The sequence below is a fragment of the Colwellia sp. genome, from assembly GCF_013214175.1.
Taxonomy (GTDB): domain Bacteria; phylum Pseudomonadota; class Gammaproteobacteria; order Enterobacterales; family Alteromonadaceae; genus Colwellia.
In genome coordinates this window covers 394080-451750 of sequence record NZ_JABSPA010000001.1, presented here as the reverse complement: position 1 = coordinate 451750, position 57671 = coordinate 394080, and the positions used below count along the sequence as shown (strand labels likewise).

The window sequence follows — 57671 nt, the reverse complement described above, 5'->3', positions numbered from 1 at the left end:
TACTACTTCCCAATGAATGGGCTCGATGTAAGTCGCATCGGCCATCTCTGGGTCAGTCATTATCGTTGCCGGGTTAGAGTTAACTAATATAACTCGATAACCTTCTTCACGTAATGCTTTACATGCTTGCGCGCCAGAGTAATCGAACTCACAGGCTTGACCAATAACAATTGGTCCAGCACCTAAGATCAAGATACTTTTTATATCAGTACGTTTTCCCATTTCTTTTCTCTCTTATCTTTCTCTAGGCTGAATTATTTAGCGTTTTTATAAATTTTGATCAAGTCAATAAAGTGATCAAATAACGGCGCAGCATCAGTTGGACCAGGGCTTGCTTCAGGATGACCTTGGAAGCTAAACGCTGGTTTGTCTGTGCGATGAATACCTTGTAAAGAATCATCAAATAGTGATTTATGGGTAACTGTTAAGTTGCTTGGCAAGGTATCTTCATCAACAGCGAAACCGTGGTTTTGTGAAGTAATCATTACTACGTCACGAGCGAAGTCTTTCACTGGGTGGTTTGCACCATGATGACCAAACTTCATTTTAACTGTTTTAGCACCACTGGCTAAACCAAGTAATTGGTGACCTAAACAAATACCAAATACTGGGATTTCTGTTTCAAGGAATTCTTTAATGGCCGTGATAGCGTAGTCACATGGCTCTGGGTCACCAGGTCCATTAGATAAGAAAATACCATCTGGGTTCATCGCTAGTACTTCACTTGCCGGAGTTTGCGCAGGTACCACAGTTAATTTACAACCACGGTCAACTAACATACGTAAGATATTTCTTTTTGCGCCAAAATCATAAGCAACAACATGGAATTCAAATTTCTCTGGTTTCGTAAAACCTGTGCCGGTGTTAGCACCATTGCTTAAATCAAGAGTCCAACTACCGCTCGTCCACTCATATTTTTCTTTGGTAGAAACTACTTTAGCTAAATCCATGCCTTTAAGACCTGGAAATGCTTTCGCTTGGCTAAGAGCAGTTGCTTGTTGGCTATCATCGTTAACATCATCAAGTGTTAAGATACAGCCGTTTTGAGCACCTTTCTCACGTAAAATACGCGTTAATTTACGGGTATCAATATCAGCGATACCTAAAATATTGTGTTCGATTAAATAATCACTTAAATTCTGTTCATTTCGAAAGTTACTAGCCATTAAAGGCAAGTCGCGAATAACTAGACCTTTAGCAACAATGCTATCAGACTCTTTATCTTCGCTATTAGTACCGGTATTACCAATATGTGGGTAAGTCAGGGTAATAATTTGCTCTGCATATGATGGATCGGTAAGGATTTCCTGATAACCTGTCATTGAGGTGTTAAAAACGACCTCACCAACAGCCGAACCTTGTGCACCAATTGCGGTGCCTTTAAAAACAGTGCCGTCTTCAAGCACTAAAATAGCAGATGTAGCCAATGTAACCTCCAAAGAAGAAATAAACGTAAACGCGCATATAACAGCAACTGCTCTGTGCAATTGCTTTTTACTGTAGTTCCCGTACAAAAACAGATATCAAAAACCACTTTTCAGCTAAATTTTTGACAAAATCCACTTATTTTACGCTTGTGCAGTGAATTCGTCTACTAATAAAATGTAAAAACATAGTTTTTCTAGTCTTCCGTATCATTTCCTGACCAAATGGCCAAAAAGACTAGTTATCTCTTGTTAAAATTAACCAATACTTAGGTATTAATTTTAATCTTTTAAACCCAATACATCTTGCATATCATAATAGCCGGCTTCAGCATCATTTAACCAAAATGCTGCACGCATAGCCCCTAGTGCAAAGGTCATTCGAGAACTCGCTTTATGAGTAATTTCAAGACGTTCACCAAGATCTGCAAAAATGGCGGTGTGCTCACCAACAATATCCCCTGCTCTCACAGTGGCAAAACCAATAGTTTCTCTTTTACGCTCACCTGTAATACCTTCACGGCCATAAACGGCAACTTTGTTAAGATCTCGCCCTAAGGTATCAGCAATAACTTGTCCCATTTTTACCGCGGTGCCTGAAGGTGCATCTTTTTTAAATCGGTGATGTGCCTCAAAAATTTCTATATCAGTATAGTCGCCAATTGCTTTTGCAGTGACTTGCAGTAACTTAAACATTAAATTAACGCCAACTGATGTATTGGGCGCTAATATCACTGGCATAGTTTTACCCGCTTGTTCTATCACTTTTACTTGTTCATCTGAAAATCCGGTAGTGCCGATAACTAAAGCTTTTTTGTTTTCGTTACACCAAGCAAGGTTTTCTAGGGTCGTTTCTATTGAAGTAAAATCAATAAAAACATCGGCTGCAGCCAGTTGTGATAACTGGGTTGAAGTTTTAATGTCAATAGCACCAATGCCCGCTAATTCCCCTAAATCAAAATCGACAAAAGATGAACTAGTACGTACGCTACCACCAACCAATTCAACGCTTGCATGCTCATGTGCTGCCTGAATCAAATTACGCCCCATACGACCACTGCAACCTAAAATAGCTACTTTTACTTTCATATTGTTCTCTACTGTTCTTAAAGAAATCGCGGAAAACCGCCTAAAATACGGATAAAATATCTAATAGTAATAAAATACGTTTACCAACAAAGTGACTCTGCTAACGTTAACGCACTCTCAAGTTCATGAGAAACTACATTCACTATTTTCAATGTGCCATCATGGTCTAATACATGATAAATAGCAGCAAAGTCAGCAAAAACTTGCCCTTGGCCATCGATAAAATCCCATTCTATGCACACTAAATATAACTGTTTACTCACCTGCTCAAAAGAAGCTTGTTTAGCAATAATATTACTGGTACTGGCGTCTTTGAGTTGGGTGAAAATAGCACCAAATTCTTGCTGGCAATCAGTTGCATTTTTGAGCAGCACTATTTTATCAGGTGTATTCAGTGTACATGGTAAGTGATAACAACGGCTTACTTCATCAATATCACATTGTAAAAATGCATTTTGATAGTGCTTAAAGAGCTCTTGTAACTTTATTTTTGACATAGCTTCAATCTATTAGTTTTAGCTTAAAAAAAAGCCCTCAATTGAGGGCTTTTATTATAATACGATATTTACTTGATGCTTAATAATTCAACTTCAAATACTAACGTAGCATAAGCAGGAATAGCACCCTGTGAACCACGTTCACCGTAAGCTAGGTCATAAGGGATAGTTAACTTCCACTTTGAACCTTCAGTCATTAGTTGTAATGCTTCAGTCCAACCAGCGATAACGCCTTTAACTGGGAACTCAGCCGGTTGACCACGGTCAACAGAACTATCAAAAACTTCACCGTTGGTAAATGTACCGTGGTAATGAACAGATACTGTGCTATCTGCTGATGGCTTTTCGCCTTCACCAGTTACTAATACTTCGTATTGTAAACCAGACTCAGTAACTGTTACTTCATCACGCTTAGCGTTATCAGCTAAGAATTTTTCGCCTTCAGCAGAAGCTTCTTTAGCAGCAGCTTGCTCTTGCTCTTGTATTTTTTTAGAAACTACAGAAAAAGCTTCGTTTAGATCTTCATCCGAAACCTTACTATCGGCTTCAGCTAATGCATCAGCGATACCTGCTTGTACAGCAGTGATATCAAAATCTTTAAAAGGGTTGTTGCGAAGTTGGTCACCTAATTGACGACCTACACCATAGCTAACACGTTGTTCAGTAGTATCAAAACTCATTGATATAAACTCCAGACTTTAAATAGTCTTTTAAATGATTAATTTGCAGTAAACTTTTCTATAAAGCAAACCAAATTAATCGAAGGTTTAAAAATTAGCGAGATTCTAGCATAAAAGCTCTAAAGCGAACAACTTGAAATTAGCCAGTAACCATTAGATTCGCTCTAGTCTTCAACCAAAAGCTAATGGGTTAATTACAGGAATTTAAAAACAAAAAAGCTAGTGACTTGAAGTCACTAGCTTTTCAAATTGAATCGATTTTTAAAAAATCGTTTAATTATTTATGATGCGTTAACATTTCATCAAACTTGGTAGAGATGCTATCTTCAACTTTAGGCGATAGCTTACTGAATACATAAATAGCTAATGAACAAACAATAAAGCCAGGGACTATCTCATACATCCATGCACTCAAAGACTGACCATTAATAGTGATAGGTGCATATATCCAGATAAGTACAGTTACCGCGCCACTAATAATACCGGCTAAAGCGCCATTTCGCGTCATACCTTTCCAATACAAACAACCAATTACAACCGGTCCAAAGGCGGCGCCAAAGCCTGCCCAAGCATTACTAACTAAGCTCAAGATACTGCTATTACGATCGTAAGCTAAATAAATGGCTACCAAGGCAACTAGAAACACAGAGATTCGGCCAACTAGCACCAATTGTTTTTCACTGGCATCACGGTGTAAAAAGGCTTGATAAAAATCGCCGGTAAGTGAACTAGAGGTAACCAGTAATTGTGAAGAGATGGTGCTCATTATTGCCGCTAAAATGGCCGCTAATAAAAAGCCAGCAATTAACGGGCTAAATAATAACTGTGATAAAACGATAAAAATGGTTTCGGCATCATCAAGTTTTATACCTGTTTTCGCTACATAAGCGATACCAGCAAAACCTGTTGCCATAGCGCCAATAATAGCCACTATCATCCAAGTCATACCAATACGACGCGCGGTTGGCATATCTTTAACGTTACGAATCGCCATAAAGCGCACTATTATATGCGGCTGACCAAAGTAACCTAAGCCCCAAGCCATGGCAGATATAATACCAATAGCACTGACGCCACTAAAGATATTTAATAATTCCGGATTTATTGTTTCAATAGTCGTTTGCATTTCAGCGATGCCGCCTACTTCACTTATCGCAACAATAGGCACTAAAACTAAGGCGATAAACATAATACAACCCTGCACAAAGTCAGTTAAACTTACCGCTAAAAACCCGCCAAATAAGGTATAAGCAACCACTACTCCAGCAGTAACATATAAGCCGACTTCATAATTTAAGCCAAAAGAGCTTTCAAATAGTTTGCCGCCAGCAACAATACCACTTGAGGTATAAAGGGTAAAAAATACCACGATAACCAGCGATGATACGATTCTTAATAAGCGTGACTTATCGTTAAAGCGATTTTCAAAGAAATCAGGTAAGGTGATAGAGTCATTGGCTATTTCGGTGTAAGTTCTTAAACGTGGTGCAACCACTAAGTAATTAAGAAATGCGCCAATAACCAAGCCGATGGCAATCCAAATACTACTGACACCGGTAAGGTACATAGCACCGGGTAAACCCATCAACATCCAGCCACTCATATCAGAGGCCCCCGCAGACAGAGCAGCGACACTTGGCGACAAACTACGGCCACCTAACATATAGCCAGCGACATCACTGGTAGATTTTTTATAAGCGTATAAGCCAATTAAGAGCATAACGATGAAGTAGAGTGTTAAAGAGATTAAGGTACCGATAGCCAAAGTGATTACCTGCTAATTGTGAGCTAGTGAGTGATTAAGCTCGCTAAACTAGCAAAAATCACCAAATAAATAAACCTTAGTCTGTTTACTGGTTTTTGCTTTTAAGTTACTGCTAAGGTTAATAACAAGTAAACAAAAAGAAAAATGAAGATGAAAGCGCAAACAAATTAAAAAAAACTAATGCAATAAAATCCGCTATACCATATATTTAATGGTAATTAACCTATAGAGCCTGAGCTAGTTAACGACATATATGAACTTTTACGCTGCAAGACAACCGATTTTAGATAAGAGTAAAAAATTATTTGCTTATGAGTTACTTTTTCGTGACAGCATAGACAATGTATTCCCTGATATAGATGGCGATGAAGCCACGAGCAAAATGATTGAAGCTAGCCAATTCAATATGGGCATTAGTGAGTTTACCGGAAATAAAGCGGCCTTTATCAACTTTACTCTTGAAACCATGGAGAAAGGCTACCCTGAAATGCTTACTCCCGAAGAGGTAGTGGTTGAAATTCTGGAGACTGTTAAACCCGGTAAGAAGTTACTGGCGCTATGTAAAGATTTACATACGAAAGGCTACACTCTGGCGTTAGATGATTATGAACACAAAAACGTTTGGGCACATTTCTACCCTTTTATTAAAATTATAAAAATTGATATTCAACAAAGCAGTATCGATGATATTAAAGAAGTCCTTATTGCCATTAAAGATCATCCCCATATTAAAATGTTAGCTGAAAAAGTAGAAACCTATGAAGAATATGATCAAATGCTGCAACTCGGCTTTGACTACTTCCAAGGTTACTTCTTCGCCAAACCAGAAATGATAAAAACTAAAACCTTATCACCTTCACAGATAGCCATGGCCGAGTTACTTTATGAAACCTCTAAAACCGATTTAGATTTAAACAGTATTACTAGCGTGTTTGAGCGTGACGTATCGCTATCTTATAAATTATTACGTTATGCTAACTCAGCAATTTTTAAGCGCCGCAACGAAATATCGACCATTAAACAAGCCTTAGTCATTTTAGGCTCAGGTGAATTAAAGCGCTTTATCGGCTTAATGTTTGCGGTAACAGCAAACCCGGATAAACCATCCGAATTAATTAACATGGCCATGACCAGAGCAAAGTTTTGTGAGTTAGTCGCCCATGATATTCACGCACAACTTGATGTTTCAATAGCCTTTTTAACTGGGTTATTATCCATGATTGATGCCATATTAGATGAAGAGATGGCTAGCGTATTAGAAAAACTCCCGCTATCGCAGGATATTAAAGAGCCACTACTGACTAAAAAAGGGGTTATGGCGGCAATAATTAAGTTGGTTGAATTTATCGAACAAGCCCAATGGGATAAAACCACCTTGGTTATGGAAAAATTAAAACTCGACAAAGATAAAGTAGTTGAGCATTACAACCAAGCGGTTGCTTGGGCGGATGAACAAACACAACCCGCACCTTAAAAATAGCAGTAAGAATTTTCATCTAATTCAGGACTGTTATTTTAGCTAGGTATTTTATCGATGCGACAAGGCCAACTATTGCGTAGTTGGCCTTTTTTATTGCCTATCTTTCAATAAACCATTTAGCCATCTAAACATCTATATTGACAAGAGAGATTTTGCTTTTATAATGCTGTCATAAACTTATTTTATATAGCTCACTTATGACCAATAAAGATGCCCCCCAAGAAAATATATTTGCCCTACTGCCTTTTGCCGTTTTTTTAGGGCTTTTTCTCGGTACCGGTATTATTCTCACCCTTCAGGGTGTTGATTTTGCTTTTTATCAACTACCAGCAAGTATTGCCATTATCCCCGCCATTATCGTCTCCATTGGCCTAGGGAAACTATTAAATAAAAGCCCTATCGATAAACAGATTACACAATTTGTTAGTGGCGCCGGTCATGCCAACATAACCACCATGTGCATTATCTATTTACTTGCGGGCGCCTTTGCCGTGGTAGCAAAATCAACGGGTAGTGTTGATGCCAGTGTGCAACTTGGCTTAGCCATGTTCCCTGATTACCTATTATTGCCCGGACTATTCCTGGTCGCCGCTTTCTTATCTACCGCTATGGGCACATCAATGGGCACCATTGCTGCTATTGCGCCGGTTGCGCTTGGCTTTATTGAAACGGCAAATTTAGATGCTGCACTGGTTGCTGGCTGTTTAGTATCTGGTGCCATTTTTGGTGACAACCTATCTATTATTTCTGATACCACTATTGCATCAACACGCAGTCAAGGTGCGCACATGAAGGATAAATTTCGGGTAAACTTTAAATTTGCTGTACCTGCCGCGCTTATCTGCTTGGTGATATTTACCGTGTTAGGTGGCGAAGTAAACCATGAGTTAAACAGTGAAACTGCTGTAGTTGGTTTAATTCCTTACGTGGTTATTCTGGTCTTAGCCTTGATGGGCGTGAATGTTTTTGTGGTATTAACCTTAGGCATAGTTCTAGCGGCAGCCATTGGCATGATTAGCAATGGCTATCAGTTATCTGCTTGGCTAAAAGATATCACAGCAGGTTTCGCCAGCATGCAAGACATCTTTATATTATCTCTCTTTATCGGTGGTTTAAGTGAGTTGGTTCGTCAGCAAGGTGGTTTATCCGCGTTAACACGAGTGATAAAGAATCTTGCAAGAAAACTAGCGCCTAATAATAACAAACGGGCTGCGGGCATAGGTATTGCCGGCTTGGCCTTTGTTTGTAATTTCTTTACTGCCAACAATACAGTATCAATTATAGTTACTGGTGATACCGCTAAAAACCTCGCTACTGATGGTGGCTTATCACCGGCTGAGTCAGCCAGTTTACTCGATGTTTTCGCTTGTATTAACCAAGGTATATTACCTTATGGCGCTCAAGCGCTATTACTTGGCGCGACTTTACAAATATCACCACTGGCTGTAGCAAGCCATGCCTTTTATCCCATGGTGTTATTTTTTGTTGCCAGCTTTGCATTTTGGCGATTAACCCGTAACAAGACCGTGTAAAGAATAGTTGATGTTTTAGTGCTTCTTTACTCTTACAACAGCACTAACACATGATAGCAAGTAACCATTTAAGCTAAAGAAAACCAAGGCATTGAGAGGTGTTAAGCGGTATTTTTTTATAATACCGCCCTTACCTAGTATTCTATTTATGCTTTATGCATTATTGAACTCATCATGCGGCTTTTAAATATGGCGTTGTTTTTGTGCGTACATGCCCAGAACAAAGAAAATAACAGTAACACTCGGTAATAAATACGGAGTAGGAATTTTAGCTAACTGCTGTGCCAAAACATTGGTTAACCAAACCGTTAATAAGCCATAACCAAAAGCGCAAACAAGCACAAATACCAAGGTGCGAATGATAAAGTGCTGCCTAACAACTAACTTTTTAATCGCACAATTAATTTCATTACCAAAAATAACCAAAGCCGTAGCAATGAGGGCTAAAGCAGCTTGGTACTGATAAGGACGGAACCATTGACCAACGTCTGTTAACGTAGCGATAATAAATGAACTCATGCTTGTTATTACTTCTCTATTTTTTATTACTTCTCAAGTAGCTCAGATTATTAGGCCATTACCAAGAGATTTATATTGCTACACCGTATTTGCTCAATAGTGCAATCATCTCATCTTCTGTCAGCACAGCAATACCTAAGTCTTGCGCTTTAGTGAGTTTAGAGCCAGCCTTATCCCCGGCAACAACAAAATCTGTTTTCTTTGAAACACTGCCGGAAACTTTCGCGCCTAAGGATTGCAGCGCTGTTTTCGCCTCTGTTCGGCCCATTTGCGTTAGTGTACCGGTAAGAACAAAGATCTGCTCAGCCAGCGGTAACTCTGCAGCTGACTTTATTTCAATTGTCGGCCAGTTCATCATTGCAGTTAACCCGGAAACAATCGCTAAGTTATGCTCTTCTTTAAAGAAGTTAATGATATTTTTGGCAACAATTTCGCCAACATCTGAGACATCTTGTAATGCTTCTAGGGATGCACTTTCAATTGCAGCTAAGGTATAGAAGTGATTAGCTAAGTTAGCCGCAGTTGCTTCACCCACTTCTCTTATGCCTAGACCATAAATAAATTTCGCTAAGGTGGTCGTTTTAGCCTTTTCAAGGCCAGCAATTAAATTAGTCGCCGACTTCTTGCCCATACGCTCCATCATACTGACTTGAATTTCGGTCAACTTGAATAAATCAGCAGGGGTATTAATCAACTTTTCATCAACAAGCTGTTCAACAAGTTTATCGCCTAAGCCGTCGACATCATGAGCTTTTCGCGAAGCAAAGTGTTTGATTGCTTCTTTTCGCTGTGCCGCACAAAAAAGTCCTGCGGTACACCTAAGTACAGCCTCACCTTCTGGCTTAGCAACCGCAGAGTCACATACAGGACACGTAGTCGGAAAGATGATATCTAGCGCATTATCAGGTCGTTTATCAACAACTACGCTAACAATTTGCGGAATCACATCTCCGGCACGGCGAATAACGACAGTGTCATTTATTTTCAGCCCTAAGCGTGTTATTTCATCTTGGTTATGCAAGGTAGCATTAGAAACGGTTACCCCACCAACAAAGATAGGTTTTAATCGCGCCACTGGCGTAATAGCGCCAGTTCGACCTACTTGAAACTCAACATCTTCAACACAGGTTAACTCTTCTTCAGCCGGAAATTTATAAGCAATTGCCCAACGAGGAGCTCGTGCGACAAAACCTAAACGTTTTTGCAGAGCTATATCATCAACTTTAAACACTGTACCGTCTATTTCATAACTTAAGGCGCTACGTTTAGCTAGGATATCTTGATAGTAGGCATCCGCTGCTTGTTCGCTTGCCAGTAAGCGCACTTCTGGACACATAGGTAAACCAAGTGCTTTAAGCTGGCACAACCTTTGGTGGTGTGAGTCCTCAAAGAACTCATGGGTTAAATCTTTGCTTTCACCATTATCTGCCGCCAAGTCACCAACAAATCCTAAACTATAGGCATAAAAGGCTAAATTACGCTTAGCGGTAATTTTGGAGTCAAGTTGGCGTAAACTGCCAGCAGCGGCATTACGTGGGTTAGCAAAACCTTTTTCACCACGTTTTTTAGCCAGTTCATTTAAAGCATTAAAACTTGCTTTAGGCATAAATACCTCACCACGTACTTCAACAACACTTGGAAAGTCTTTGCCGGGCGCGCCCATAAGCTTAAGTGGAATGGATTTAATGGTGCGAATATTGGTGGTAATATTTTCGCCAACACTACCATCACCACGCGTAGCTGCTTGGACTAGTATCCCTTGCTCATATCGTAAACTTACCGCTAAACCATCTAATTTAGGCTCGGCACAAAAAGTCAAAGCTTGATTACTGTTTAATCTATCTTTGACACGTTTAACAAAGGCATGGAAATCTTCTAGGGAAAAGACATTATCAAGGGAGAGCATCGGCTGCTGATGCGTGACTTGAGTAAAAGACTTTAATGCCTGTCCACCCACTTTTTGACTAGGAGAATCAATGGTTTTAAGTTCAGGGTTTGCTATTTCTAACTCGATTAATGCTGTCATTAATCGATCAAATTCTGCATCAGGTACGCTAGGTTGATCTAATACATAGTATTCATGATTATATTGATTAAGCTGCTGTTGTAATTGGCTAATTTTATCTTCGGCATTTGACATAAAAATAATTCACTAAAGGTTAATAATGTACCTTGTGCCATCTTTTAATATTAATAAGAAAACGACACAAATAGTTGAGTGGCTTTAAACGAGAAGAAATCTCGCAATAAAGAAAATAAAAACGGGCATAAGCCCGTTGTAATATGTAAATAATGCGAGGATAAGAGCAAAAGTTAGTACTTACTCCACTAGGGCAACATGGCTTTTACGATCGAACTCTCGTATTTTACTTAAGTAGTGTTGCTCAGTTTGTTTAGTCATAACATTACGTTTATCATCAAGCACTTGGGCATTAAACTCTTGCGCCAGCTGCTTGGCGGCATTAAGCATTTGCTCAAAGACATAGAAAGCATCGCCAGCATTAGGTAAGGTCATAAATAAACTGACGCCGCGGGTGGCAAAAATTTCCATACTATCTAAATCGAATGAGCCTGGATTCATGATGTTAGCCAAACTAAAGGTCACTTTACCGTTACCGGCATTATCTTCATGACGATGAAAAATATTCATTTCGCCATATTTGAGACCTAGGGTCAGTAGACTTGGTAATAATACTGCACCAAGCATCTGCTGATTAGCGGGCATTACCACTGATAAAATAATGACTTGTGGCTCTAGTTGAGTTGCAGCCTGCTTAGGCTCAGTAACTCGTTCGCTTGCCTGTATATCTAAATCAATATCCATCTGGTCACGTTTCAATGTCGCCGGTGATGGTGTTTTGGTAATTTTTTTAATTGGCGTGCGTGCTGGCTTAGCTTGAGTTACCGGTTGCTCATATAAAGGTTCAAAATGAATGACTGGCTTGGGTGCTACCGGTGTTTTAACAACCCTAGCATTGGCAGTATTCTTAGTAGGTGTTAACTCGTCACCTAATTCATCTTTAGTAAATTGGCTGCTGCTTTCTTCAGGGGAAGCTTCAAAGGAGTCTTGTTGAAAGCCTGCTTGAATATCGTCTTTGAACCAGTCATCTTCAAGGCTGCTATCCAATGGCTGAACTGAGATATTATCAACTTGTTCAACTTCGCCTTGACTAGTCTGACTAGCAAGATCACCTAAAACATCTTTTTTAATTAATATTTGGCTTTTAGATAGGTCATCGGGTAGCTGCACACCAGTGGTCAAAATATGTTCAGTAACAACCTCCTCTGCAAGGTTTTTACTGCCACTTACTACACTAGGCTTAACTTTTACTTGTCCGACACCATCTTGATCAAAACCCTTACCATCAAAATCTCGAGTGATCGGGTCAATCTTATTTTTAGATGTTTTGAGTTTGTAGGGATTTTTTTGTTTTCTTATTGTCCATAAGCCATGGAGAAATATTGCGGTAATGACAATGGCGCTAAGTATAATTAAGACGTTTCTGAAGTTATCTTCCATTTCGAGCCTATTTACTCTCTAATTACTATTTTTCATGCGAATATTATCGCGATATATTAACAAGAAACTTTACCAGAAATTCAGTGAATTTGTAACAAGTTAATGTGGTAAAAGCATGAAAGAACTTTTTATAGCAGTAAGCAATCAAGATGCATGTTTCATAGTGCTTGAGCTATTTCAATTCATGGCGTTGTGATGAAATATTGGTTTATTCAGGAGAATATGCTCCTGCATTCTCTAATAGACTACATCCATGTAGCGTCATTATAAGCTACAGTAACGATGAAGTAGATGCTATTCAAACGCTTCTTCGATGGGTTTAAAATGGCTTTATCCAGCGTTAACTAATCAAAGCATAGAATGACTTGCCTAAAGTCATTTTAATTCCAGCTGAATCCTGCATATTCAGGTGAAACAGGTATATACTCACCTGAAAAATATCAGTCACTTAGGATTCCCTTAACGTAATGCCTCATTCATCTAAAAAAGCTAAAAATGCCACTATAGTTCACAGTGGTGCCAGTTACTTTTTTAAAGGCTTTAGCCTGATTAGACAAAAAGGTGTACGTCGCTTTGTCTTTATCCCTCTAGCAATCAACGCTCTACTGTTTAGTGTTGCCTTTTATTTTGTCTATTTAGAGCTTAATAACTATATGACCCGCATTATGGCCTGGTTACCCAGCTGGCTTGATTGGTTAAGTGTCATACTATGGCCTTTAGCGGTACTTACTATTCTGGTCATTTTTTCATTTGTATTTAGTACCGTGGCAAATTGGCTAGCCGCCCCTTTTAATGGCTTATTGTCCGAAAAAATGGAGGCTATTCTATCTGGTCAAGAAGCGCCGAAAGGCAATATGCTCGACATAGTTAAAGATGTGCCTAGGACACTAAGTAGAGAATGGCAAAAGCTGAGTTACTATTTACCCCGTGCTTTTGGTTTTTTCATTATTTTGTGGGTTTTACCCATTATTGGCCAAATCATTTGGTTTTTATTTGTTGCTTGGATGATGGCAATACAATATAAAGATTATCCGTTTGATAATCACAAAATACCCTTTGCTCAAATGAAAGCAATATTAAAACAAAATCAGAGCGTTAGTTATAGTTTTGGCATCACGGTCGCGGTATTCTCCATGATTCCCATTGTCAATTTAGTGGTAATGCCAGTCGCCATTTGTGGCGCTACCGCTTTATGGGTGGATTATTACCAAGACAAGGTATAAACCCTATAACAATCAAACTCATTGCGCTATGCCGCGAATTTGTAAGTTTATTTATGCTATTTTTTATACGGATATCGCGTTAATACTAAAAATCGTATATATTTAAATAATATAAAAAACAAACATGAATGGAAGTGACTTAAATGAGAGTAAAACAAGCTGTTAAGCATTTTACCTTACTCAGTATGATAGCAATTGGCGTTAGTGCTTGCTCTTCAACACAAGAGATTGCAGAGCAACCTGCTCAAGCTTCTGCTGTTTTTGAGCCTATCATTGAAGAGATGCTCATTGAAGAGCCTGAAGAAACTATCAGTGCCGTGATTAATAACGGCGTAATTGACATCCCTGTTTTAGAAGATGCGCAAATTTTTGCTGAGTTTAGTGATGCACTGCCTGCAGTAATTAACTACTTCACTCACGCAAGTGAAGCACAGATTATCAACTTTTATCAACAAGCCTTCGGTGAAGCTTATTCACAAGAACGTAAACGCGAGCGATTAACGCTGAAATACCAAGAAGCTGAAGAAACAATGCGTGTGGTCATTTCACAACAAAATAAAAAACGTCAAGTTGATGTGATTATTGAAAGTAAACTGTAATCACCTTGATGGTTATGTAATTACTAACGAATAGATTCATACCTAAAATAAATAAAAGGGCTCAATGTTTTCACATTGAGCCCTTTTTATATCGCTTAATTATCATGCCATCTTTATTATACCAATTCCATTAAGTTTGTGATCTTGTTGTGCATAGGAAAAATAAATCAAAGCAAGGCGCTCGATTGACCAATAGCTGGCTATTAGGATTGAGAGCAATGCCGCTTTAGCATATTTTAACCAGCACAAGTAGGCAATAATTTAATGGGATTGGTATTAGAATGACTTTGCGCAATTATTTTAACACAGCATCAACACTGCCTTGTGCTAAGCCATGGTAGCCAGGGCGTGCTTGTTGATAAACGTCAAGAGCCCATGCTTTACTTTCTGCTTGCTTCGCTAATTCTTTATACAAAGGCACAATCAGTTTACGGCGACCAATACTTTTCAGATACTTGCCCATTGCCGGATATACTTCATTATAACCAACACGAATTGATAGCAAGTACCAAGCGTGGGTAATTTCGGCATTAGTACTATTAGTTAAATCAAAAGCTTTATCTAGGTTGACCATACGCTCTTGCTTAGTATCAAGAGGTAAGTTATTGATAAAGTGTAACCATTCATGCAAAGTCCATTGAGCGGTAGGTAATTGAGCTAGTGTTATCTCGTTAGCAGTTAATTGCTTGATTTGTCGATCAATAATGGTGAAAGCGTTCGAAGTAGGCTGTGGTGCATAGCTAGGTAAACCAGCATCAAAGATCCACTCATTGATCTCACTATCACTAACAATATTTGGGTACTTGTCCGTTAAGTTCGCTTTTAAGTATTTAATAAAGTTGACTGTACCTAAACTTTCAAAGGCATGACTGTCAAAATATTCTAGTACAAAAGCATCAAAACGTTCACGACCAAACTTCTGTTCTAGGTACATTAAGAACAACTGACCTTTAACATAGGGTACACCTGAGAAAGCATCATCAGGATCACGACCTTCTAAATCGATATAAAGTTTAGTATCGCCTGGAGCAAGTTCTAATAATTCAGCATTTAAATCTTGTGCACCAAGTGCTTGTTCCATTACCGCACGTTCGGTACCAAAAACGGCTTCCATAATGCGATTTTCAACATAACTGGTAAAACCTTCGTTTAACCAAAGATCACGCCAGCTTTCATTAGTAACCAAGTTACCTGACCAAGAATGAGCAAGTTCATGCGCAATTAAGTTAACTAAACTTTTATCACCAGCAACAACCGTTGGTGTGATAAAGGAAAGACGTGGGTTTTCCATGCCTCCAAAAGGAAAGCTTGGTGGTAACATCAATAAGTCGTAACGACCCCAACGATATTTGCCATACATGTCTTCAGCTTTATCAATCATCGCTTGAGTATCATCAAATTCAGCAACGGCTGCATCTAAAATATAAGACTCGGCATAAATACCGGTTTGATGACTCATTGCTTTGAACTGCAGGTCACCAACACCAATAGCGATTAAATAAGGCGGAATAGCTTGTGGCATGGTGAAGAAGTAATCTCCATCACGTTCAGTGCCTAGTTCATTGTTTGCACTCATTACCGCTAATAAGTCTTTATCGGTAGTTATACGCGCAGTGTAAGTAACACGAACACTTGGCGTATCCTGAATTGGAATCCAAGAACGAGCGTGGATTGCTTGGTTTTGACTAAATAGAAACGGCTTTTCTTTACCCGCCGTTTGCTCAGCCGATAACCATTGTAATCCTGACGCTTTTTCAGTGGAGTGATAATAAATACGCACTTTTTCAGCGTTAAATTGAGTATCTATAGTTAGCTTGCTACCTAAAACGTCATCACGCTTAGCTAGCTCATAATTCACCTTCACCCACTGGCCTTGGCTATTTTTTGCCATGATACGGTGAATGACAAGATCGCGGGTATCTAAAATTAATGGTGTTTTGTTTTTGCTAGCCCAATCGAGTGATAACTCAGCAAAACCAGACAAAGATTTTTTATCAAAATCAACATTAAGATCAAGATACACATGCGTCGCTTTAACTTGATCATAATTAGCGTAAGTATATGCATCTGTTAACTTAGATACCTTAGTGTGTTGATGTTGCTCTCCATCATGCGCCCACGTAATCGGTGCTACAGACGCTGTAAAACAGCCAAGTAACAAGCAAAGTTTTGAAAAATGTTTCATGACATTTAACCCTTTAAAATAAAAAGTCGCACTCAAATAGAGCACAGACGAAAACAGGCCTGTAGATTACTTTGAATCTACAGGCCTGTTCAATACTTTACTTGAGATATTTTTTAGTTTTGGTTGAGTTATTAGCAAGTATTATTTACAAAACTCTGTCTATAAGCACTTAACTGCTTAAGGTTTTTGCATTTGAATAACCACTCGGCGGTTTTTTCCTCTACCTAGAGTAGTGTCATTCGAGGCTATATGACGTTTTTCACCGTAGCCTTTCGCGGCAATTCGACTTACATCGATACCATTTTTAACAAAATAATCTCTGATTTTTGCTGCGCGACGCTCGGATAACTTTAAGTTTGACCAACGGCCACCATAACTATCAGAATAAGCATCAATCAATACCAACTCTAAATCAGGATCTAGACTCAAATACTGACGAATCATATCGATACGTCTTTGTGATGCCTTAGTAAATTTATCACTGCTCGATTGATAGTTAAGTACGGTATAGGCAATATCATCAAAACTGTAATTAAGCAGGTTACCAACACAGCCAACAAAATCTTTATAGGCTTTTTGAAAGCGTGCTGTTGATAAACCAACCGATATTTTATCTTGCTCGCTATACCAGTCGTTATAGTAAAAGGTAGGACTCATGCCCTGCTCTAGTTCACTTAACATAGTCCAAGCAACTTTTTTGGGTAAACTCGGGTTAAACTGTTTATGTAATTTCATCGTCGCTAAGGTGCGAGAGCCAACACCTGGTTGCCAGTTAGGTGCAACACTGCGAACTTCCGCTAATGAGTAGTTATCCGGTAATAACATCATATCGAGCTCAAATTCCATATTAAGTTTGCGGCTAGCTTTTGCTGAAAAACGCGCTTCACCATAGCGAGGAATTTGATGTGACAAGGTACATTGCAGGCGAGAATCATCCGATAATTGCCATTGTGAGTTATGGATGTCAGCACTATATTGTCGGATACCCGCGCGGGCATCACTGGCAAATAAACTAGCCGTTAAGCTAGCTATGACAAAAAAAGATGAACTCATTGCTGCGATTATTGGTTTCATAATTATGCACAATATTGAAAGCGGTAACGAGCATTACACTTTAGCCCGTATTAGATATATAAAGTTATCGTCCTAAACTGAGATAACTTTAGCATTTTATCGGTGAAATATCGCTTTTCACCCTAAAAAATAGACTTAATGAGTCAGATACAATGTTCACTGTCGTTTTTAAATTAACTTTCTGCGATAATCAACAACATTACTTTTCTCTCTTCATTACACAGTGACCAATGTCTGAATCAAGCTCAATAGATAGCCAGAAAAAAACTCAAGCCAATACTGAAAACGTTAAAAGCGCCTTTGCTCAAAGATTTCGTGGCTACTTCCCCGTCGTTATCGATGTTGAAACAGCAGGTTTTAACTCTCAAACGGATGCGTTACTTGAGCTTGCCGCCTCAATGCTGCATTTAGATGAAGCCACCGGTGATTTCTCTATCGATGAAACCATACAATTTAACATTGAACCTTTTGAAGGGGCTAATCTTGAACCCAAAGCATTGGAATTTACTGGCATTGATCCGACGAATCCATTACGTGGCGCTGTTGAGGAAGATGTAGCGCTTAAAGGGCTTTTTAAATTAGTTCGAAAAAAAATGAAAGCTGCCGGTTGTCAGCGAGCGATTATTGTTGCCCACAATGCAGCCTTTGATTTAGGCTTTTTAAATGCCGCTACCGAGCGCTGTAAAATTAAACGTAGCCCTTTTCATAGCTTTGTTAGTTTTGATACTACAACCTTAGCCGGCCTTGCCTTAGGTCAAACTGTACTAGCCAAAGCCTGCATGGCGGCCAATATAGACTTTAATAATAATGAAGCACACAGCGCGCTTTATGATACAGAGAAGACTGCTGAGCTATTTTGTCACATTGTAAACAAGTGGCGAGCTTTAGGTGGTTGGCCGTTAGCTGAGATAGAAGCTGATACTGAAACGAAAGATGAAACACAGTAGAAAACTGCCGGCTAAATCAATATATTTTTGTCACATTGTTAATAAGTGGCGGGCACTAGGTGGTTGGCCGTTAGCCGAGGCAGAGAGTGAATCTGAAGCTGAAGCACAGGAAAAAATCCCAAGCTGACTTCATTGAATTTAAGACATAAAAAAACCGCTTGCGCGGTTTTTTTGTTTTTACTTTCTCGTTAACTAATTTTAACAACCAAGTTAACGATTAAGCAAAAATTATAACTTATCTGCATTATCAGTAAGGTAAGCAGCTACGCCTTCAGTAGACGCTGTCATACCTTTATCGCCTTTCTTCCAACCTGCAGGACAAACTTCGCCATGGTCTTGGTGGAATTGTAATGCGTCAACCATACGTAACATTTCATCTACATCACGGCCTAGTGGCAAATCGTTGATTACTTGGTGACGTACGTTACCTTCTTCATCAATTAAGAAAGAACCACGGAAAGCAACGCCAGCTTCAGGATGCTCAACATCGTAAGCTTTACAAATTTCATGTTTAACATCAGCAACTAAAGTGTATTGTACTGGACCAATACCACCTTCATTTACTGGAGTGTTACGCCATGCGTTATGAGAAAATTGTGAATCAATTGAAACACCAATTACTTCTACGCCACGGCTTTTAAATTCTTCCATGCGGTGATCAAAAGCTAAAAGCTCAGATGGACAAACAAAAGTAAAATCTAAAGGATAGAAAAATACTACTGCTTTTTTACCTTTAATAGCTTCGCTTAATGTAAAGCTATCTACAATCTCGCCGTTACCTAGTACTGCTGCAGCAGTGAAATCTGGTGCTTGACGACCAACTAATACGCTCATTTTATACTCCATTTTTATTTGTGTTAAAAGTTTAATTATCTGCCGACAAAAAGTGTCGCGGATAGTTAAATATCAATCAGTTAAGATTATGCTTCTGCTGAACTATCGTCTGCTGAGGCATTTCTTGCCGCGGCTTCTTTCACTAAGGTTTGTAATTCACCTTGTTGAAACATTTCCATAATAATATCACAACCACCGACTAACTCGCCTTCAACCCATAATTGTGGGAAGGTTGGCCAATCAGCATATTTAGGTAATTCAGCACGAATGTCTGGGTTCTGTAAGATATCAACATAAGCAAATTTCTCTTCACAAGAAATCAATGCTTGTGAAGCTTGTGATGAAAAGCCACAGTTTGGTAATTTAGGAGACCCTTTCATATATAGCAAGATTGTATTTTCGCTAATTTGTTCTTTAATACGCTCAATTGTATCCATAACACCCTCTATTAATTAATGCTTATTCTATTAATTTGTCTGCAATATCTACCATATGGAGATAAAAAATAAATTTTCAACTCTGTTCAATACAAGGTAATAGAATAAGTACTAGCATAAAAGTATATTAACTATTGATTTTTAAAATATATAGCCTTGAAACTTGCCCTAACAGCCCCTATATAACTTTATGACCTGAATAAATAATACTTGAGTATTTTACTCAAGTTTATATGAAAACACACCTATTTTTGGTGGAAAATTAGAATTATAACTAGGAGAGTATCATGGCCATTGAATTACCGGCATTACCTTACGAGCAAAATGCTTTAGAGCCACACATTTCAGCAGAAACTTTATCATTTCATTATGGCAAGCACCACAATACATACGTTGTTAAGCTTAATGGCTTAATTGGCGGTACTGAGTTCGAAAATAAAAGCTTAGAAGAGATTGTTAAAAGCTCTTCAGCGGGTATTTTTAACAACGCAGCACAAATCTGGAACCATACTTTTTACTGGAACAGCTTAAGTCCAAATGGTGGCGGTGAGCCATCAGGTGATTTACTAGCAGCTATTAACAGTAACTTCGGTTCATTTGATGAATTCAAAGCTAAGTTCACTGATAGCGCTATTAATAACTTTGGCTCTAGCTGGACTTGGTTAGTGAAAAACGCTGACGGCAGCTTAGCGATTGTAAATACTTCTAATGCAGCAACACCATTAACAGACGAAGGTGTTACGCCACTTATGACTGTAGATTTATGGGAACATGCTTACTACATTGATTACCGCAATGTAAGACCAAATTACCTTAACGGTTTTTGGGCATTAGCTAACTGGGATTTTGCTCAAGCTAACTTTAGCTAGTAAAGAGTAAATCCGCATATGCCTAGCAAAGTTTCCTTTGCTAGGCACTTTCAACACAGAACAATAGCTACCAACTTCATTTTAAATCCAAAGACTCCAATAAATCCCCGATATTGAATTTTGCCTGCATTTAATTTACCTATATAGTAACTATCAACAATTTGCACCATCAACACCTATCAAACGCGCATTAGAACATCTGACCTTAAACCATGATTTTGCCCAGACAGGCATAAAACTCCGCAGAACAACATTAGATTTTTTAAGTAAATACTAAAATTACAAATAATTTATTGATTAAATCTTCATTAATAAAGCAGTGTTAATTAAAGAGACTTATTAAGAGTTGCATAAATAATCACAACAAAAGCCGTTAATTGGCGTATTAACAGTATCCTTGAATAATTATTCATTATATTTATTTAACAATCAAACCAATAGCTTCGCATTAGTTTTTCTAATGACAAAGCTGTATTTTTTTTAGTTTGTCGGAAGGCTGTATCGCTATTATGATAGCTTTGTTTTCTGAGTTAGCGCAATGATACTTCCTCTTTCTCCCAAAGAGATATCATTAACCGGATTACTTGAACTGATAGATTTCTATCTTTTCTCTCTGACATGTTTCTTGGAATTTAACTTCCTTATATCAACTTGATATTTGAGTTGGCCCGCACTTAGTTTGCGGGCTTTTTTTTTACAGTCAACTTATCAACCATACCCACTACATATATACTTACCACCTATAGATACTTTAATATACATATACTAATGTTGTTATAACTTAATAACTTTGGATATGAATTATGTCAGTCCTAGAAACCATATATCATCAATCAATGATATATAGTCCTTTGTCTCCAGATGCTAAGCATGGGTTTATCCCAAAACCTAAGTCCAAGCTTGTTAAGTCATTTCCACAAATATACTCAGCAGATGGGGAGCCTTGGAAAGAAGCCAACCAGTATGCCTTTAGCCGTTTCTACGATTCACGAATGAAATTAAACACAGTAAGCCGTGAAATGAGTCACATTGCCAGATATGCTGATTGGCTTGAGAAAGGGAATATTCACTGGCTTCACTTCCCAAAGAAGAAGCGAGAGCGTTGCTTGTTTCGGTTTAAAGGCTTCTTGATTGAATGTCGAGAGAATCATCATTTAGCACCATCAACAGTATCTGCTGTAATGAATTCAACTTTAAATTTCTACCGCTGGGCCTCACGAGAAATGCTTGCTCAATGCAGGTATGATATGTGGGAAGAAAAATCCAAGGCAGTTAAGTTCTTTGATAGGACTGGATTTTCAAGAACGATGAACGTTATGTCTTCGGAACTATTCATACCTAATAAAAGAAGAACGGGGGTAACATTAGAGGATGGGCTGCTCCCATTGAACAAAGAATCATTAGACACCCTAATGCTACACCTTACAAATCATAGTAACTATGAACTATATTTATTTCATAAAGTTGCTATTCAAACAGGTTGTCGTTACGAAACAATTTCAACGCTGACCTCTGAAGCGTTAAAAAACGCTTATCAAGATCCCAACATGAAACACATAATGAGAGTAAGTGTTGGCCCATCAACGGCTGTTAAAACTAAGTTCGATGTGAGCGGACCGATCATGTTTCCTCAGGTATTACTTCAAGAGCTTGTTGATTACTATGATTCGGCTGAAGCAATACTCAGGCGTTCTAAAGCGTCCAACGAACATATAAAAAACATATTCTTAACCTCTTGTGGCAACCTATATACAAGAGCATCGTTCTCAACGATTATCGGTAGATTGAGAGCTGAATTGGTCGAGCTAGGTCATACCGAATTTGGTCGTTTCAAATTCCATCAATTAAGAGCGACTTTCGGAACGATGACGATGGAACATTGTTTAAATTCAAAGGCTATCTCAAGTAGTGGTGCGATTGAATTTGTGCGAGATGCCATGCTCCATAAAGACGCTTCAACGACTTGGAAGTATGTGGCGTTTATCAATAAAGTGCCGCAAGATAAAGCGTTCTATGAATCATTATGGGCAATGTTCACAGGTAGTGTTGAACAAACTGACGAATTAGTCGAAGGCTTAACAGGCCGTTATGATGGATGAAAAGCTACCAAACTTAATAGTTGTGCATCGAAGAATTGAGCAGCCAGAGTCAGGTGCTTGGGACTTAACACCTATGGCCTTTAATGGCGGAGGGAAGGTGCATAGAAGTAAAAAATATCTTAATAATGTTTATAAACTTTCAGTCGTTGAACATCGAGTTAAATGGCTAGTTAAAGCAAAGGAACATATCGAAGGGTGCTTGGACATCGGCGAAATGGCCTCATCGAGCGCTAAAGGCCGCATCCAATTTTTAAAAGTATTCATCTCTTTTTGTGATAAAAAAAATATATCAATTGATATAGCTAACGATATTCAAACCGCTTTTTATACGTTCGCTGAATATGAGTTTATTCGTGAGCAGCAAAATAAAATAAAATTTAAACAAGGCTCTGGTTATAAAGCTTGTTACCACTTATCCAAATTGTTATCAGCAATCACTGAACTAGACAGTATTGATATTAAATCGACACGGTTAAAGCCAAAGAGAAACTCACGCAGAGCTATAAGTCGCGAGGCTGATAAAACGAATCTTGAAGATGCGGCTAAGTTTGCTAAGTTCGCTTATGATATATGTAACAACTTTGACCCCAAATTACTAAATAGCAAAAAATTACCCATCTTAGTTAATGTGCGAAAGGAATTAACCGCAACAGAAATAAATCTCACCCCCGTTATTAAAGATGACACTGTTGTCTCTGGCGATTATACAGAGACTGCCGCAAGACATGCCTTTAATAATAGAGTGGCCTTTGAGTGTTTAATGTTTCTAGCGATGACCATGCAAAACCCCGCCCCAACGTTCAGCTTAAGAATGCAAGATTGTGATTTTAAACCGATGGGTGAAAATTATGAAGTGCGAGCATTTAAAAACCGTAGAGGCGGCGAAGTGCTTTTTAAAATCCCCAAACCATACAGAAAGTCGTTTGAGGCATATTTAACGTTCATACGCGAGTATGCCGAGAGCAATGGACATCTATTTCCTATGCTCACCCATGAAGGTGCTTATAGGAAAAGAAGGGATTCTGATTGGGCTACAGGTACAAAATTAGCAAGAACTTATAGTATCCCCACTATTGCACCGAAAAACTTTAGGAAGATAGGTCTAAATATATTATTAAGACTGTCATCTGATGAACAAGCCACAGCAGACCACGGCAATCATAGCTTGGAGATTTTTCGAGAGTCCTATGAATTTCCTTCCCAACAGCGAGCAGCGGTTGAGCTTACACGTTTCTGGGAGGCTAATGACCCACTAGAGCATGGAGAGCCCAAGTTGTCCTTATTCAGTACTGCTTGTACAGGTGAACCAGTACCCTTTGATGATGCAACCGATAAACTCGCAAAGCCTGACTGTTTAACCCCAAGCGGCTGTATGGGGTGTAAGAATTATAGAGACGATGATTCATTAGTATACGTATGGAACCTTTTTAGCTTCCGATACTTAAAGGTCATTGAATCAAGCTCATATCTGGACGATGGACAAAAACCGTCGAACATCGCGATTGACTGGGTGAACTCAAAAATAAATTGGTTCAATAGATCTGAAAACTCAGTACATAAAGAATGGATTGAAGAAGCGAAAATGCGAATTGACGAAGGCGAATATCACCCCAGTTGGGAACGAAAAATACAGAAGTATGAGGCATAACGATGCAACAAAACACGATTGAAAACCTCCAATTTAGAGCTGAGTTTGAATTTGTCACAGAAAAATCTTCATGCTTTAAATCTATTGCCTACCCTCCTAATGATGACTTTGCAATGTCGATTAATGAAGATGGTACAGTGATATCGCGATATGGGGATGACGTGTGGGATTTTAGCGTGTTTGGTTCAACTCGTAAAATGCACTTCAAAAAATATGACGATGTAAATAAAACACTATTCAAGAAAATCATGTTTTATAAAATTTATAGTCATTTATTTCCTGGTAAATACCTTTCTCTAATAGCCCCATACAAAATTTTACAAAAAGTATTTAAAGCGTGTAGCGAGCAAGGTATTTGTGCCGATGAATTGAGGCAGTTCCCACGGGTCATTGAGCAGATTGCGAACTCTCAAGCAAAGTCTGAATTTAAAAGTGCTGTTTGGTTGTTTACCAGTCTATTGAAAAACCAAGAGCAAATCGGATTTCATTTGCTGGATGCAAAGTCCATCGCTCACTTTTCCCTATTTAACCCCGAATACGAATTAGGGCAAATTGCCTACATCCCCCCTGCAATTTGGAATAATTTCATTCACCATTTAGATGGGGTTCTCGATGATTTTATAGAAAATAAAGACAAACTTGAAAAGGCTTATCATTGGATTACCCGCACTCTGATTCAAAATAAAAAAAACGCGAAAAGTGCATCGTGTTCGATATCTCCTTTTGCTGAAAAGACTCCGAACTATTTGACTAAATACGCTTCTTTCAAGTCATTCCTAAGAGACCATGGCCTTAGTGAATGGTACGAAAAACATCATATTATTGAAGGAACCTTGCGTGACTATACGATAAAAAAGTTTGGTGCCCGTTTAAATGCGACGGTAACTGCTTGTTATTTTTACGTCCTGTTTTATTCTCTTATGAGAATGAGTGAGGCTAAGTCATTAAGAACCGATTGCTTGATTGTTGAAAAGGATGAACGACTCGGCAATTTCTTTATGCTTGTTGGTGAAACCACAAAAACAGACCCAGAATCCGATGCTAGGTGGATAGTCAATCATCGAGTTCAGAAGGCGGTGGAGGTTGCTAAAACATTGGTTGAGTGGAAGCAGAGTCATTTAAAATTGACAAATGACAGTGAATCTCCATATCTATTCCAACGCGTCGATGTTTGGGTTGAATCTGTACACAATTATAAAGCCTTAAATACTCGCAATGCGCACAACATTATGAGTCGTCACGCTACATTTTGGGGGGTAGAAAAGTACAAAATCACACAAGATGACTTTGATAAGGCGATTGCATTAACGCCATCGCTTGAAAGAGAAAAATGGTTTAAAGTAGGAGGTATTTGGGCTTTTGGTTATCACCAGTTCAGGCGGACATTAGCTGTCATGTTTGCGTTGAATGACGTCTCTGCCGCAACAGGGCAATTCCAAATGAAGCATGGTACTCGTGAGCAACAGTTTCATTATATGAATAATCATGGTCGATTAAAATTAAATATATTAGCAAGCCAAGAGGTTACACTCGAATTTTACAATGAAATGGCAAGAGAAATCATTGCGGTAACTGAAGGGGATGACGGTAAAGTGCTTCCGCATAGTAAAGCCCCCGTCAAGGCCGAGATAGTGCATTTTGTAACAAATGGCGAACATAAAAAACTCAGAGCAGCTCAAAAAAATGGCGCTATTGGTTATCGCAAAAACTTACTTGGTGGCTGTATGAAGCAAGGTTCCTGTGAGTATGGTGGTTTTGAAACTGTTACTCACTGCTCTGGCGGGAATAGCAGCAACATGTGTACTGACTTAATTATTGATGGTTCTAAGCGTCAGGAATTTACGGAAGATAAACAATACTATGAAAACCAAATGAATGATTTCCCTAAAGATTCACCTAAATACAGTTCGTTAAAAGCGGAAATGAGAGGTTATGAAAGAGTATTAGCTGTCATTGATTCTAAAAAAGGGAATGTAAAATGAGTAAAGCCGAGAATATATTTAGAGAGGCGTATAAGCGACTAAAAAGTAATACTCCACTCAACGTGGCTAAAGGTACTGCAGTTAGCCAAAACAACGTAGCTAAAGAGGCAGGTAAGCATCCAACGGCGCTTAAGAAGGACCGTTTCCCACTGCTTGTTTTGGAGATTCAAGATTATCTGAAGCTACAAAATATTGACAGCGAAGTTGATATTAAAAAGAAAGCGCTTCGCAAGAAACGAACCATTGAGGAACGCTATGAAGCCTGCAAGAAAGAGCGCGACCAACTGGCGTCTATTTGCGAAGCACAACTTAATGTTATCGAGGCATTGCAAGATGATATCACCGACTATAAAAATGGCACTTCAAAGCAGACCTACTTACCAAAAATCAAATATTAAATGTGATTGGTCAAACTTTTAAATTGATTTGATAAAAAAGAGAGGTGACAAATGGAATTAAATGAACTTAAATGTGTGTTTGATGTAGGAGGTTGAAATTCTGCAATAGTTACACCACCTCCCCTTTCTGGGGCTATATGATAATAGTGTCTGACTCAAATGGCAAAAGCCTCGCTTTCATGTTTTTATTAAATTAGTAAATATTCTAATAATTTGTTTTTAGTATTTATCTATGTTTATGAAAGAGCGCAAAAGCCAATATTTAAACAAGGTTTTTTGCCTAACAATAAGCTGTTTGGGCACAAGGAGACTCCCAATGAATGATGTTACTAAACAAGTATTAGTCGCAGTAATTACCGCAGTAATTCTAGGTTTTTTTGGTTACACCTTTGTTGTTAAGGAAAATCAAATAAAAATAGCGCAACTTGAGAAAAGTCTTACCAAAGAGTCCGAATCGATGGCGAAAAGCATTACTGAAATTTCTAAAAAGTTAGATATTCATTATAACGGTATCAAATCGAGTATCGGTGAGAGCCGTTCAACAATAGATTCATTAAAACTTTTTGTTGTTGCAGCTCACCCTAATAGAGATCATATTTCTCTAACAGCTTCAGTAAAACTTCAATCTCTTAACTCAAATCAGTTTAATGTTTTAGCCACGGGGTTGATGTACTACAAAGATAATTCATCATCAAATTTAAAAACCATAAACTTCGATGATAAATTTACAAAGCTCATAAAAGACAAAAAAATAACCAAAACTGATTTGGACTCTTATTTAAAAGTTCTTGATGTAGAGAAAAAAGTGCCTTAACAAGTTACTATGGTGTCAAACCCTAATATTTAATTCATTTTAGGATCCCAATAGACACCATCTCTCACCATAGAATTTAGCGTGATAACAAGCTTTCTGATACACGCTATTATCGCTACTTTTTTAGGTTTCCCTGCAGCAACTAATCGTTGATATGTTGCTTTAAATGTTGGATTACATTGAATCGCGGACATCATTGCCATGTAAATGGCTGTTCTAATTTGTGATCGTCCACCTCGTATCATTCGTTTGCCTTTATACGAGCCACTGTCCCTATTAAAAGGAGCGACACCGACTAATGATGCCGCCTCTTTATTGTTGATATAGCCGAGCTCGGGCATTTCACTAATTAAGTTAAAGGCCACGACATTTCCAACACCAGGGATGCTTTGAACAATGTCATTTTTAGTTTTATATTCTTCACAGCTTTCGATGAGTTTATGTAATTTATTATCTGTTTTTTCTAACTGATTTTTTATCACTGTAAGCATAGGCTTAATAGAAGAAGTTATTTCTTTGGGCATTATTTGCAGACGGTTTTTCTCCATGGTTTGCATTTCCATAAGCTGACGTCTACGTGATAGTAAATCACTCATCAGCCTTATCTGCTCTGGCTTTAATTGTGATAACTTAGGTTTGATAACTTCTGCATAATGGGCAATTAATTGTGCATCTAATTTATCTGTTTTGGCTCTTTGATTAATGGCACCTGCAAACCTTTTGGTGTTGACAGGATTGGCAATAATAAACGGTATATTAGCTTTTGCACACGCCATTATAAAAGGCTGTTCTAATCGGCCAGTGGCTTCAATAACCACACGGGTAACATTGTATTTTTTGATTGTTTTAATGGCCTCTTTAATACCAGTTTCATCGTTCGAAACGTTGAAATAAATATCTAAGGGACGTATGTAAATGTCGAGTTGAGTTTTACCGGTATCGACACCGACGTTAATTTAATTTTGATTATTTTGTGTATTCATAATAAGCTGACTCTGCCTTGCTATTCGGGCTCGAGGCCCAGTTGACTATCCGAGTTTAGTGCTTGGAGTTTTATACGGCGTTCCATCTTGTTATCGGTCTCTCAATAGAGGAGCCTGCAATCAATCGAACACCGTATAAAAAGGCTTTGGTTGCAGCCAAAGCTTGGGCCTCACTTTACCTAAACTGGTTTTGAAAAGAATAAAAAGATGGATGTATTATCCATACAAGCTAATGAATTCGGACATGTAGCAGTAGGCCAACTTCAGATTCTCTTCACATTTTAGCCAACAATTACATGCCGCTTATTGCGGCGTTAGCATTTGTTGATCCATAATTAACTGTTATTTTTAAATAAGGATATTTTCACGATGAAGACACGAGCGTTATTACTGCTCTTTTTACTGCTCTTTTTGTGTGGTTTTACAGCAAGTGAATTAGTTAAAACTGATTTGTCATCAACGATTACTATTCCATTTTTATCAGTGATAGTTGTCCTTTTAGGAATTTTATTTACTTGGCTTAAACATCTAGACGATTTAAACTTAACTCGTAAGAAAGATGTATCACTTAACTTTATAAAATTTATGAGTGAATACAGGTCAGCGTTAATCAGTATCATTGATCCATATGTAAAGTCTGAAGAGTTTCATTCAAATTTACTTAACTCCACTAGAAATATGGTTGGTGCTTTAGACCAATTTCACGTTATTGCTAAAGATGATATTTCTGCCGAAATCGAATTAAAAAACTTTGAAATCATCAGTATCATGATCAAAATGAATAAAAAAAGTCATGAAGCTGGAGATGATAAAATGGTACTAATCCAATGGCTACTAAAAGAAGATCTACTATCTCAATTAAATGTTATTAGGTATCAAATAATTAAATTAGTTAATAAAGAAATAGGTGATAGTTCTGGGGCAGAAAAACTAAGAAAATCAATTGATAAAAACAATTGCGATTTTAAAAAGTTATTGTCAAACACACTAAGTACAGCAGATAGTACATCGTAAATAAAATGCTATTAAGACGTTCAAACGGGCAAATAACAGTTGATTCAGTTTCGCTACACATTTAAGCCAACTATTACTCGCACCATAGTGGGGCGTAATCGATACAAAACCTAATCCGAAACTGTGGTTTATTTTATTTCATAATGTCCGCAATGTGGCTTGAGTTCAAATGGTGAATGTAACGCTAAGCGGAAGTTACACCACCGTTATTTCTAACGTCCGTTTCAAGGCTCATAGCGGTCATTGATGGATGTCTCTTGAGCATTAAATATGTGAATTTTTGTAGCTCATGGTACTGATGGTCTACAAAAATTCACTAACAGACATTAGGGTATATTAGTCCGCATTCTAACGTTGACTAACCAATAATATGATTAAGTCAATGCTAATATCTATTCATGTCAAATCTAAGCTAATTCATTATTTGGTGTAATGTTTTTCGGTATCGAGCACTTTGTTTTATGTTTTTAATTCAAAATCACTAGCATCATGCCGCTCATGCTTCAATTCACCCCTGGTACGATTGACCATTCCCCCACGTTTAACCGCTGCTCGTTGTCCAATTTCTTCAGTCCTGTGCACTAGGTTTTTATAAGTTTTAGTTTGTAGAAATTGGGTAGCTTCATATATTCTATTTTGTACCAGATCACCATACCAAGGCCATATAGCCATATCAGCAATTGTGTATTGGTCACCATACATATATTTGTTATTCGCAAAATGTTGATCAAGTACATCAAGTTGCTGCTTGATTTCCATGGTAAAACGCTCTATTGGATATTCGACTTTTCTGGTGCATATGTGTAAGAGAAAGCGGATCTACCACTAAATTAAGTTTAATGATTTTTAAAAGCATTAGAGAATAGGGGTTTTGTGCCCATCCCCTCGAAAATGCTATTAGGGAGTTGCCCATTCCCTCGGAATCGGCATTAAGGCCGCAATTAGCCATTATCAAAATGTGTACATAATTATATTGGCAACAAATACCGATCAAAAGTACTCTCATAAGTAATAAGTGTCATACTCCAAACTCGGTTAACCAGTTTCAGCTTTTACCACATTGAACTAAACCGCTCCGCGGTAATGGTGTGTTTGGCAAGCACCGTTCACCCCTTTAACACCTTCACTTATTCCTAAACTAAGTCTTGAGGCATGTAGCCTCACCTTAGCTTGGAGAATACCCCATGAACATCAGCCCATACTTTTCAGTACCACTGCGTCAGCGCATCAACGAAGACATGATCCTGCGTAAACTCGCCACTAACACACAAATTTCTTATATCCGTGGTGTTAATAAATTCTGTGAATTTTTACAACACTCTCCTGAAACATCCACCCAAGAAGAGTTGCGTGAGTTCCAACTTTTCATGGTCACTCACGGTGTTTCTGGTATCACCGTCAATGCCACGCTAACCGCACTTAAGTTCTTATTCAAAATAACACTCGATAAACCTGAAGTCATCGCACGGGTTTGTCCTGTGACGGTTGCACGTAAGTTACCTGTGGTGCTGAGTCTAGACGAGGCTAAGCGCTTTATGTCTTGTACCATGCATCCTAAATTCAAAGCCGCGTTAGCCGTCGGTTATGGCTCGGGATTACGTGTCAGTGAAGTGGTGGCTTTAAAAGTGAGTGATATCGATAGTGAGCGTATGATCCTGCGTATTGAGCAAGGTAAAGGCAGTCGTGATCGCTATGCGCTGTTATCACCCGCACTGGTTGAGCATCTTCGGGATTGGTGGCGTTTTGCGAACAATGAAGGCCAAATGTTTGAAGGTAGTTGGTTATTTCCTGGCTTGAACCCTATCGATCATATGACCTCTCGCCATCTCAGTAGAATATGTAAACAAACCGCTAAGGCCGCGGCCATTGACAAGAATGTATCAATGCACACGTTACGTCATAGTTTTGCTACGCACTTACTTGAAGCGGGTGTAGATATTCGCGTGATTCAGGTATTACTAGGGCATGCTCAACTGAATACCACGGCGCGGTATACGCAAGTGGCCACTGATCTACTCAGACAAGTTATCAGCCCATTAGATTCATTGTCGATAAAGCATTGAGCCGCTCATGCCTCGCCCAACACGGGAAGTCGCCGATGTCTTTCGAGCACACGGCCAACGTTGGCGTGATAGTCATGTAGGCCATGTCAGTTTAGCGCAACTCAAAGTGATGTCTGCCGTTGAGCATTGCCGCAGTGAAGTGCTCGGTGGTCATGTTTTACATTGCCCTGCGTGTGAGCATACTCAAATTGCCTATAACTCGTGTCGCAATCGTCATTGCCCAAAGTGCCAAGCCAGCGCAGCGAAACGTTGGTTAACTGCTAGACAAACTGAGTTATTGCCAGTGGATTACTATCATGTGGTATTTACGTTACCCAACGCCATTAGTGAGTTGGCTTATTACAATAAGTCGGTAATGTATGCTTTGTTACTCAAAGCCGCTGCCAAAACACTGTTAACGATTGGCGCGGATACTAAACATTTAGGTGCTCGCTTAGGTGTGACTTTTGTCTTGCATACGTGGGGCAGTGCCATGACGCATCATCCCCATGTGCATGGCATTGTACCGGGTGGTGGCTTATCGCTTGATGGTGAAAACTGGGTGTCGTGTAAAGCAGGATTCTTCTTACCTGTACGCGTGTTATCACGTTTATTTCGACGATTATATCTTGAGATGTTACGCGAAGCCTTTGAGCATAATGAGTTACTGTTCTTTGGTAAGTGTTTGCCTATTGAGGAAGAAATACCTTTTTTGGCGTGGCTAAACAATCAACGTAACGTTGAATGGGTGGTTTATGCCAAACGACCCTTTGCAGGGCCACAAGCTGTATTGGCTTATCTATCGAGATACACACATCGGGTTGCTATCGCAAACTCACGATTGGTTGCTATGGATAAACAAACGGTCAGTTTCAAGTGGAAGAACTATCGCGTTAAAGAGCAGAATAGACACCGCACCATGATGCTGACTCACGATGAGTTTATCCGACGTTTTTTGCTGCATGTGTTACCCAGTGGTTTTCACCGTATTCGTCATTACGGTTTGACAGCGAATACAGGTCGTAAGAAGAACTTGGATAAAGCACGACAGTTATTAAACGTTAAAGTCCCGATAGTGCCATTGGATAAAGAGATATCGGGTGAGACAAAAACGCATGAGCCAGCAGCTACCTTTGTGTGTCCTTGCTGTGGCGCAGGCATGGAAGTCACTGAAGTCTTACCGCACTTGTATTTGCCTCGTGCACCGCCCTTAATGTTGAATTAGTAGTTCAGATTGGCAAAAGTTAAATTATCGGAAATGGAGATAAGGGCTAGCCTTGTTCGGTTTACCCACAATTGCCGAATAAGGACTAAGATAAAATAGCATTAGGAGAAATATCACAGTGAAAAACACGTTGAAGCAACGTAAATTAATATTGATAAAGTATTTTACCCACCAAGACCAAAAGATAACAGAGCAATCCCCATAGCACAGCGCTAGCTTCCCGCGGTTTCTTCATTGTGAGCCTTTCAGACATCAGCCTTCAGTTGAAGAGTTGTTGATAGGTTTTGTGTATTGGCTGATATCTGAAAACCTTAACAAAGAAGACATTAGTCATTTATATGAATAGTATATTTGGATTAGATTTTGTATTGATAACAACTTGCTGCCTAACGGCAGCAAAATAACACTATTGGCTATGGACGTGAGATAGGCTCATATGTGTTAGGTCTCTTTACTCTTAAGTAAATAAGAAAATAGACCTTCTAGGCTTCCTGCCTGTAGTAGAACTTTCGGTAATACTTGCATAAAAATCGCTGATGATTCATAAAAATCGGTAACAACATTAAATACCAATTTTGTATTTAAATGCTGGATCGTATTTAGCTGTAATAAAGCATCCGAATTACGATGAGCTATAATATTATTTCTTTCAAAATGCAGTTGTGTCGCAGCCTTATCTCTTGATTTACGCAACAACCTTAGTGATTTAAACAATTCTTTCTGTAGTTTCTCTTCGACAGAAGACTGAATAAGTAGCTCTTTTAAATTTTTACTACTCGCCTTACTCATATCCCATTCGTAGATAGTGAGAAGAATAATTCTCAAGGAGAGTAATCTCTTCCACTCGTCATGGTGTGTAAGAGCATCAATTTTAACTGTTTGGATATCTTTTTCAGCAATTAGAAAGAATAGCCCTAAATTCATTAAAACTTGTACGCATTCATTATCAGTATTTCGTGCCCTGATTATTTCTTTTTTAAGCGTTTTCAACGTATCAGTTAACACACGGTTTTTCTTCCTTTCCTTGATAGTAAGCGACACTCTAGAATAAAAACGAGTAACACTCATAAAGTACTTGCTGTACTTTATTTGAAAGTATCTCTTTCTTACCGAAAATGGTGCTTCTGCGATACTTTCATATTTAGGCATAGACGAAGTTTCCCTTGAGACCAACGCCCTGTTAACGGGCAATAAAATAGTTGGCTAAAAATTAGCGACGAAGGAGCAAAAGCCAGCTGTTATTTGTCCGTTTGAACGCCTTGTATGCAGTCTTGACCAGTAGATGTGAAATCTGGGCTACCATTTGTTTGTATCACATATTCGAACGACACCTCGTCAGATTCACTGCCACGAGTATCATCTTTTATGTCTATAATTTTTATTGCTGCAAAAAAGCCATTTACATTTTGTACTACTGCTATTTGATTAAGGTTTGGTCTTCGAACTCTAGATGAACCATCATAAACTCTTGCATCATCGATATCGGAGATAGAGTGACGATCCTTTACTACAGCAACCGTTCTTATATTCTGTGGATCATTATAAAGCTGTATACACCTGTCACTTGATTTAGAAAAATCTAACTCGAATGCCAATTGGCCTTGCCCAATAAAATAATGCCCATTGTTGTTTGAGTAATCAAAAGTTACAGTCCCTTTAACCGCAGGTGAAACATACTTTTCCGAGGCAGGTATAAATTTTTGCTCTGCAAAATATTTAGCCGTTTTAAATGGGTTTTCTCCTATTAGTGGTATAGGAAGTACTGGTTCATCTAGCAATTCACGTAATAACTCTTCATAAGAATTTTCATATAAAGATTCATTTTCAAAGCTAACATATAGCCTCCCAGCTAAAAAAATAGGCGCCTTTTTAGCTGTGCTATTATTTCTGATTACTGGTACTACCCAGTTTGTATTTAAATCAGACATCAATTCTGCCGTCATTATTTGCTTTTCATATCCGACACCGCCATATCCATCATTGGCTTTTTGAACATAACTTTCTGAACAAATGCTAACTATTCTATTTGATGCAGATAACCCTCTTTCCATAAATGAAGCTAAATCTTGACCTAACTTCAGATTCCAACGGTCTAATAAGACATTAAGTCCGTTAGATCTCAGCCTTGTAGCAAGCTGTAATACCCAATCTTTATGTGATTCATCATCATGGGAATAAGATATAAATACTGTAGGTTCCATTTCTACTTCTTCTCTTTTTGAATATGCGGTGGTCGATACAAATTGACTACTAACGCCCTGTTAACAGGCAAAAAATAGTTGGCTCAAATGTTGAGAAACAAAAACAGCCAACTGTTTTTTCGTCCTGCTTGATTGGCTTATGCATTACCTATCACGCACTTCAATTGTAAAGTCAGGAGCATCTTCCCATTTTATTGTTTTTACAGAGCCAGTACAGCCACTTCGAGTTGTTCTATATGTAGTGATACCAGTTACTTTTTTATCAGTAAACCAAATTATTTTGTGGTCGTTATAGCCAAATCCTGCACCTGAAACACAATATTGCCATGCTTCCTGTTGTCCTTGAAATTGTCGGTCGTATGGTATTCCAAGTATTTCAATAACCTTCTCTTTAGGGTCTCCAGCATCGATTAAAATAGTTTTATTATCGAGAGTTCCACAGCCCTGAAGAACAAAAAAAACGAACAGGGAAATAAAATATTTTTTCATCATGCTCAAAACTCCGTTGTAATACATAATGCCTTGTTAGGTGAAGCATTTCTTAGCACTATTTACTAAATAAAAATTTTACTACGCTCTTCAGCCCTTAGTAATCTAATACCACTACATTTGAAATTTTTATTTAAGATAAATTCACTTTCTTGCGATTGCCCTTGACACAAAACCTCTGAATCACTAATTTTTATAGAAAATATAGGTCGGGTATCCACCTCTATAGCTGATGCTTGAACATAATTTTTTAGTCCTGTGAAGTCTTTAGCCCATGAATTCCCGAGGCTTTCTATAGTCTCATTCGCACGACCAATTCGATATAAAGTCAACTCTTGTCCACTTGGGTTAAATGTTTGCTCAAATTTAGACAGATCAAAACGGAAGCAATCATAGCCAGAGATTATGTTTGATGTATATAACCTAAGCAGAATTTCCTTTTTACTACGATCTTCCCAAATTAGTGTAATATCCTTCAAATGTTTCAATAAAAAGAAAAGTAAAACTTCTAGGTTTAAACCATGTTCTGCTGTGTAGAAATCGCTATTCAAATCTTCTATAGACTTCAAAGTGATATTTAGATATTTCATCTCACCTGGTGTTAAGTACCCATTTAGATACTCAGCATCAATAGCAATGATATCAAAAAGTTCTTCCAAGAATGGATTCATATAATTCACCTTACTGCTCATTAATCGCTACTTTACAGCCTGGATTTTGATTTGCTCACCAACGCCGCAATAAGCGGACTAAAATTGTTGGTTATAATGTTGAGGCACGAAACTTAACCAACTGTTTTAGTTCCGTTTAATTGCCTTGTTATGTGATTATACGCTACACTGTTTATTGGATAAAAGTCATTGTAAGATTTAACAAAGCATTAATCAGATTCATCTAGTCGATTTATATATGCCGATAGCACTCTTTTTGCCAAACTATAAGAGTCATAATATATCTTCAACATTTCATCACGATTACTTTCTAAAACACCAGCGTGAACTAACTGAGATCTGTAATTATAAAGCTTGTAAAATAATTTTGCGTCTTTCCCACTAAGTAGCTCCTTTACTAAAACCTTACAATTCTTACTAATTGATTGATACCTCAATGAAGTTAGGGCTTTAGTGATAGCTTCCTTTTCACTCTGTGCAATATCAGACTTCTCATCCAACACATTGGTTAGATAATCCAGAACTCTGAGCTCTTTATCACTCCTAGATACTTTATCCGACAATACTTCTATAACTGTCATTGAGAGTATTATCTTATTAATAAGTGAATCTTCAAAAATAGATGTAGTTAGTATGGATGTGGCGATCTCGATTTTATTAAACTTCCTTCCTATGATCTGCAAGCCTTTCAGGTTGTCATAGGCAGTAGAAAATATCGCATCAAGCTTAGTTACATCTACTGGTTCTTTTTCTTCATTAGCGTTGCTATCCCAAGGAAATGATCCTTCTTGAAACAAAACCACACCAAACTTATCACTGAAATGAAACAAGGGTCTTTCATAATATGAATCATATAGTTTAGTGTGTTGTTCTAAGAACTGAATTTCAGCTTCTCTCTTTACTTTTTCAAGCGTAGCTTCTGAAGCTAAGTTTTCGGGGTAAGCAACCCCAATACCTAACTCCGCAAGGCCTAATATTAAAGCTTGCTCAACCTTTTTTGACTCAAACATTATCTCACGATAGGTCATACTATCTAAGCTTGTCAGAATCAGGATATTATCGTCTTTTAATGACTGTTTTTTAGCTGGCTTGATTATATATTTTCCGAGGAAGTCTATGACGTTCTGATCCAAACCTAAAGGTTCGGAAACTTTGAACCGGATATAAAAATTCCACTTTGTTTCTGATGGGTCAATAATTTCAAAGTCATTATCAACTGATTTTGTCATTCTAGTAGAGCACTCGTTTTCAAATAGTTCTAAGAATATTTCAGATTCTTCTGGCTCAAGTCGTTCTGCAAAATCTAAAACCTCACTTATAATATTGTTCATAGCATCATCAAAGGTTTTACCATCTAGATTCGCTTGTTCTATAGCTACCTCTGGAATAATTTCAACTATTTGAACAATATTATCCAATTCGATTGGTCGACTTACAGCAATACCAAACAATTCACCTAATAGGATTTTTCTCATATTAATCTCTACATTTTCGGGGTCGAATCAACAGCTTTATTATGAGGAAAAATCCCTTTTTTCTACAAGGTGGAGTTAATCGTCAATAATTTATAATCATGCGAGATTACTTGATTGTTGTCTGTAGATCAATGAGTTAAAAATAACCAATCAACTGTTCGATGTGTGAAAGGAGGAAATATCCGCTCTTTCTTGTAGAAAGCAGGAATCACAGCCTACTGTATAGGAACACACTAACAATAAAATAAACATTCATTAGAAAATATATCGCAAATATTTTGAAGTTAACTTCAACTTTGCGCACCAAGAAGTCATTAGCATTGAACTGTCTTTCACTATTCATTGGTTAAAAGCTAAGGCTCACTTTTACCACATTGCGGACATTAGCATTTAATCAGTAGCGGTGATTAGGATTAGATTTTGTATCGATAACGCCCAAATAACAGGCTAAGTAATGGTTGGCTATAATTGTGTAGCGAAGCGAAACGTAGCCAACTGTTACGTGTCCTTGTTGATTTTCTTGTTAGCTATTATTTACGCCAAAACCTAAGCCAAACTTTTGAACAAGACGATCTAATTTATCATGATTTTCTGAGTTAATAATTGTTTGATAGACCCAAGTGTAATAGTCGTTTGTTGATAGGTTTTGAATAGCTTTTTCTTTACCAATAAGCTCCGAAAGTGCAACATACTCTAGATAGCAAACAATTATATGACTAAGGGTGCCACCTTCAGTACCACTGCCTAATGGCCGTTCAAATTGAACATTTGGAAAATTAGCCTTTATTGCAGCTCTGAACTCTGACTTACTACCACGACCATTTTTAATTACATGCCAGTGAGATTGCTCATGAAGAAAAGATGAAAGAAGCTTAATATCGCTTTTTAAATATTCATCCTTTGTACTCATCGTTAAAACTGGATGGCTTCGAGGCATTCTTGCTTTTTCATCGACCTCGATGACATCAGTAATAATCCAAGGAGTTAGATCATACTTTTCTTGTAGAGACTCAAGAGAGCTTTTAATTTTCAATTCATTCTTTGTTTTACTCACTGTTGTGATTGAAACACCGGCAACTGCATGAAATGAAAAGATTAAGAAAAAAGTAGTTAATATTTTAGAGTACATACACATCCTTGATTGAATAGCTAACGCCCAAATAACAGGCTAAGTAATGGTTGGCTAAAATTGTGTAGCGAAGCGAAACGTAGCCAACTGTTACGTGTCCTTGTTGATTTACTTGTTAGTTGCCAATTATTTAAATACTAAATGTTCATCATCTTTTATAAGATCTTTGAAAATTATTTTTGATAACTCCAATGTATCTTTACCTTGATGTATTGCAACTTCACTTGCACCAGCTCCCAACGCCATTTCTCTAAATGCTCTAACTTCTATCATGGTTAAACCACCATCTGTTTTTTCCATTGGATGAATAATTATTTGAGGAGCCGAAGTTATAAATTTTTTGCCAATAAGTTTTTTTACGATTAGTTGAAGTAAACGTTCCCCAATATAAAAGTCATTAAGTAATGCCCTGGGGTGAGAAAAGGGATTTACTGTACTAATATAAGCGCTGTTACCAAAGGCTGTAACTACTTTACTTCCATTCTTTCCTGTTTCGATTTGAAGTAAAGGTTTCTCATCAAACACTTCATTAGTTTTTAAATCAACAACTCTGATACGGTTTTCCCATATCTGGACATACAAAATCGAACCAAATTTATTAATAAAACTACGAATCATACTCTAACCTTTCCTTGGTAACTAACGCCCCAATAACGGGCAAATAATACTTGGCTAAAATTAGTGAACGAAGTGAACAAAAAGCCAAGCTGTTATTTGTCCACTTTAATTGGCTTGTTATAAGCACATTACCTGAAAGCCTCTAATACTAAAAAGGTTACTGCAACTGAAAAGTAACCGACAATAAGCCAAAAGTCGTCTTTAAGCAGTAGTGTTTGCATATTACCTGTACGAGGTGATAATTTCTCAGATACTGAATTAGGGAATAATAAACAGTAACAACTAAACGCAGCAATTAAATATACATATAAAATGCCACCTGCTGCATCTTCTGATACTTCCGAATCAAACTCACTTACAGCGGCTTGTGAAGTGTTAAAACCACTATAATACTCAAATTTCCCAGTGAAAATTAATAAGAAAATAAAGATTAATGAGATTGCCACTATCCTATGAATCATACTCAAGCTTCCGGTGCTTATAACGCCCTAATAATGGGCTAAAAATTGTTTGCTAAAATGTTGAGGAACGAAAACAGCAAACTATTTTCAGTCCTTATTTATTAGCTTGTTATGTTGTTTATACCACCAAAACCATAATAGCCCAATAGGTATACAAGAAATAACAGATATACCAAGAGCGTATGCACTGTGAATGTAAAATTCACCAGCCTCTCTCAAAATCTGTGGGCCAACATGTGGATCATTTATTTCTTCCCACAGTGCATAAAAGTAAAATAGTGGGAGTAAGGTAATTAAAGGTAAGAATTTAGGTTTGTATCTAGCACAAAGTAGCGTGGCTATAGAGCCGCCAATGCCCCAAATAAAATTAAATTGAAGTGATGGCTCTTTATCCATAACTTCAGCATGAGCTGAAATAGGTAACAGTAGTAAAAAAATGATGATAGTTGATACAGACCTCTCCATGGACTCAGACTTCCTTGAACAACATAACGCCCTAATAATGGGCAAAAAATTGTTGGCTAAAATGTTGAGGAACGAAAACAGCCAACTGTTTTTTGTCCTTATTAATTAGCTTGTTATGTGGTGATTACGCTATAGCTATCGTTGCTCATTTTGGCTTTAACCACTTTTATTGACAACCCATTAGATTTATTTATTTTTGCAACACGTTGAACTAAATCTAAGTGATCCTTATCTATCATTTTTACACCCGTAATAACTCTGGATATGAGGGTGTGATCAAATTTATGAATACCTGGTCCTAAACGAGTTGAGAGAACTCGCACCTCATTTTCATACTCCCAACTAAGTGACTTAGTTAGAATTGAACTTTGTACTGCTGAAAAACCATCGTGACTATTGCGAGCACTAATTCTGGGCATTTGATTCTGATAAACAATTGGATAGCCTAATAATGTTTGCTCAACGTCATGTAATTCTGTGTATTCATCTTGAAAAGTATCGAATTCAACGACGATACCTTTATGGTGGTCAGCATAATGCGACCACATTAAAATACTGTCAGATACACTTGATAAACAACAAATACCAATTCGACTTAATATGCTTTTATGAAAATCACCACTCTCAATTGATTTTTCGAGATTTTTTAATAATTTAGGCATCTTTTCGATTCTTTCTGAGGGACTGTAACCTAGATTATCTCCTACTGCTTTAATCAAGTCTTTTCTAGATTGGTAGTACACAAGAGAATCTTCAACATCATAAGACACAACGCAGTCAAACGGATCATTGAACTCACTAAAATGACTATACTTTAATGTACTATTTTCTAGTAAAGCTTTGGCGCCGTCATCATAGGCTAAATATTTGTATAGGCTTAACTTCATGGGGACCACATAACGCCCTGTTAACAGGCAATAAAATAGTTGGTTAAAATAAGCGACGAAGGAGCAAAAACTAACTGTTTTTTGTCCTTGTTTAACAGCTTGTTAGGCATATTATTTATTATGAGCAAACCAATGATTTGTAATTACTAGTAACCCAATCTGTAATATGCTTTTTGGCATTTCTTTCTATCGTTTTACGGCCTTGAGTTCTATTCCATATTTCAGAAGGAACCATAGATTCATCAATTTCACTTAAAATTTCAACGGGTCGTTGAAAACAACCGCGCTTATCAAAGAACTCCTCTGATATATAGCCTGTAATTTTACAGAGTATTACCTTTCCTTGTTTATTTCTCACAAAAACTAAATCACCCAACTTCATTTCTGACAACCAATACCGCAGAGCAATATCACATCGACGCTTTCCCGACTGCTCTAGATCAAAAAGACCATTTACAATTAATTTTTGTTTAATTGTACGGATAAATTTCGCTAATTCTTTGCCTTTAAGAGTTAACTCTGGAAATAACATGTGCTTATATCTTTTAGCTACATCTACACCGCCACAACTACCGTGTGCACTGTGAATAAACTTGTAATCTTGATTGAGGTCTAGCTCACTCCAACCATCTTTATCCATCCTAAGAAACCAAATATTCATTGATTCAAACTTCCTACCGGTAAATGAGTATATGCATAACGCCCTGTTAAGGGGCAAATTGTAGTTGGCTAAAATGTGCAGCGGAGCGGAACCAGCCAACTGTAATTTGTCCCACTTGAACAGCTTGTTATGTGTTTGATTTACAGAACATATTTAAACACAACAAACCCGACAGCGCACCATAATAAGAACCCAACGAAACGCACAAAAACTTTTGAGTGATTGTTTGGATTAAAAGACATCGGATCTGATTTAGGAGGATAACTGCCAAAGGTTATAACTTTTAATACAAGCCAACCAGAGTAATAAAGTAAAGGCCATAAGGTGTACGCTAATATTTCACCTAGCGTATAAAAGAAACCTTCTACTATTGCTTCCAGCATAAATTAATCCTTAAATATTGAGATTTTCACCCAAACTACAAAAACACATAACGCCGTTTTAAGCGGCAGATTGTAGTTGGCTAAAATAAGTGAGGTACGAACAAAAAGCCAACTGTAATTTGTCCGACTTGAAAACCCTTGTTAGGCTGTTCTAAGTACGCGGGTATTTTTTACACCTCGAAATAAATAAAATAAACCAACAGCAAATGCCAAGTTATAAGGTACGTCAACGTAGAAATCAAAATATTGACTGTCCCCAGCAATTCCCACGAGAATAATTATTGTGATAAAAGAAAGTAAACTAAACAAGGTAGATATTCCGAAAAAAAGGAACGCTTTTGAAAAATGAGATATGTAACTATCATTTTTAAGCTTAAATGTTTTTTTCAATGAAAAATAAGCAAAGAAATTAACGATAACAGCTATGACAGACATTAAAATATCTAGAATATAATACGGTGTAAAAATACTAGCGTCTTCCAAAATTCTACTCTCCAATTTGTTTTACAGCCTAACAGCTTATTATGTAGCCGGCTCAGTAATGTCCGTTCCATAATTAAAATTTAATTTACATTAATGTCCCACAAATTCAAAGAATTAGAAACCACTGCAACCAACTATTTAATAAAAGATAGGATGTTACTAAGCCCGCTCAGTAATACCCATCATAGAAAGGCTATAAATTACACTAAGATCAATTAAATAGACGTTTATTGGTGTTTTTTAGGAGTGTTACTGAGCCAGCTCAGTAACATGACATAAAATATTCATTAGAAAATATAAGGCAAAAAATTAAAGGCTAACGTCCGGAATGCGCACAACAATGTCATTAACTTAAGGTTAATTTACGCATTTACAATAAGTTAGCTAGTTGCTAACCTAGCTATGAATTAAAAATAGAGAGAAATCACCAATGAGCTGTTCAGTATTTAATTCAAATAGTACAAAAGTTAACCAATAAAATTCATTCAACTGAGTTTTTAGAAAATCACCGTAAAAGACCAACCGATTTTACTCGAAATTTCACCCTTACTTTTCCTCGTTTAATGAGTTTTATGTTGAATGCTCTCAATGGTTCAATTCAGGCAGAACTCGTTCGGTTTTTTAATGTTATCGATGATAGCTACTTGTCGACAAAGTCAGTTAGCACTGCTGCCTTCTGTAAAGCCAGAAAGAAACTATCTCATCAGGCATTTATTGAGTTAAATGATGATTTAGTTCAAGCGTTCTATAAAGCTGCAACCATCGATAAATGGCAAGGCCATAGACTGCTAGCGGTTGATGGCTCAGTCACACAATTACCTATCTCTAACGAACTACTTGAACATTTTGGTAAAGCTCGCCCACATGCTGCTATGCCCCATGTTCGTCTTTCACAACTTTATGATGTTAAGAATAATATTACCCTAGATTTACAGGTAGAAAGCCATTCAACAGGAGAGCGTGAAATGGCGCTAAAGCATTTAAATAAAACTCAAAAAGGCGACTTAGTCCTTTATGACAGAGGTTATCCTGCCGTTTGGTTTTATAAATACCATAGGCTAAAAAAGGTTGATTTCTGCATGCGTATTGTTAAAAGCTCTAATGTTGTTAAAGCCTTCTTAGAAAGTGGGAAATATAGTGATATCGTTGATTTTCCTTGTATTGAGAAGTCTCTCCGTCGATGTAGAAAAGACAAAATATCGACTGAGTCACTTTGTTTAAGATTAGTACGAGTTGACCTGCCATCAGGAGAGCCAGAGGTTTTGGTCTCATCATTAACAGACTTGAAAGCTTATCCTACTTCTCTTTTCGCTAATTTATATCACCAACGCTGGGGAGTTGAAGAAGATTACAAAGTATTAAAAAGTCGTCTCAACATTGAGAATTACTCTAGTGTTTCTGTTGAAGGTATTTTACAAGACTTACACGCTAAGCTATTGACTAAAAACCTTGCAGCTTCTGCAATCCATGATGCAAAACGAAAAATAAAGAAGCCTAAAAGCAAGAGGCTCTATGAATATAAAATCAATTTTACCTTTGCGATAAATCAGCTTAAAGACAATGTTGTTCGGTTCACAATGAAGCTAGCTGAGCTTGAGTTATACGAACTACTGATAAGTAAAATATCGAAGAGTTTAAGTGTTATTCGACCCAATCGTAAGTTTGTTCGACAAGACCGTAGAAACAAGACAAATAAGTACCCAATGAATTATAAACGTATGTGTTAAATCCTTAAGTTAATGACATTGATGCGCACAAAGCGACCACTAAAAAGGCCGCATTAGCAATTTCGAGGGGATGGGCACAAAACCCCGAATAGTCTACTGGGTTAAAAGTGAATACATAGTAAGATACTAAATGCATATCATCGTATTGTATTAATGGAGAAATACTTGTACCAGAACTATCAATTACCCATAAAAGAGCTAAATGAGCTTTTAACAGAAGTTGACCAATATAATCAGCATAATACTGATATGCCAATTCTGGATATAGTTACACACATAGAAGCAAATTATGTTTCAGAATTGCTTTTGTACATGGAGTTGAAAAGCCCGAGGTTGACTCGTGAGTTTGTTAAAAAATTGCAGTTAGGTGATGCTTGTTGGAAGACAGTTGACGGTAAAGAAAGGTACATAAATGAAGATTTTGATTTCGAGTTGTTAGAAAAGTTAGGCATTGTTTTTTTTGAATGTGATTGGCTTCAAGTCAGCACAATGCTACCTAGTAGTCAGCATAATGAATATATACACAAAACAGTCAAACCAATATTGGCATTCGTTAGATCACTAAAAGATATACTTTACTCTAGAAATAATTTTCAGTCTTTAGAAATGGAAATTGATAGTGGAACTTACGAACGAATTGTTCCCGATAACTATCAGTTTGAAAAGCTTAATGTCGATATTGATAAAATAACTAACACTTGCTCTATTACATTGAGAACAGAAAATAGAGATATTAAAAGTCTAATATCAGATTATTATTGGAAAAAGGTCATTAAATCCCCTCAAAGAACGGAGATATTAGACAGGTTTTATAGTTTAAAACCATTACTGTCTGACTTAATTTCAATACCTAATTCATCCATATTCAGTCCTGATGAAATAATAATATTTTCTACTATCTGTATGGAAAGAATAAGAAACTCTAGTTTGTTAAATATGCCTTTTGAACAGTTTCAAAACATTTTGCACTCACATCGAAATTTCGGAGATGAACTTATTAGACAAAAAACCTCTATTAACGTCTGCTTAACTCCAGTTCCAAATCAGGCCGAAAAAACTAAAAGCGAGACAACTACTTCAACTCCTTTATCAATAGTCGAAGTAGTTAAAAATTATAGTTTAATAAAACAGCAAAAAACTACTGGAAATTTAGAGTTCATAAATAGAGGGGGACGCTTAGAACATTTAATGTTTTACGATACTGAAGTATTTCCTTCTCTGATATACCTAATTAAAAATGATCTTTTTATTGATTATCAGGTAGTAAGTAGCAAAGGCAATATAGAAAGTTTACTTAATGAATCAATAGAAAATCAAGCATTACGATTTTACTTGCTCTGTGTGATTCCAAACTTATTAAATAACATCACCTATAGCCTATATTTACTATCGAAACCAAATGAATTTGATATTGCTGCGATACAGTTAATAAGCGAAGTTAACTGTAAATATACTTCAAGAGAAGTTAACTATAGTGGGGCTAAAAGCAATGTATCCACAATATTATCTGATGCATTGATTAAAATTTCGATGAACAATAATAAGGAACAAATGTTGTCTTTGCTCCTTATTAAATTAGCTAAAGGTTATATTGGAAATAGCCAAGGAAATGACTCCTTTGAACAAAAATTAGTTGAGAATATAATAAGTGACTTGACCTCTAAGGAGTTCAAAAAATTAACTTATGTTTTAATAGATGAAATTGAAAAAATTGATATTTCTGGGATTTGGTCTAAATATACAACTTATTTATTATTCCTACTTGCTGATTTGTGTGAGCAGAAAAACAGTGATAGCTTAAAGGTTTTATTAGTAAAGATTAGAGAGAAAATATTTTCTGAGTATAAAAGATATTTTGAGTTTAGTTTAAGTCATGATTCTCATTGTTTAAATTCAGATCATTTCTACGACAATCTTAACTGGGAAGTATGTAATGAAATAAATTTAATAAGTAAATTCGTCAAGTTAAAGCCATCCCCTAGAAAGTTAATTCAAGGTTTCTTTTTCAAAGAAAATAATAATTCAATTTATTATATGAAATCGGTTAGATCTTTCGTTCAAGTTCTAATTAACTTGTACCCATTATCAAATGCCCCTAAGAACGAAATCCAAAGGGTATTATTAGATATATTAAAAACAGCTGGCTTCAAGTCTGAAGATGTTGAATTTCCTTTATTCGACTGCCATTTTTCGGATGATAAGTACGATTTATGGAATAAGTTTACAGAAACAATTAACGACTTTGACGAAGCTGCCTTTGATGAAATCGTATCAAGCATTTCTGACTCTGCCCCATTAGATACAATGATGTCTTTATACTCCAATGCATCTAAACAAGATAGAAAAAACAAAATAATTGAAAAGATTGAACATCGTGATAATTGGGAGTTAAATAAAGACAGTTTACCTGCAATTGAAAAGTCATTTTTATTAGCTCTAGATAAAAATAAACTAGATATTGCTAAAGTATCGCTAAACGCAGCAAAAGATTTTTTAAATAGCCATTCTTGGCGAGCAAGCGAACATTTCAAAGAATATATACAAAAATGGTCAGTTTTTGAATATAAGTATCAGCTATTAACTATTTATTATTCTCCTGACAAGAGTAAAGACAAAGTTACATTGGTAAATGATGTATCTGAGCCTAAATTAGAAGTAAAGAAGCAATATCAACAAATTAGAACAGACTGGCATAAAGAAGTGGATTTATTTAAGCGGTATATCATTGGTTTGATTAAACTTGAAAATGAACCAGGGAAATCAAAGTTGATATTCGAACAATTGAATAAAGAATACAAATCCTCAATTTTTGCTCACCTTATATTTACATCAAAGCTTCAGGCTTTATTAAAAAATGAATCAGATAGTGAAAAGTACAAAATATTAATAAAAGAATACAAAGCGAACCAAGATAACTTTAGCATTGATACTTTATCCTTAAACAACAAGTCCGATTATCTATACGCTCTTTACCTTGCGGGTAATTATAACGAGGTGGATGCTGAATGTTCAAAGTTGATACGTTCTGAAAAGTTTCACCGTTCAATTACGATCACATATAGTAAAGCTCTGCGGAAAAAGGATAACTTAAAGCCAGCCTCTAAACTTCTTCAGGACTATAAGTCCTATCACTCTGTTGAGCTAGATGATGACGAGTTGACTCAAGAGATTAAAGATATAGAGATTGAAATTGAAAATTCCACAAGTCCATTACAAAGAGAGAAAATAAGAAGTCAGGTTTTAGTTTCTAATAAATCTAATGATGAACTACGAACCATTTACAATGAAATTGTTAACAAATCAATTTCTGACTTGGTAAAGATAATCTCAAATGATTCAGATATTAGATTAGAAAGTTTCCTATATAATCAAGTTTTTTCTTGCTTGAAAGAAATTTTAAAAAGAGGGAGAAATTTAGAAAAGTTAATAGATAAAAAAGATGAAAATGCTATTAATGACTGGTTTACGTCTCTTTTCAATCAAAAAATGTCTACTTTTTCAATTAGGTTATCTGACCAAGCTCGAATAGGCTCAGCAGAAAGTAATAAGGGGGTAGGTGAAACTGACGGATTGATTAGCGACAGGCTTAACTCTTCGATATCAATGTTTGAAGCTATGAATCTAAATTATATTAATAAAGTAGTTATAAATAAGCACGTTAATAAGATCACAAAGTATGACCGTGAAAGTTTATCTCCTATATTCATTGTGTCTTATTGTTACTTTGATGATTTCATTAATAAAAGACATGATTACTGTAAACATATAAAAGGAATGCAGTATTTGGGGTTTGATAAAGTAGATATAGTTAATCATCAACTTAAACGACTTGATTATAGTTCAGATTATTACAGTGTAGTAGAGTCTAGATATCGTGGTGGTAAAGAGATCTATATTTACCATATCTTAATTGATTTAACTTTGCCTCTGCAAAAAAAACAACCATTATAATAGGGCGCACCTTTAGCTGGTGCGCTATTTTTCTGAATACAACAGAGTCTAAACTTCATGTCAGCTTATATATCAATAGCACACTTATTATTGAGTGATTTCAGCTAATGACTTCTTGGTGCGGCATTAGCACTCTAATTTTATAATCACATATTGGTATTTTCAATGAGTTCAAGTAAGTCAGATAAAGCAGAGTCTAGAATCACTTTTCAACGTGAAAGAAGCTATAAAAGTCCAAGTGCTAGCAAGGCACTCAAACGCAAATATTACAGTCGGATGCGCTCGTGCCTTGCGCATTAAGGTACGCTTAGCTGCTCTACAAGTGCTTCTACTGGTTGCTTTTTCTTTTGGTTACGAAGTTCTAGCGCTATATTCATAAGCTCTGTTATTTCAGCATTTTCAGCAAACTCTTTAGGTAGTATGTTTTCAGTTGATAACCATTGAGATACCACTCCAGCGCCATAAAGGGTGCTTACCTTGCAAGCGCTGTACAGGGTCAGGAAAACCACAGCTACCGCGGATACCATCTATTAATTGCTTTATAGAGGATCTAGTTACGTCTGATAACTCGGCAATATCTGCAAGCCCTACATAATCACCCGCATCTACGCATGATACTCTTGCATCAATGTGTGCAGCTTCAATATCTTTAATCGCTGAGGTAATAGCTTCTAAGTAATTATCGGCTTTTCTATGGAAATCAATATATATAGCTTTTCCGTAGTAGCAAATTAGCCCATCACAACAGGCTGACTCATACAATAAATCGTCAATATTGGGTGTACTTTCATCAACACCTAAAATGGTCAACGAAAATTCATAATTCGTTCTCTTCATCTGTTTTAATGAATAAATATATACGTATTTTTCGCCACTTTACTTTAATCACTACATTAATTTATTTCTCTGTAATTTATTGATAAAAGTATAAAGAACTTAAAATCCCAACACTTATTTCAGTTAAAACATTTAATTAAGTTAGTCGCTATTTCTTTCTTTATGAGCTTACCATTTCTGCTAAAGTAAACGTTATTGGAATAACTAAGTCGAAATTGAGTCTCAGAACTACCTCTAAATTTAACCCTTACGCTGGAAATAAAACCTGATATTTTAACAACATCAATCAATTCACAAATAACCTCGTATGGATTTTTAAAATTCACTACATAAACTCGGATGTCGTTACCTTGATGTTTATGTAGTGAATTTTTGATGATTTCAAGGTTAACTGAAGAACTAATAAAGGCCTCTATCTGCATAACTCCTTCTTTATAACGTAATTTACCTTTAAGCACACTAATGAGCATTACATCTTTAAATACTTTGTTACTGTCTACTACCCTTTTTCTATAAAGCCATACAGGTACACCATCCCAATCAGCCTTTTTTAAATCGCGTGCCCATTCCAATAGCCTTATTTTTAATGGATGAGCCAAACTAGGTTGAACACTAACTTGGTGACTGCCTAGTGCTAAATTAAAGTTATTTAAACTTCCTATAAAATCAGCATCAACTATCATTTCTTCAGCTTCTTCAGCGTATTCAACATCAGAAAAAGTTTTAACTACTTCTTTAGTAAAATACTTCCTACCTAGCTTGTACTGCGCAAAAATTAATAGTTCACCACCACCCAAATATGCTCTGCTTTCAGGATTATTACTTTGATGCTTGCCGTAATAAATCATGCCACAGCATTTGGTTGGGTGAATACATGTTATACGATATAAATAAGCAACTGTCTTCTTATAAGCAATATTAAGTTAATTCCTATGCTGGAAGCACCTTTTGGCTTCCCTTTAACTATCGGTTAATTTTATTCATCACTGAGCCCCAACCTGTCTAGTCAATTACGACTATGACGTACGGAATTAAGGCCACTAAATAGTTTTCAGAATAAGCTTAATATTCATAGACATAATTACGAGTGTAATGCCTTGAATAACAATAAATCTATAGACATTTTAAAAACCTCTGAAAGCACCTCTCTATGGTGCCTTCAAGGTATGTCTATACTTATGTCTGTTTACGGTATTTTTTGTCTTTTTTTCAGCTAGAAATAAGCTATTCGAGGAACTTGTATTAGCGGTGATTATACCAATCCGCATAAGTAAGTGCTCGCTTAGCTAGAATTTAAAGCCTTGGAGGCAAGGCATTGATTGAAGAGAATGTTATTCTATTCTTTATACGGATTGGTATTATTGTTGTCCTAACACTTGTGCAGGCTCAATTTTTGTTGCTCGCCATGCGGGATATAAAGTCGCCAACAGGCTCATAATGAGTGCCGTGATAACGGTGGCATAAACATCACTAAGGTGTAAAACACTTGGCAGGTAGTTAATAAAATAGACATCGCCTGATAAGAAAGTAATCCCCAGCAACTGCTCTATGCTGCTAATAATATCAGTAAGGTTTAATGCCAAATAAACGCCACAAAGTGCTCCTAACAGACTACCAACTACGCCATTAACCAAACCTTGAGCAATAAAAGCCAACATTATTGTTTGTGAGCTTGCACCCATGGTTTTTAAAATCGCAATATCGCCCTGCCTCTCATTAACCGCCATAATCAAGGTTGAGACAATATTAAAGCTAGCTACCGCGATCACCAGTACTAAGACAATAAACATCACCATGCGCACCAACTGAATATCATTAAATAAATGCCCTTGGGTACGGGTCCAATTATTGATATAAACATAATGGTCAAAATTATAGGCTACTTGTCTCGCTATTTTAGGTGCAGAAAACACATCGGTAACTTTCAAACGTATACTTTGTGTTTCATTACTTTTATAGCCCATAACCTCACTGGCTAGGGTCAGTGGGACATAAGCTAATGTTTCGTCTATTGTGCCGCCAAATTTAAAAATGCCAACCACTTCGACATGACGAGTGATAGGGGCAGAAAACACTTGTTTAACATCATTACCCCCTCCTGGCGGAGGTAACAACAACTGTATTTTATCACCCAGCTCTACTGATAGTTTTTTTGCTACGCCACTACCGATAATAATAGTATTATTATTTTGCTTAGGGGCGCTCAGACCCTGCCACTTACCAGCAATAATATAATCATCAATACTCGACACCTGCATTTCAAGTTGGGTATCAACACCACGTACTTCCACTGCTTTGAGCTGCAAACCATGTTGTAACATTCCGGTCATTTTGATGACTGGCGCAGCAGCTAATACGGCTTGCTCATTTTGTACTTTCTTTATGCTTTGCCGCCAATTTTTTATCGGCTCATTGACACTAACCAATTCAACGTGAGGTACTATCGAAAGCAGCTTTTGTGATAACTCTCGTTCAAAACCATTCATAGCACTAAGCACAACAATAAGTACAGTTACCCCTAAGGCAATACCAATAGTAGAAGAAGCAGAGATGAAAGCTGAAAAACCATTACCGTGTCGACTGCGCACATAACGCCAACCTAAAAAGATACTTAACGGTTTAAACATGCTTTTCGCTTACTTGTGGGATATCTTGACTTAATTCACTGTTAGCATTGTCTGTAATTAGTGCTTCTTTGCTCTCATCTAACCAAGGTGATATTTGACCCTGCACTAATTTCACTTGCCTATCCATGCGACTCGCCAAGACTAAATCATGGGTCACAATAACAAAACTTGTCTGAGCAGTCTTATTCAAACTACGAATCAGTTGATAAATTTGCTCTGCGGTATCGCTATCTAAATTACCCGTTGGTTCATCTGCTAACACTAAAGACGGCTTGGTAACTAATGCTCGAGCAATTGCCACACGTTGACGTTCGCCGCCAGATAATTGTGAAGGTCGGTAATCAATTCTGTGGCTTAAGCCAACCTGATCAAGCATGCTTTTAGCGGCCAACAGTGCTTGCTTGGGTTTTTCACCTCGGATCATCAATGGCATAGCAACATTTTCTTGCGCGGTAAATTCCATCATCAAATGGTGAAATTGATAAATAAAGCCAATATGCTGATTTCGAAATTTGGCTCTTTCTTTATCAGATAATTGATGAATATCAATACCATTGATAAGCACCTTGCCTGAACTTGGTGTATCTAAAGCGCCGGCAAGATGTAAGAAGGTACTTTTTCCGCAACCAGAGCTACCAACAACAGCAATAAGCTCTCCTTTCTCAACACTGAGATCTAAGTTTTTTAATACCTTAGTTTCAATATCACCTTGCTTATATGATTTAGTTAACTGACAACACTGTAATACTTTACTCATTAATATAGACCTTATTCATTGCGTAGCACCTGTGCTGGCTGGGTAGTCGAAGCTTGGTATGCGGGATAAAGCGTGGCAAGAAAACTCATGATGAGTGCTGAGAAAATAATAGTTAACACATCAAGCCACTCAAGCTTTACCGGTAAATCTTGCATGCCAAAGCCAAATAAATTAACACCGACCACCTGCATTATATCGTTCAGATTAAGGGCTAGAATCAGTCCAAGCAGGCCGCCAAGGGTAACGCCCCACAAACCATTCACCATACCCTGAGTAATAAAAATTTTAATGACATCAATACGTGCTAAACCTAATGTTTGCAATATGCCTATTTCAGCTTGTTTTTCTACAACAACCATCACCAGTGCCGAAACAATATTAAAAGCGGCAACGGCAATAATTAAACTAAGCATGAGCCACATCATGTTTTTTTCCATTTTTACCGCTGAAAATAATGCCCCTTGGCTTTCATCCCAAGTACTAAAACTAACGGAATGCAGTGGATTGTTTTGCTGCGTACTTTGCTGAGTATTTTGTTGTGAGTCTTTTTGCTGTTGTTCAAGTGTTGTTACTACGCGCTTGGCATTAAAAGCATCATCCAAATAAAGGCGTAACTTATCAATACCATCACCCTTTCGCCTTAGCAATTTCGCACCATAGCGGCTGTCCACATAAACCATAGCATCATCAACTTGTGAGCCAATATGAAAAATACCGGCGACGTTAAACACACGTTGTACGGGAATACGCCCCATAGGGGTAAAGACACTTTTATTCGGGAGTACCAGCCGAACTTCATCACCTAAGGAAACTTGTAACTTGTTGGCTAGCGCCTGCCCTATTACTACTGAGTAACTTTGTTTTGTCAGGTTTTCCAGACTGCCCGCAACCATATGGCTGTTGATAATATTTGATTGTTCAAACTTAGGCATTATCCCTTGTACAAGCACACCTTGCAGTCCATTGGGTGACTGAATTAACGCTTCACTTTCGAGAAAAGGTGTCACTTGCAGCACATGAGGTTGGCTAAGTAACTCTTCTCGTAAAGCGAGCCAGCTAGGCTCATGTGGGCTACGAGTCTCTTTAATAGCCCCGTTGTTAGGCTCTTTATTAGGTAAGTCACTGACAATTACGTGGGGAACTATACCTAATATTCGTTTTTTTAATTCGCCTTCAAAACCATTCATCACGGAGACCACGGTAATAAGAGCCGCTACTCCTAATAAAATACCGACAGTGGAAAAGAAAGTAATAAAAGAAACAAAGCCAGTAGGGCTTTTACTACGGCTATAGCGCAGTCCGATGAAGATACTAATAGGTTGAAACATTGAGGTATTATTATATCTGGTACTGATTTAGAATGTTCTGTAGCATAACACAATCACTAAACTTGTCTGAAACAAATAGCCCCAGACAATTAAAGTTACAATTTTTTGTTATATACCCGTACCATTCAAACTGCAGGATTTCAGTGGCAATGAAAATGACTTTAGGCAAGGAGAATAATTTATGCATAGTCATTCTATGCTTTGATTATTTAACGCAGGTATAAATTCAGTTAATGCATTACTTTATAAGCTTTTAGCGTATTTATGAAAACCACTCTCTTATAAATGGAAACTACACACCATGACTGCTCTTTCCCTTGAACAAAAATTAGCCCAATATCATGAGTTTTTTGCCATTGAACATGACTTCTCGGTAAACATTACCCCCATAGACAAAGATCAAGCCGGTAGCTTTGAAGGATTTATGGCAAAAATGCCGATGCCTTTTAAGCTGGCAACTGAAATGAACTCAATAGACCAATCGGCTTTACGTTCATTGCAAATCTTAGGTAGTAGCGCTAGCCAACTAGTTAGCTTCCTTAACCAACAATCACAAAAAATTGATTTACTGGTTGGCTATATCCTGAGTCAACAAGATGAAATACAACATAGGCATCAAGGGGTGAAATTTGGTGGCGGCGGCATAAAATTTATCGCAGCAACGGCATTTGATGTCGGCCAATTACTTGAGCTGAAAATATTTTTAATTGAAAATAATTGTGCTATTTATTGCTACGGTGAGGTAATCGCGGTCGAGTCAGCTAACGAACGGTTTGCTTACAAGGTAACTTTTCATTTTATCCGCGAAGAAGATAGAGAAATATTGGTGCGTACCAGCTTACATGAGCAATCGAAGCAATTACAAAAGCTGGCAAAATTACGTAAACAAGAAAGTGAGCGTTAAATTAAACACAAATTCTATTAATGGTCTGCTCTACTTCTTTTGACGTTTGTTGCTGTTGCTCTGCATGCGCAGCAACAGAATTTAGACCGCTGTTTATATCATGACTTAAAGACACCACAGCTAACATAGTGTCATTAATAGATGATGTAGCGCTTTGTTGCGCCAAGGTAGTACTGGCAATTTGTGATGTTAAGTTATCGACATCTTGAAAAGCATAACCAATTTGCTCTAGTGCACTAACAACCTCAGCGGAATAATTTAAAGAGTCTTGCGTTAACTTATGCCCTTTACTCATACTGTTGACGGCATTTGTTGATTTAGCTTGTAACCCTTCAACCATGGCTTGTATTTCTACAGTTGATTCTTGAGTTCGATGAGCCAATGCACGAACTTCATCGGCAACAACGGCAAAACCTCGACCTTGGTCTCCAGCACGAGCCGCTTCAATTGCCGCATTTAAGGCAAGTAAGTTTGTTTGCTCGGCAATGCCTCTAATGACATCTAAGACCGAGCCTATACGAGCACTCTCCTCTTGCAACAAAGCAAGCTCCTTGGCCATATCACCCACTTCGCTAGCAACAGCTTCAATGGTTTCTTGACTGGTATTAGAAGAATTAACGCCTTTTGCCAATATTTCCATAACTGAACTGGTGGTCTCACTTACTTGTTCAGCGCTTTTTGATAAACTCGACGAGGTATTGGCAACGTCCTCAATAGACTCTGCCATTTGCGAAATTTGTTCGGTTGAGTTTTCCACCAGCGCTACAGAGTCAGACATTTGCAAAGACAATGAAGTAGAGCCTTGCCTTAACACTTCTGACTCTTGTCGAATAACGTTAACAACATCAGCCAAGTCGACAATAAAATGACTGAGGTCATTGGTTACTTGGGCAAGATCGTCATTAGCCGGATCTTTTAATGGCTCTGATGGCGCTTCTTCAATACTGACAACCATATCAAGATAAGCTTTTAGTCGAACTAAACGCTTGGTTAACATTTGATTGAAAAAGAAGTAGCTAACCAGACTTTGCAAGATAACTAAAGCAATGAGAATTACAGCTAGGGTGAATTTACTTACTGTGTCGCTAATAAAAAACAGGCTGAAAATAAAAACTAAGCCAATCGCTAAATTGGGTAGCAGGAGCTTTGTCGATAACTTACTTAGCATACTATTTTCTCTTATATTTTTTATTGCGATGTACATTCGGAATTTTATACCAAGCATTTTATATAATAGAATTAATTACCTGTATAGCATTATTTTTGCTAGTATTTTCATCAAAGTTATCAAAAAGGATTATTAGTATATATGTCATTAACAGAAATTATTATTACAGCGCTTGCTCTGGGTATTATCGTTGGCGGTATTTATGTATTAAAAAAGTCGGCCCGAAAGTTTAATTTAACGCCAGAGCAACTTAAAAAGATAAAACAGCGCAATGAAATGCTTGATAAAGAAGAGCAGGAAGAAAAAACAAAATAGCGACATAATCACATAACAACAGGGGTAAATACGCTGTTAATTACGATATAAGGTTTTAATTAAATGATAGCCAAACTTTGTTTTTATGGGTCCATGTACTTTTAATACCGGCCTTTTAAAAACAACATCATCAAAAGCTTTCACCATTTGTCCACGGCGAAACTCCCCCAAATCACCACCTTTTTTCTTTGATGGACACAGAGAGTGCTTTTTTGCCAGCGCAGCAAAGTTAGCGCCGTTATCAAGTTGTGCTTTTATTTCTAAAGCTTGTTTTTCAGTTTTTACTAAAATATGTAATGCACATGCACTAGCCATAGTAATTTACCTATAGGGTATAAATTATCGTTATTATACTAGAGATACTCATAGCAATTACACTTATTAAGTAATGGTCTTCAAGTAGCCGAAAACAACAACCGTTGTGTAAGCAGCAATGCTAATAGCTCACTATGGCTCAAACCATGTTTTGTATTTAAAAACGCATCTTCATTTTGCATTGACGACTAATCCCCCCAAATGCTACAACATTACAAATAATTACTTTCACTTACCTTTTTCATGACATAAAATGTCATGATATTTAACTACTCGGCGTGACTTAGACTTATGACAACAATACAACACCTGTTTGATAATAATAAACAATGGGCAGAAAAAATTACCAAAGAAGATCCTGAGTTTTTTAAAGTTTTATCTGAACAGCAATCGCCAAAGTATTTATGGATAGGATGCTCAGATTCTCGCGTACCTGCTAACGAATTACTTGGCATGCAACCTGGTGAAGTCTTTGTTCACCGTAATATCGCCAATCAAGTTATTCATACCGACTTAAACTGTTTATCTGTTATTCAATATGCCGTTGATGTATTAAAAGTACAGCACATTATCGTCTGTGGCCATTATGGTTGTGGTGGTGTCAGTGCAGCCCTTGATAATAAAAGCCATGGTCTTATTGATAACTGGTTACGCCATATTGAAGATGTTTACCGTTTCCATAAAGAAGAGATGGATAAGATAACGGATGAGAAAGAACGCATTAATTTATTATGTGAGCTCAATGTTATTGAGCAAGTAGCCAATATATGTAAAACCACCACTTTATTAAGTGCTTGGCAAAATAATCAGGATATTACCGTCCATGGTGTGGTTTACAAGTTACACGATGGTATTTTGAAAGACCTTAACGTGTCAGCTAACGGAAAATAAGCCATAATCCCTGTCTATTTAGTTAACTAAACAGACAAACAATAAAAAA

At 37.3% G+C, this 57671-nt stretch carries 55 protein-coding genes (1 of these 55 only partly in view); 20 read left to right on the top strand and 35 right to left on the bottom strand.

Annotated elements, in window-relative coordinates:
* From carB to putP, 6 genes are all read right to left on the bottom strand, one after another.
* Positions 1-222 carry the beginning of a carbamoyl-phosphate synthase large subunit gene (gene carB, locus HRT55_RS01965; protein WP_291618393.1) on the bottom strand. 2994 nt of this gene lie to the left of the window's left edge, so 222 of the gene's 3216 nt are visible here — the first part of the coding sequence; its start codon is at positions 220-222; the stop codon falls past the left edge of the window.
* Positions 223-254: 32 nt separating this feature from the next.
* Positions 255-1427 (bottom strand): glutamine-hydrolyzing carbamoyl-phosphate synthase small subunit, encoded by a 1173-nt coding sequence (carA, locus tag HRT55_RS01960; protein ID WP_291618392.1) that lies wholly within the window; start codon positions 1425-1427, stop codon positions 255-257.
* A gap of 279 nt (positions 1428-1706) precedes the next feature.
* Positions 1707-2513, bottom strand: coding sequence for a 4-hydroxy-tetrahydrodipicolinate reductase (gene dapB, locus HRT55_RS01955; RefSeq protein WP_291618390.1), 807 nt, complete (start codon positions 2511-2513; stop codon positions 1707-1709).
* An 80-nt stretch (positions 2514-2593) separates the two neighbouring features.
* The gene (locus HRT55_RS01950; RefSeq protein ID WP_291618389.1) at positions 2594-3010 is read right to left on the bottom strand and encodes a hypothetical protein; all 417 of its coding nucleotides are present in this window, start codon (positions 3008-3010) and stop codon (positions 2594-2596) included.
* A gap of 68 nt (positions 3011-3078) precedes the next feature.
* Positions 3079-3696 (bottom strand): FKBP-type peptidyl-prolyl cis-trans isomerase, encoded by a 618-nt coding sequence (locus HRT55_RS01945; protein ID WP_291618814.1) that lies wholly within the window; start codon positions 3694-3696, stop codon positions 3079-3081.
* Between the two features lie 271 nt (positions 3697-3967).
* Positions 3968-5455, bottom strand: coding sequence for a sodium/proline symporter PutP (gene putP, locus HRT55_RS01940; protein WP_291618387.1), 1488 nt, complete (start codon positions 5453-5455; stop codon positions 3968-3970).
* Between the two features lie 253 nt (positions 5456-5708).
* Here putP and HRT55_RS01935 point away from each other — a divergent pair, with 253 nt between their 5' ends.
* Together HRT55_RS01935 and HRT55_RS01930 are read left to right on the top strand one after the other, a co-directional pair.
* Positions 5709-6929 carry an EAL and HDOD domain-containing protein gene (locus tag HRT55_RS01935; RefSeq protein WP_291618386.1) on the top strand — a complete coding sequence of 407 codons (1221 nt, stop codon included), beginning with the start codon at positions 5709-5711 and terminating at the stop codon, positions 6927-6929.
* Positions 6930-7132: 203 nt separating this feature from the next.
* Positions 7133-8467: a Na+/H+ antiporter NhaC family protein gene (locus HRT55_RS01930; protein ID WP_291618385.1), complete on the top strand. Its 1335-nt coding sequence runs from the start codon at positions 7133-7135 to the stop codon at positions 8465-8467.
* 183 nt (positions 8468-8650) lie between these two features.
* Here HRT55_RS01930 and HRT55_RS01925 read toward each other — a convergent pair whose 3' ends face one another.
* The 3 genes from HRT55_RS01925 to zipA form a co-directional block, all read right to left on the bottom strand.
* The gene (locus HRT55_RS01925; protein ID WP_291618384.1) at positions 8651-8986 is read right to left on the bottom strand and encodes a DUF3392 domain-containing protein; all 336 of its coding nucleotides are present in this window, start codon (positions 8984-8986) and stop codon (positions 8651-8653) included.
* Positions 8987-9056: 70 nt separating this feature from the next.
* On the bottom strand, positions 9057-11126 hold the full coding sequence (gene ligA, locus HRT55_RS01920) for an NAD-dependent DNA ligase LigA (RefSeq protein WP_291618382.1): 2070 nt from the start codon (positions 11124-11126) through the stop codon (positions 9057-9059).
* Positions 11127-11306: 180 nt separating this feature from the next.
* Entirely contained in the window at positions 11307-12506 is a 1200-nt protein-coding gene (zipA, locus tag HRT55_RS01915; RefSeq protein ID WP_291618380.1) for a cell division protein ZipA, read from the bottom strand.
* A gap of 467 nt (positions 12507-12973) precedes the next feature.
* Here zipA and cysZ point away from each other — a divergent pair, with 467 nt between their 5' ends.
* On the top strand, positions 12974-13729 hold the full coding sequence (gene cysZ / locus HRT55_RS01910; RefSeq protein WP_291618379.1) for a sulfate transporter CysZ: 756 nt from the start codon (positions 12974-12976) through the stop codon (positions 13727-13729).
* Positions 13730-13872: 143 nt separating this feature from the next.
* Positions 13873-14328: a hypothetical protein gene (locus HRT55_RS01905; protein WP_291618378.1), complete on the top strand. Its 456-nt coding sequence runs from the start codon at positions 13873-13875 to the stop codon at positions 14326-14328.
* 295 nt (positions 14329-14623) lie between these two features.
* Here the strand turns inward: HRT55_RS01905 and HRT55_RS01900 are convergent, their stop codons facing one another.
* The gene (locus HRT55_RS01900) at positions 14624-16513 is read right to left on the bottom strand and encodes a M1 family metallopeptidase (protein ID WP_291618377.1); all 1890 of its coding nucleotides are present in this window, start codon (positions 16511-16513) and stop codon (positions 14624-14626) included.
* A 177-nt stretch (positions 16514-16690) separates the two neighbouring features.
* Entirely contained in the window at positions 16691-17587 is an 897-nt protein-coding gene (locus tag HRT55_RS01895) for an OmpA family protein (RefSeq protein ID WP_291618376.1), read from the bottom strand.
* A gap of 230 nt (positions 17588-17817) precedes the next feature.
* On the opposite strand from HRT55_RS01895, the gene rnt reads away from it, so the two are divergent.
* Positions 17818-18534, top strand: a complete 717-nt coding sequence (gene rnt / locus HRT55_RS01890; RefSeq protein WP_291618375.1) for a ribonuclease T — start codon at positions 17818-17820, stop codon at positions 18532-18534.
* Positions 18521-18661: a hypothetical protein gene (locus tag HRT55_RS01885; RefSeq protein ID WP_291618374.1), complete on the top strand. Its 141-nt coding sequence runs from the start codon at positions 18521-18523 to the stop codon at positions 18659-18661. The genes rnt and HRT55_RS01885 overlap by 14 nt, the downstream gene beginning before the upstream one ends.
* A gap of 101 nt (positions 18662-18762) precedes the next feature.
* Here HRT55_RS01885 and HRT55_RS01880 read toward each other — a convergent pair whose 3' ends face one another.
* Together HRT55_RS01880 and HRT55_RS01875 are read right to left on the bottom strand one after the other, a co-directional pair.
* Positions 18763-19368 carry a peroxiredoxin gene (locus tag HRT55_RS01880; protein WP_291613232.1) on the bottom strand — a complete coding sequence of 202 codons (606 nt, stop codon included), beginning with the start codon at positions 19366-19368 and terminating at the stop codon, positions 18763-18765.
* An 86-nt stretch (positions 19369-19454) separates the two neighbouring features.
* On the bottom strand, positions 19455-19805 hold the full coding sequence (locus HRT55_RS01875) for a Grx4 family monothiol glutaredoxin (protein WP_291613234.1): 351 nt from the start codon (positions 19803-19805) through the stop codon (positions 19455-19457).
* Positions 19806-20092: 287 nt separating this feature from the next.
* Here HRT55_RS01875 and HRT55_RS01870 point away from each other — a divergent pair, with 287 nt between their 5' ends.
* The 6 genes from HRT55_RS01870 to HRT55_RS01845 all read left to right on the top strand — a co-directional run bounded on the left by HRT55_RS01870 (position 20093) and on the right by HRT55_RS01845 (position 27615).
* Positions 20093-20674 (top strand): Fe-Mn family superoxide dismutase, encoded by a 582-nt coding sequence (locus HRT55_RS01870; RefSeq protein WP_291618373.1) that lies wholly within the window; start codon positions 20093-20095, stop codon positions 20672-20674.
* 803 nt (positions 20675-21477) lie between these two features.
* Complete coding sequence (locus HRT55_RS01865; RefSeq protein WP_287205214.1) at positions 21478-22773, top strand: hypothetical protein; 1296 nt, start codon at positions 21478-21480, stop codon at positions 22771-22773.
* Positions 22763-24421 (top strand): hypothetical protein, encoded by a 1659-nt coding sequence (locus HRT55_RS01860; RefSeq protein WP_287205215.1) that lies wholly within the window; start codon positions 22763-22765, stop codon positions 24419-24421. Before HRT55_RS01865 ends, HRT55_RS01860 begins: the two co-directional genes overlap by 11 nt.
* 2 nt (positions 24422-24423) lie before the next feature.
* The gene (locus HRT55_RS01855) at positions 24424-26403 is read left to right on the top strand and encodes a hypothetical protein (RefSeq protein WP_287205216.1); all 1980 of its coding nucleotides are present in this window, start codon (positions 24424-24426) and stop codon (positions 26401-26403) included.
* A complete protein-coding gene (locus tag HRT55_RS01850; RefSeq protein ID WP_287205218.1) occupies positions 26400-26801 on the top strand; it encodes a hypothetical protein in 402 nt (133 codons plus the stop codon). The genes HRT55_RS01855 and HRT55_RS01850 overlap by 4 nt, the downstream gene beginning before the upstream one ends.
* A gap of 316 nt (positions 26802-27117) precedes the next feature.
* Entirely contained in the window at positions 27118-27615 is a 498-nt protein-coding gene (locus HRT55_RS01845; protein WP_287205219.1) for a hypothetical protein, read from the top strand.
* Between the two features lie 29 nt (positions 27616-27644).
* Here the strand turns inward: HRT55_RS01845 and HRT55_RS01840 are convergent, their stop codons facing one another.
* Positions 27645-28571 (bottom strand): IS110 family transposase, encoded by a 927-nt coding sequence (locus HRT55_RS01840; RefSeq protein WP_287205224.1) that lies wholly within the window; start codon positions 28569-28571, stop codon positions 27645-27647.
* Positions 28572-28967: 396 nt separating this feature from the next.
* On the opposite strand from HRT55_RS01840, the gene HRT55_RS01835 reads away from it, so the two are divergent.
* Entirely contained in the window at positions 28968-29612 is a 645-nt protein-coding gene (locus HRT55_RS01835; RefSeq protein WP_287205221.1) for a hypothetical protein, read from the top strand.
* A 459-nt stretch (positions 29613-30071) separates the two neighbouring features.
* Here HRT55_RS01835 and HRT55_RS01830 read toward each other — a convergent pair whose 3' ends face one another.
* Positions 30072-30371 carry a glutathione S-transferase C-terminal domain-containing protein gene (locus HRT55_RS01830; protein WP_353805756.1) on the bottom strand — a complete coding sequence of 100 codons (300 nt, stop codon included), beginning with the start codon at positions 30369-30371 and terminating at the stop codon, positions 30072-30074.
* Positions 30372-30796: 425 nt separating this feature from the next.
* On the opposite strand from HRT55_RS01830, the gene HRT55_RS01825 reads away from it, so the two are divergent.
* Both HRT55_RS01825 and HRT55_RS01820 read left to right on the top strand, forming a co-directional pair.
* Positions 30797-31675, top strand: coding sequence for a tyrosine-type recombinase/integrase (locus tag HRT55_RS01825; protein WP_291618372.1), 879 nt, complete (start codon positions 30797-30799; stop codon positions 31673-31675).
* Between the two features lie 7 nt (positions 31676-31682).
* Positions 31683-32879, top strand: a complete 1197-nt coding sequence (locus HRT55_RS01820; protein ID WP_291618371.1) for an IS91 family transposase — start codon at positions 31683-31685, stop codon at positions 32877-32879.
* Between the two features lie 441 nt (positions 32880-33320).
* Here HRT55_RS01820 and HRT55_RS01815 read toward each other — a convergent pair whose 3' ends face one another.
* From HRT55_RS01815 to HRT55_RS01755, 13 genes are all read right to left on the bottom strand, one after another.
* Positions 33321-34028: a hypothetical protein gene (locus HRT55_RS01815; protein WP_287205991.1), complete on the bottom strand. Its 708-nt coding sequence runs from the start codon at positions 34026-34028 to the stop codon at positions 33321-33323.
* Between the two features lie 89 nt (positions 34029-34117).
* Entirely contained in the window at positions 34118-35080 is a 963-nt protein-coding gene (locus HRT55_RS01810) for a toll/interleukin-1 receptor domain-containing protein (protein WP_287205988.1), read from the bottom strand.
* Positions 35081-35224: 144 nt separating this feature from the next.
* A complete protein-coding gene (locus HRT55_RS01805; RefSeq protein ID WP_287205985.1) occupies positions 35225-35572 on the bottom strand; it encodes a hypothetical protein in 348 nt (115 codons plus the stop codon).
* Positions 35573-35634: 62 nt separating this feature from the next.
* Positions 35635-36240: a hypothetical protein gene (locus HRT55_RS01800; RefSeq protein ID WP_287205983.1), complete on the bottom strand. Its 606-nt coding sequence runs from the start codon at positions 36238-36240 to the stop codon at positions 35635-35637.
* Between the two features lie 209 nt (positions 36241-36449).
* On the bottom strand, positions 36450-37715 hold the full coding sequence (locus tag HRT55_RS01795; RefSeq protein WP_287205979.1) for a HEPN domain-containing protein: 1266 nt from the start codon (positions 37713-37715) through the stop codon (positions 36450-36452).
* A gap of 523 nt (positions 37716-38238) precedes the next feature.
* A complete protein-coding gene (locus HRT55_RS01790) occupies positions 38239-38844 on the bottom strand; it encodes a hypothetical protein (RefSeq protein ID WP_291618369.1) in 606 nt (201 codons plus the stop codon).
* A gap of 126 nt (positions 38845-38970) precedes the next feature.
* Positions 38971-39462 (bottom strand): rod shape-determining protein, encoded by a 492-nt coding sequence (locus tag HRT55_RS01785; RefSeq protein WP_291618368.1) that lies wholly within the window; start codon positions 39460-39462, stop codon positions 38971-38973.
* 128 nt (positions 39463-39590) lie between these two features.
* Positions 39591-39923 carry a hypothetical protein gene (locus HRT55_RS01780; RefSeq protein ID WP_291618367.1) on the bottom strand — a complete coding sequence of 111 codons (333 nt, stop codon included), beginning with the start codon at positions 39921-39923 and terminating at the stop codon, positions 39591-39593.
* 87 nt (positions 39924-40010) lie between these two features.
* A complete protein-coding gene (locus HRT55_RS01775) occupies positions 40011-40388 on the bottom strand; it encodes a hypothetical protein (RefSeq protein WP_291618366.1) in 378 nt (125 codons plus the stop codon).
* A 113-nt stretch (positions 40389-40501) separates the two neighbouring features.
* Positions 40502-41275, bottom strand: a complete 774-nt coding sequence (locus tag HRT55_RS01770) for a DUF2971 domain-containing protein (RefSeq protein WP_287206827.1) — start codon at positions 41273-41275, stop codon at positions 40502-40504.
* 118 nt (positions 41276-41393) lie between these two features.
* On the bottom strand, positions 41394-41936 hold the full coding sequence (locus tag HRT55_RS01765) for a hypothetical protein (RefSeq protein WP_291618365.1): 543 nt from the start codon (positions 41934-41936) through the stop codon (positions 41394-41396).
* 140 nt (positions 41937-42076) lie between these two features.
* Entirely contained in the window at positions 42077-42319 is a 243-nt protein-coding gene (locus HRT55_RS01760) for a hypothetical protein (protein ID WP_287206833.1), read from the bottom strand.
* Positions 42320-42460: 141 nt separating this feature from the next.
* Positions 42461-42802, bottom strand: coding sequence for a hypothetical protein (locus HRT55_RS01755; protein ID WP_287206836.1), 342 nt, complete (start codon positions 42800-42802; stop codon positions 42461-42463).
* A 449-nt stretch (positions 42803-43251) separates the two neighbouring features.
* Between HRT55_RS01755 and HRT55_RS01750 the strand changes: the two genes are divergently transcribed.
* Positions 43252-44529, top strand: coding sequence for an IS4 family transposase (locus HRT55_RS01750; RefSeq protein WP_367240950.1), 1278 nt, complete (start codon positions 43252-43254; stop codon positions 44527-44529).
* Positions 44530-44694: 165 nt separating this feature from the next.
* Complete coding sequence (locus tag HRT55_RS01745; protein WP_287205677.1) at positions 44695-48480, top strand: hypothetical protein; 3786 nt, start codon at positions 44695-44697, stop codon at positions 48478-48480.
* Between the two features lie 426 nt (positions 48481-48906).
* Here HRT55_RS01745 and HRT55_RS01740 read toward each other — a convergent pair whose 3' ends face one another.
* The 5 genes from HRT55_RS01740 to HRT55_RS01720 form a co-directional block, all read right to left on the bottom strand.
* Positions 48907-49317, bottom strand: coding sequence for a hypothetical protein (locus tag HRT55_RS01740; RefSeq protein WP_287205683.1), 411 nt, complete (start codon positions 49315-49317; stop codon positions 48907-48909).
* A 119-nt stretch (positions 49318-49436) separates the two neighbouring features.
* The gene (locus tag HRT55_RS01735; protein ID WP_287205685.1) at positions 49437-50165 is read right to left on the bottom strand and encodes a hypothetical protein; all 729 of its coding nucleotides are present in this window, start codon (positions 50163-50165) and stop codon (positions 49437-49439) included.
* A 510-nt stretch (positions 50166-50675) separates the two neighbouring features.
* Positions 50676-51944 (bottom strand): lipoprotein-releasing ABC transporter permease subunit LolE, encoded by a 1269-nt coding sequence (gene lolE, locus HRT55_RS01730; protein WP_291618364.1) that lies wholly within the window; start codon positions 51942-51944, stop codon positions 50676-50678.
* Positions 51937-52701 carry a lipoprotein-releasing ABC transporter ATP-binding protein LolD gene (gene lolD, locus HRT55_RS01725; RefSeq protein ID WP_291618363.1) on the bottom strand — a complete coding sequence of 255 codons (765 nt, stop codon included), beginning with the start codon at positions 52699-52701 and terminating at the stop codon, positions 51937-51939. The genes lolE and lolD overlap by 8 nt, the downstream gene beginning before the upstream one ends.
* Positions 52702-52712: 11 nt before the next feature.
* Positions 52713-54029, bottom strand: a complete 1317-nt coding sequence (locus HRT55_RS01720; protein ID WP_291618362.1) for a lipoprotein-releasing ABC transporter permease subunit — start codon at positions 54027-54029, stop codon at positions 52713-52715.
* Between the two features lie 301 nt (positions 54030-54330).
* Here HRT55_RS01720 and HRT55_RS01715 point away from each other — a divergent pair, with 301 nt between their 5' ends.
* Entirely contained in the window at positions 54331-54933 is a 603-nt protein-coding gene (locus HRT55_RS01715; protein ID WP_291618361.1) for a PilZ domain-containing protein, read from the top strand.
* Between the two features lies 1 nt (position 54934).
* Here the strand turns inward: HRT55_RS01715 and HRT55_RS01710 are convergent, their stop codons facing one another.
* Positions 54935-56101 (bottom strand): methyl-accepting chemotaxis protein, encoded by a 1167-nt coding sequence (locus tag HRT55_RS01710; protein ID WP_291618360.1) that lies wholly within the window; start codon positions 56099-56101, stop codon positions 54935-54937.
* A 141-nt stretch (positions 56102-56242) separates the two neighbouring features.
* Here HRT55_RS01710 and HRT55_RS01705 point away from each other — a divergent pair, with 141 nt between their 5' ends.
* A complete protein-coding gene (locus HRT55_RS01705; RefSeq protein WP_291618359.1) occupies positions 56243-56416 on the top strand; it encodes a DUF2897 family protein in 174 nt (57 codons plus the stop codon).
* 36 nt (positions 56417-56452) lie between these two features.
* Here the strand turns inward: HRT55_RS01705 and ppiC are convergent, their stop codons facing one another.
* Positions 56453-56731, bottom strand: coding sequence for a peptidylprolyl isomerase PpiC (gene ppiC, locus HRT55_RS01700; protein WP_291613252.1), 279 nt, complete (start codon positions 56729-56731; stop codon positions 56453-56455).
* A 291-nt stretch (positions 56732-57022) separates the two neighbouring features.
* On the opposite strand from ppiC, the gene can reads away from it, so the two are divergent.
* Positions 57023-57622, top strand: coding sequence for a carbonate dehydratase (gene can / locus HRT55_RS01695; protein ID WP_291618358.1), 600 nt, complete (start codon positions 57023-57025; stop codon positions 57620-57622).
* Positions 57623-57671 lie beyond the last annotated feature (49 nt).

Bases quoted from the DNA above. Each gene is read 5' to 3' on its own strand.
- HRT55_RS01895 (WP_291618376.1), bottom strand. From the start codon at position 17,587: ATGAAACCAATAATCGCAGCAATGAGTTCATCTTTTTTTGTCATAGCT.
- HRT55_RS01715 (WP_291618361.1), top strand. From the start codon at position 54,331: ATGACTGCTCTTTCCCTTGAACAAAAATTAGCCCAATATCATGAGTTT.
- HRT55_RS01950 (WP_291618389.1), bottom strand. From the start codon at position 3,010: ATGTCAAAAATAAAGTTACAAGAGCTCTTTAAGCACTATCAAAATGCA.
- HRT55_RS01760 (WP_287206833.1), bottom strand. From the start codon at position 42,319: ATGCTGGAAGCAATAGTAGAAGGTTTCTTTTATACGCTAGGTGAAATA.
- HRT55_RS01835 (WP_287205221.1), top strand. From the start codon at position 28,968: ATGAAGACACGAGCGTTATTACTGCTCTTTTTACTGCTCTTTTTGTGT.
- HRT55_RS01780 (WP_291618367.1), bottom strand. From the start codon at position 39,923: ATGATTCATAGGATAGTGGCAATCTCATTAATCTTTATTTTCTTATTA.
- HRT55_RS01885 (WP_291618374.1), top strand. From the start codon at position 18,521: ATGAAACACAGTAGAAAACTGCCGGCTAAATCAATATATTTTTGTCAC.
- HRT55_RS01825 (WP_291618372.1), top strand. From the start codon at position 30,797: ATGAACATCAGCCCATACTTTTCAGTACCACTGCGTCAGCGCATCAAC.
- can (WP_291618358.1), top strand. From the start codon at position 57,023: ATGACAACAATACAACACCTGTTTGATAATAATAAACAATGGGCAGAA.
- HRT55_RS01925 (WP_291618384.1), bottom strand. From the start codon at position 8,986: ATGAGTTCATTTATTATCGCTACGTTAACAGACGTTGGTCAATGGTTC.
- HRT55_RS01935 (WP_291618386.1), top strand. From the start codon at position 5,709: ATGAACTTTTACGCTGCAAGACAACCGATTTTAGATAAGAGTAAAAAA.
- cysZ (WP_291618379.1), top strand. From the start codon at position 12,974: ATGCCTCATTCATCTAAAAAAGCTAAAAATGCCACTATAGTTCACAGT.
- HRT55_RS01860 (WP_287205215.1), top strand. From the start codon at position 22,763: ATGATGGATGAAAAGCTACCAAACTTAATAGTTGTGCATCGAAGAATT.
- HRT55_RS01710 (WP_291618360.1), bottom strand. From the start codon at position 56,101: ATGCTAAGTAAGTTATCGACAAAGCTCCTGCTACCCAATTTAGCGATT.
- HRT55_RS01880 (WP_291613232.1), bottom strand. From the start codon at position 19,368: ATGAGCGTATTAGTTGGTCGTCAAGCACCAGATTTCACTGCTGCAGCA.
- HRT55_RS01865 (WP_287205214.1), top strand. From the start codon at position 21,478: ATGTCAGTCCTAGAAACCATATATCATCAATCAATGATATATAGTCCT.
- ppiC (WP_291613252.1), bottom strand. From the start codon at position 56,731: ATGGCTAGTGCATGTGCATTACATATTTTAGTAAAAACTGAAAAACAA.
- HRT55_RS01855 (WP_287205216.1), top strand. From the start codon at position 24,424: ATGCAACAAAACACGATTGAAAACCTCCAATTTAGAGCTGAGTTTGAA.
- HRT55_RS01800 (WP_287205983.1), bottom strand. From the start codon at position 36,240: ATGAATCCATTCTTGGAAGAACTTTTTGATATCATTGCTATTGATGCT.
- HRT55_RS01775 (WP_291618366.1), bottom strand. From the start codon at position 40,388: ATGGAGAGGTCTGTATCAACTATCATCATTTTTTTACTACTGTTACCT.
- lolD (WP_291618363.1), bottom strand. From the start codon at position 52,701: ATGAGTAAAGTATTACAGTGTTGTCAGTTAACTAAATCATATAAGCAA.
- HRT55_RS01770 (WP_287206827.1), bottom strand. From the start codon at position 41,275: ATGAAGTTAAGCCTATACAAATATTTAGCCTATGATGACGGCGCCAAA.
- HRT55_RS01805 (WP_287205985.1), bottom strand. From the start codon at position 35,572: ATGATGAAAAAATATTTTATTTCCCTGTTCGTTTTTTTTGTTCTTCAG.
- dapB (WP_291618390.1), bottom strand. From the start codon at position 2,513: ATGAAAGTAAAAGTAGCTATTTTAGGTTGCAGTGGTCGTATGGGGCGT.
- HRT55_RS01850 (WP_287205218.1), top strand. From the start codon at position 26,400: ATGAGTAAAGCCGAGAATATATTTAGAGAGGCGTATAAGCGACTAAAA.
- HRT55_RS01820 (WP_291618371.1), top strand. From the start codon at position 31,683: ATGCCTCGCCCAACACGGGAAGTCGCCGATGTCTTTCGAGCACACGGC.
- lolE (WP_291618364.1), bottom strand. From the start codon at position 51,944: ATGTTTAAACCGTTAAGTATCTTTTTAGGTTGGCGTTATGTGCGCAGT.
- HRT55_RS01705 (WP_291618359.1), top strand. From the start codon at position 56,243: ATGTCATTAACAGAAATTATTATTACAGCGCTTGCTCTGGGTATTATC.
- HRT55_RS01740 (WP_287205683.1), bottom strand. From the start codon at position 49,317: ATGAAGAGAACGAATTATGAATTTTCGTTGACCATTTTAGGTGTTGAT.
- HRT55_RS01765 (WP_291618365.1), bottom strand. From the start codon at position 41,936: ATGAATATTTGGTTTCTTAGGATGGATAAAGATGGTTGGAGTGAGCTA.
- HRT55_RS01845 (WP_287205219.1), top strand. From the start codon at position 27,118: ATGAATGATGTTACTAAACAAGTATTAGTCGCAGTAATTACCGCAGTA.
- HRT55_RS01875 (WP_291613234.1), bottom strand. From the start codon at position 19,805: ATGGATACAATTGAGCGTATTAAAGAACAAATTAGCGAAAATACAATC.
- rnt (WP_291618375.1), top strand. From the start codon at position 17,818: ATGTCTGAATCAAGCTCAATAGATAGCCAGAAAAAAACTCAAGCCAAT.
- HRT55_RS01905 (WP_291618378.1), top strand. From the start codon at position 13,873: ATGAGAGTAAAACAAGCTGTTAAGCATTTTACCTTACTCAGTATGATA.
- HRT55_RS01815 (WP_287205991.1), bottom strand. From the start codon at position 34,028: ATGCCTAAATATGAAAGTATCGCAGAAGCACCATTTTCGGTAAGAAAG.
- HRT55_RS01735 (WP_287205685.1), bottom strand. From the start codon at position 50,165: ATGATTTATTACGGCAAGCATCAAAGTAATAATCCTGAAAGCAGAGCA.
- HRT55_RS01720 (WP_291618362.1), bottom strand. From the start codon at position 54,029: ATGTTTCAACCTATTAGTATCTTCATCGGACTGCGCTATAGCCGTAGT.
- zipA (WP_291618380.1), bottom strand. From the start codon at position 12,506: ATGGAAGATAACTTCAGAAACGTCTTAATTATACTTAGCGCCATTGTC.
- HRT55_RS01870 (WP_291618373.1), top strand. From the start codon at position 20,093: ATGGCCATTGAATTACCGGCATTACCTTACGAGCAAAATGCTTTAGAG.
- HRT55_RS01790 (WP_291618369.1), bottom strand. From the start codon at position 38,844: ATGTACTCTAAAATATTAACTACTTTTTTCTTAATCTTTTCATTTCAT.
- HRT55_RS01810 (WP_287205988.1), bottom strand. From the start codon at position 35,080: ATGGAACCTACAGTATTTATATCTTATTCCCATGATGATGAATCACAT.
- HRT55_RS01785 (WP_291618368.1), bottom strand. From the start codon at position 39,462: ATGATTCGTAGTTTTATTAATAAATTTGGTTCGATTTTGTATGTCCAG.
- HRT55_RS01830 (WP_353805756.1), bottom strand. From the start codon at position 30,371: ATGGAAATCAAGCAGCAACTTGATGTACTTGATCAACATTTTGCGAAT.
- HRT55_RS01795 (WP_287205979.1), bottom strand. From the start codon at position 37,715: ATGAGAAAAATCCTATTAGGTGAATTGTTTGGTATTGCTGTAAGTCGA.
- ligA (WP_291618382.1), bottom strand. From the start codon at position 11,126: ATGTCAAATGCCGAAGATAAAATTAGCCAATTACAACAGCAGCTTAAT.
- HRT55_RS01930 (WP_291618385.1), top strand. From the start codon at position 7,133: ATGACCAATAAAGATGCCCCCCAAGAAAATATATTTGCCCTACTGCCT.
- HRT55_RS01900 (WP_291618377.1), bottom strand. From the start codon at position 16,513: ATGAAACATTTTTCAAAACTTTGCTTGTTACTTGGCTGTTTTACAGCG.